Below are 57378 nucleotides of genomic sequence, written 5' to 3' on the forward strand. Positions count from 1 at the left end.
CCGGATGTGGACCGTCGGGCCGGCGTGGCTGGGTATCGAGGTCGGCGCGTCGGCCGTTCGAGCTGCCCCGGATATGGGCCATTGGGCCGACGCGGCTGGGTATCGGGGTCGGCGCGTCGGCCGTTCGAGCTGCCCCGGATGTGGACCGTCGGGCCGGCGTGGCTGGGTATCGAGGTCGGCGCGTCGGCCGTTCGAGCTGCCCCGGATATGGGCCATTGGGCCGACGCGGCCGGGCATCGGGACCAGCGCGCCGGCCGTCTCGGCCACCTCCGGGTCGACGTCGCCCGTGTAGCGGTCGCGCGAAAGGAGTGCGCGTCTTGTGTCGGGCGGGGTGTACGGGCCCGTGCTGGGTGGGGCTGTGTGGGCGCCGTGCTGGGTGGGGTGTGTGGGTGCCGTGCTGGGCGGTCGGTGTGTGGGCCTAGGCCCTTTCCGCCGCCACCGCCGTGGTTCCGTGCCCCAAATCTGGGGCAGCTCGACAGGACCGAAGGTGCACCCTGGGGACCTGAGACGCCACAGCGCGCCGAAGCCGGCCAACGGGCTGACGACGTCGACTCGCTGGCGACGTTGACGGGCTCGCGACCGGCGTCCTGACGACTCGGCATCCCGACAGCGCCGGTCGCGTCAGAGCGGGAGCTTCATGCCCTCGTGGCTGGCCACGAAGCCGAGCCCCAGGTAGAAGCGGTGCGCGTCGGCGCGGGACTTGTCCGTGGTGAGCTGCACCAGGGCGCAGCCCCGCTGCCGGGCCTGGTCGATGGCCCAGGTCATCAACTCCCGGCCGAGGCCCTGGCCGCGTCGGTCCGAGCGGACCCGGACCGCCTCGATCAGAGACCGTTCGGCGCCGTGCCGGCCGAGCCCCGGGATGTAGGTGATCTGGAGGCAGCCGACCAGCTCACCGCCCTGCTCGGCGACGATCAGCTGGTTGCGCGGGTCGGCGCTGATGTCGGCGAACGCACGCTCGTACGCCTCATCGACCTCGGTGAAGTCGCGGGTCTTGCCCAGGACGTCGTCGGCGAGCAGGGAGATGACGGCGGGCAGGTCGGCCCGTACCGCCTCGCGGAAGATCACGTCGGTCATGCCGTCAGCGTGGCACAGCTGTCACTTGGCCGGGCAGCGCAGCCCTTCCTTGGGCACGGTCAGGTCGAGCAGGTACGCGTCGACGGCCTTGGTGATGCAGGAGGTCTGCGGGTAAGCGGTGTGCCCCTCGCCCTCCCAGGTGAGCACCCGGCCGACACCCAGCATCGAGGCGAGGCGGCCGGTCTGCTCGTACGGCGTGGCGGGGTCGCCGGTCGTGCCGACCACCACGACCGGCGGTGCGCCGTTGGCCCGACCGGTCGGGTACGGGTCCCGCCCACCCGGCCACTCGACGCAGCTCAACATGCCGACCGCGAGCGCTGGACCGAACAGCGGGTACTTCGTCCGCCACTGCGACTGCAACTGACGGATCTGCTCCCGGCTCGGCTTCTCGGTCTCGTCGGCACAGTTGATGGCGAGGTTGGCGTCGAACAGGTTCGAGTAGTGCCCGTCGCCCTCCCGGCCGGCGTACGAGTCGGCGAGGCGGAACACGTCCTTCGGGTCGCCCTCGGCCAGCCGGTCGATGGCCCGGGCCAGCTCCTGCCAGCCGGCCTCCGTGTAGAGCGAGGAGATGACCGCGTAGAAGACCCAGCCCGCCGTGGCCTCCCGCCCGTCGTCACCGCGGACCGGGGAGACCTTGGCCTTGTCGATGGCCGAGGTCACGGCGGCGCGGGCGTCCGGGGCGATCGGGCAGCGGGCGGCGTTCGCGGCGCACCAGCGGGTGAAGTTGTCGAAGGCTCGTTCGAACCCGCGGGCCTGGCTCTCCGACCCGGCGATCAGCCGCTGCTGCGGGTCGACGGCGCCGTCGAGCACCAGCGCGCGCACCCGCTGCGGGTAGAGCTGGGCGTAGATGGCGCCGAGCAGCGTGCCGTAGGAGTAGCCCAGGTAGGTGAGCTTGTCGTCGCCCACCGCCGCGCGGACCGCGTCCATGTCCCGGGCGGCCTGCTCGCTGCCGTACAGCGGCAACTGGTCGCCGTAGCGGTCCCCGCAGCCGCGCCCGATGCGCTGGCTCAGCCCCGCGAAGCCGTCGAACGACGCCTGGCTCGCCGGATCCGGGTCGTAGCCGAAGCTGGCGTCCAGGTCGGCGTCGGAGATGCACTTCACCGGACTCGACCGGGACACACCACGCGGGTCGAAGCCGACGATGTCGAAGCGTTCGGTGACCGAGGCGGGCAGCCCACCGAACTGGGGGCCGAAGGAGAGGTAGACGGCAGTGTCCACACCGGAGCCACCCGGGCCGCCGGGGTTCACCACCAGTGAGCCGATCCGGTCCCGCTGTTTGGTGGACCGGGCCCGCAGCAGGGCGATCTCGAAGGTCTCGCCGACGCCCGGCCCGGCGGTCGCCCCACCGCCGGCGCCCCAGTCCCGGGGAACCGTGATCCGGGCACACTCGTAGCGCATGTCCGGAGCGCCCCGCCCGACCAGGTCCTCAGCAGCCTCCGGGCAGGGCCGCCAGGTCGCCGACGAGCCGGCCGGCGCCGCCGCACCCTCCACGTCGGTGCGCGGCGCGAACGCCGGCAGCGTGCAGCCGGCGGTGAGCAGCGCCGCCACGGCGAAGGCGACGAGGCTGCGACGGACCCGGCGACTGGTCGTCATCCGAGGCTGGACGGCGGTGCGGCTCACGTGATCCTCCGGTGTCGGGTCGACGGCCAGGCTACGCCGGGCCGGTGGCGGCCCGATCGAGGGTGACGGCCGGATCGCCGCGCAGCACCTGGTCCACGTCGAAGCGGATCGGACGGTCGAGCTGGTCGTAGCGGCAGGAGCGGGGGTCGCGGTCCGGCCGCCAGCGGACGAACTGGGCGGTGTGCCGGAACCTCTCGCCCTCCATCGCGTCGTAACCCACCTCGACCACCAGCTCCGGACGCAGCGGCTCCCACTCCAGGTTCTTGGTGCCGGTCCACCTGCTCACCCCACCCGGAATGCGCTGGCCACGCTCGTGGTCGCCGTGCACCCACGGGTGCTCGTCGCCGATGTCCCGGTACGGCGCCAGCTCGTCGAGCAACTCGGCGCGGCGGGCCATGCTGAACGACGCGCTCACCCCGACGTGGTGCAGGACTCCCGCGTCGTCGTAGAGGCCGAGCAGCAGCGAACCCACCACCGGGCCGGACTTGTGCCAGCGGAAGCCGGCGACCACCGCGTCGGCCGTACGGGAGTGCTTGACCTTGAACATCAACCGCTTGCCCGGCTCGTACGGCAGGTCGGCCGGCTTGACGATCAGCCCGTCCAGCCCGGCGCCCTCGAAGACGTCGAACCAGCGGCGCGCGGTCTCCGGGTCGGTCGTGACCTGGGTGACGTGCACCGGCGGGCGCACCCCGGCCAGCGCCTGGACCAGACGCTCCCGGCGGCGCGGGTACGGCTGGTCGAGCAGCGTCTCGTCACCGATCGCCAACAGGTCGAAGGCGACGAAGTCGGCGGGAGTGGTCTCGGCGAGCAGCTTCACCCGCGACGCCGCCGGGTGGATGCGCTGGGCCAGCAGCTCGAAATCGAGCCGGGGCTGGCCGGACGGCCCGTCCCGCCGGATCACGATCAGCTCGCCGTCGACGGCGCACCGCTCGGGCAGCTGACGGCGGGCCTGCTCGACCACCTCGGGGAAGTAGCGGGTCATCGACTTGCCGCCCCGGCTGGCCAGCTCGACCTCGTCGCCGTCACGGAACACGATGCACCGGAACCCGTCCCACTTGGGCTCGTAGGTCACGCCGGCGGTGGTGGGCAGCTTCGAAACGCTCTTGGCCAGCATCGGCTCGACGGGCGGGTTGATCGGCAGGTCCACGGCGACCAGTCAATCAGACGGGGCCGACAGTCGTGAGGCAGATCACCGTGGGCACGGCGGTGGCGTGTCCGCCCGCGCGCCGCTCGTCCTGCCTGGGCGAATCAGATAACCCCAGGTCAGAGCTAGTTTCGCCTGGTGTCCGAGTGGGTCTGTGACTGCTGCGGGCGGTGGCGGGTGAGCGTGGAGCTGATCCGGGGCCGCTACCGCTACCGGCTGACCCGCCGTTACCCGCAGCGGTTCGGCGGTGGCCGCAACGTGCTCGGCGAGGTCGGGTCGGTGGCGGAGCTGGAGGAGCTGCTGCGTCGGCGTACCCCATTGAGTCTGGCGGACCTGCGCGAGGCCGCCTGATCCCGCGCGGCCGGCGGACCCGCGGCCCGATTGACGATCGGACCGGCCGGTGGATGCCGCCGTCACGATCCGACGGGCAGCGTCGTCGACAGGACGTGGCGGCGCCGGCCGGCGCCGCCGGGAAGGGGACGCGATGCGGTTCGAAGCGGACACGGAGATCGGCGCGGACGCCGGGCGGGTGTGGGCGCTGCTTGTCGACGTGGCGCGGTGGCCAGAGTGGACGGCCTCGGTGAGCCGGGCCGAGCGGGGTGAGTCGGGGCCCCTCGCGGTCGGTGCGACAGCCCGCCTGACCCAGCCGAAACTGCGGCCGGCGGTGTGGCGGGTCACCGAGCTGACCGAGGGGCGGGAATTCACCTGGGTCTCCGACACCCCGGGCGTGCGCACCCGCGGCGAGCACCGGGTGCTGCCGCTGCCCGGCGGGCGTACCCGGGTCGAGGTGGCCATCGACCAGGCCGGGCCGCTCGCCGGGCTGATCGGCCTGCTCTACGGCGGTCTGCTGCGGCGCTACCTCCGGCTGGAGGCCGACGGACTCAGGGCCCGAGCTGAGCGGAGCTGACGACAGGCTTCTCCAGCACCGCCAACAGGACGCCGTTCGGGTCCGGGCGGTGCGCCACGACCCGGTAGCCGAGCCGCTGGTAGAGCCGCAGATTGCGGGTGCTGTCCGCGCCGGTGAACAGGGTGAACACTGCCACCTCGGCCGGGCAGGCCGCCTCGATCGCGGCGAGCAGCGCAACGCCGATGCCCCGTCCCTGCTGGTCCGGTGCGACCGACAGACGCCCGATGTGCGCGGTGTCCCCGTCCGGACGGGCCCGCACCGAGCCGACCAGCCGGTGCCCCAGCCGGGCGGCGAGGACCGTCGTCGGGCCGGTCAACACCTCCCGGACCTCGTCCAACGTCTCGGTCAACGGTGGCAGGAACGGGTCGGCGTAGTGCTGCGCCTCGGTCAGGTACGCGGCGCGCTGCACGGTGAGGATCTCGCCGGCGTCCGCGACACCGGCCGGGACGATGCGGGGCTCGACGCTCATCCGTGCAGCACACCACAGCCGCCCGCCTCGTCCACCGGCGACCCGATCGCGACCGCCGTACCCTGGCCCGTGTCCGGCGACGACGAGGGGGAGCGGTGGCCGAGCTGACGTACCCGGAGGTGGGACGGACCCGGCAGGGCGCGCTGCCCGGCGGATACCACCACCTGCGCCACCGGACGCCGTTGCCGACCGGCTGTTTCGAGACTGCGGCCGAGGCGGTGCTGAGCTGGCGGCTGCACCGCGCCGCCGGGGTCCGGATGCGCACCGACGCGGCACGGGCCACCGAGGGTGTGCTGGTCACTGCCGGTCTCGGGGTCGGGTCGGCCCGCGTGTGGGGGCCCTGCCGGGTGGTCTGGAGCGACGAGTCGCCCACGCTCGCCGGCTTCGGCTACGGCACCCTCCCCGGTCACCCGGAGCGGGGCGAGGAGGCGTTCGTGGTCGGCCACGACGACAGCGGCGCGGTCTGGTTCGAGGTACGCGCGTTCAGCCTCCCGGACCGCTGGTTCACCCGCGCCGCCGGTCCGGCCGTCCAGGCGGTGCAGCACGCGTACGCCTGGTGGCTCGGTCGCACTCTGCGCCGGCTCTGCGCGGGACGGTGACCGGCCGGCGTCAGAAGCGGGCGAACGAGCGGATCGGGGCGCGCGGGCCGTACTTCGGCGCCTGGATGCCGGCGGCCTCCAGCAGCAGACACACCCGACCCCGATGCCCCCGGAACGGCTCCAGCAGGGCCAGCATCCGAGCGTCGTCACCCCTCGGTTCGCCGGCGAGCGCCCAGGCCACCGTGTTCGGGATGTGGTAGTCGCCGACGCTTACCGCGTCCGGGTCACCGTAGGCGATCCGGACCACCTCGGCGGCGGTCCACGGGCCGATGCCCGCGATGGCGGTCAGCCGGCGGGTGGCCTCGGTGGAGTCCACGCAGCGCTCCAGCCGATCGGCGAGCGCGGCGGCGCGACGCAGCGTGTCGGCCCGGCGCTGCTCCACGCCGAACGGGTGGAACACCCAGTACGGGGTGGCGGCCACCGCGGCGGCCTCGGGCGGCAGCAGCAGCGGTTGCAGCGGGCCGGGGGCCGGCTCCCGGAAGTGCCGCACGGTCGCCGCGTACGCCCGGTACGCCTCCTTGCCGGTGACCTTCTGCTCGAAGACCGCGCGCAGCAGCCGGGGGAACACCTGCCCGGTGGTGGGCATGCGCAGCCCTCGGTGCTCCCGGGCCAGCCGGGCGACGAGCGGGTGCGTCGACGCCAACTCGGCGAAGCCGCTCAGGTCGTCGTGCAGCCCGGCGATCCTGTCGGCGCGCTCCACCACGTGCTCGGCGCCCGGCCCGTAACCCTCGGCGAGCAGTTCACCGCCCGCCGGCCGCAGAGCGAGGGTCGCCGGCCCGTCGGGGGTGCGGGTGGCCCACCAGAACGTGCCGGCGGCGACGCGCGCGCACGGGTCGTACGGGCTGAAGGTCAGGCCGCGGACCGACGCGGCCAGCCGGTAGCCGACGGGCGGGTGCAGCACCCTCGTCGCGGCGGGCTCGGTCTCGGTCACCCTCCCACTCTGCCAGGTCAGGGTGCGGGGCCGGTCGCCGCCGTCGCCGCCGGGCTCCGGGCACGGCGATGGCCGGCCGCGGCCCTCCCCGGCTGCGACCGGCCACCGTGCCCTGGCGTAACGGGATCAGTACGAGTAACCCGAACCGCCGGCGTCGCTCGACCCGCTGTCCGCCGCCGGCGGCGCGACGGCCTTCGGCGTCGAGGTGGGCAGGCAGGTCAGGTTCTTCTTGCCGTTCTGGTCGACCACGAACCAGGTGCCGCCGACGGCCTGACCCTTCCACTGGCCGGGCTTCTTGTCGCCGATGTAGCGGTACACCGGCCAGCCGCCGATGGTGAGCTGTCGGGTGCCGTCCTGCCGGGTGACGCTGCCGACCTTGTCGTCGGAGAGGCCGGTGAGCTGCGGGTTACCGTCGGTCAACGCCGGCGGCCACACCTGCGCGCACTTGTCGACGCAGTTCGACGCGGGCGGGTCGGCGGTGTCCTTGTCGAAGCGGTACAGGACCCAGCCGTCCTGGTCGGTCACGACGTTGCCCATCCGGGCGATCTTCTTGCCGATCAACTGCTCGGTCAGCTCGACGTCCGCGGGCGGCGGCGCGTCGGCGACCGGCGCCTCCGCGGATGCCGACGCCTCGGGTTCAGCCGACGCGGTGGGCTCGGCCGCGGCGACGGCGACCGGCTCGGCCGCGCTCGAGTTCGCCCCGTCGTAACCCGCGGGAGCGCAGGCCGTTAGTGCGACCATCGCGCTCGCGACGATGACGGTCCGCTTCATCTGTGCCACGTGCCCTCCTCATTCTTGGCAGTTCACCCATAGGTACGGCGGGCAGGCTGTCAAGGTTGAAGGAGTAACAGTGGTCAATTTCACGCGAATGGATTGAACCGATGTGAGCGGCCATCCGTATGGCCCTCCACGCGGGGGCCGCAGTTCCACAACAGATCGACGCCGGTCATTGAGACAATGACCGGCGTCGAGGATGGTACGCGACTTACATGGGCACCGTGACCAGCGGACTGGCCACACCGTTGCCGTCGACCGACTGCACCTGCAGTTGCTTGATGTCGCTCGCCAACGCGGACGTCGAAGCGCTCAGCTCAAGACCCTGCGGGCGATTGTTCGTCCCGTAGCCGCCCGCGGGCACCGACCACGTCGAAATCACCTCAGTGGTGCCGTTCTTGCGCACCACCATCAAGCGGCAGACACGCGGGCCGGGCAGTTTCCGCAGGCTGAAGTTGATGCGGGTGCCGTACTCCCGCTCGACCAGGAACATCGTCGTCTGCACGCCCGTCGTCGGGTCCGTGGCGTCGACCTGGTCGCCCTCCTCCTCGGTGCCGCCGACACCCGGGCCGCTCGGCGGCGCGGTCGGCGCGCTCGTCGGCGGGTCGTTGGCGGCGGCGCTCGTCGTCGGATCCGCGAGAATCCCCGGCGCCTCGTCCCCGGCCACACTCACGAACCCGTAACCCGTCAACCCGCCGAAGACCACCACCGCCGCGGCGGTCGCGAGCAGCTGACGAAACCGGGTACGCCGTCGGTCGGCCCGGACCGCTACCAACGTCCGGTCCAGCAGCGCCGGATCGGTGGCGGTCTGCTCCAGCGCCATCATCGTCTCGCCGTCGATGCCGGAGAGCAGCCCCACCACCGGCACCATCGTCTCCAGCTCGGCCGCGCACGCCCAGCACGCGGCGAGATGCTCCTCGAACCGCTCGGTGTCCTGCTCGTCGAGCACGCCGAGCGCGTACGCGGCGACGTCCATGTGGTCTGGCCGGCTCATTCTGTCACCCCCCGCTCCTGCAGAGCCGTGCGCAGCGCGCGCAGCGCGTAGTAGACCCGCGACTTGGCGGTGCCCAGCGGAAGCCCCAACTCCTCGGCGGCCTCCGGCACCGTCCGCCCCCGGAAGTACGTCGCGATCAGGATCTCCCGATGCGACTGACTCAGCGTACGCAGCGCGTCCGCCACCGTCATCGTGCGCAGCACCCGGTCGGTGCTGTCCGCCTCGGCGAACGCGGTCAGGTCCCGGTCGTACGTCTCCGGCGGCCGGGCCTCCTGGCTGCGGTGCTCGTCGATGGCGATCCGCCGGGCCACCGTGACCAGCCACGGCCGCAGCGAACCCTGCCCCTGCGCGCCGAGACGGTGCGCGTTACGCCAGGCCCGCAGCAGCGTCTCCTGCACGATGTCCTCCGCGCGCTGCCGGTCCCCCCCGGTGAGCCGCATGACGAACATCAGCAACGGGCCGGCGTGCTCGGCGTAGAGCAGCCGGATCAACTGGTCGGAGTGGTTCGCCTCGGTTGTCGTCGCCTGGTGGCGCCCGGGCGCCGGTCGGGGCGTCACCGGACCATTTTGGCGAGACGTGGCTCGGGCGTCGACCCCCCGGGCAGACGAGGTCGGCCGCGACGACGACCGCGCGGACAACCAGTCTGCGCGAACCGCGTCGCCGTGCCAACCGGCCGCCACCGCATGCATGCAGACCTCCGGGATGTCCGTTACCAACGCCGCCCCCACAAGGCGGGCCGCCCGGTGGTACGCAGCGCCGCCCCGAGCGGATCAACAAACCGCGAAAAAAGTTCGACGGAGCGGTCGGCGGACTCGGAGCGGCCGGTCAGCGGCGGACGGAGAACAACCCCGGCGGAGGCGGATCCGAGCCGGTGGCGTCCGCGTCGCGCACCACCGCCGCGCCACCGACGAAACGGTCCAACTCGTCGCCGGCCACCACCCGCCCGGGGAACCAGTCCCCGGCCGCCCGCCGGGTCAACGCGGGCACCGGGGGAGTCGTCCGCCCGGCGACCAGCACCAGATTGCCGTACCGGCGACCGCGCAGCACCGCCGCGTCACCGACCAGGCACGCCTGCGGCAGCACCGAGCGCACCGTGGCGACCTGGGAACGGGCGTACCGCAGCGGCGGGCCGTCGGCCAGATTCGCCAGCAACCAGCCGGCCGGGCGGAGCACCCGCGCCACCTCGGCGGCGTACTCCACCGACGTGAGATGCGCCGGCGTGCGGGCACCGGCGAAGACGTCGGCGACCACCACGTCGTAGCTGGCGTCCCGTGTCGAGGCCAGCACCGCCCGCGCGTCCTGCACGCGGACCCGCAGCCGGGTGTCCGCCGGCCAGGGCAAGGCGCGGCGCACCAGCTCCACCAGAGCGCCGTCCACCTCGGACACCCGCTGGGTGGACCCGGACCGGGTGGCCGACACGTAGCGGGGCAGGGTCAGCGCCCCACCGCCCAGGTGCAGCACCCGCAGGGGCTCACCGGGCGGCGCCACCAGGTCCAGTGCGGCGGCCAGCCGCCGGACGTACTCGAACTCCAGATGCGTGGGATCGGTCAGGTCCACGTGCGACTGCGGTGCCCCGTCCAACAGCAGCGTCCACGAACCGGCCCGGTCCGGCGACGGCACCAGCTCGGCCAGCCCGGTGTCCACCTGCTCGACCACCCGGTCATCAGCCCGTTTGCGTCCCACCGCGACCGGCCCCCGCTCAGCGGCCGACGCGCGCCGCGGTGGTCAACGCGCGGTGCAGCAGACGGGAATCACCGAGCAACGCCCGCAGGCGGCGCTCCAGACCGGCGATCGGAATGAGGTTCTGCGGCGCCCGCGGATCCTTGTACGGAGTCGACGCGAAGCGGGGCAGCGTGACCAACGACAGGTCGGCCAGGTCGATCGCCGCCTCGACGGGCAGGTCGGCGGAGCACTCCACCCGGACGATCCCGGCCCACGGCGCACCCACGGCCACCGGCAGCCGCAAATACCACGACCACCCGCCCCACGCCGTGCCGAGCCGGAACACCGGTGACCGCTGACCGGACGCCAGAGACGTCACCACCGCCGTCAGCCGGGCGTCCAGGTACTGGCTGTGCTGGGTCTTGATGTAGCCGAGCGTGCGCGGCAACTGGCGGCGACTACGCAACGGGCCGTCCACCACCAACAGGTCACCGTCGACCCGGGCGGCGTCGGACACCGCCACCTCCAGCGCGGTCAACGGACCCTGCACCGCCGCCGGCAGCTTCGCCAACTCGCCGGTGCCGCCCACCCGGTGCACCGGGTAGCGGATCGCGCCCGCCACCACGTCCTGCGCCGACGGGCTCGCCGTGAACAGACCCCGGCCCACCTGCGTGCCGGCCAACTGGGCCGCACCCCGACCGAGGTCACAGCGGACCACCCCGGCCGCGTACGACGCCGCCAGCCCCGGGAAGGAACCGCCGTCCGCCTCGGCCGTCCAGATGCTCGCGTCGATCCGGCGGACCCCGTCGACAAGCAACACCACGTCCGGGGCCCGCACGTCCGCGCGTACCCCGATCGCCCGCCAGTCGACGGCCGGCAGCTCCACGTCGGCGTCGACCTGCGCGCTGCTCGGCGTCGCCGGCCCGGACGCGGACGCCTCGAACGACGCACCGTACGCCGGATCCCACGAGTCGACGAAGAACGCGGCGTCGCTCACCGGTCCGACCTTTCGTTCGCGACTGCGGGGCTCCGCTGCGCTGCACTCCTCGCGCTCACCGGCCCGTCCGTTCGACGCGCGCCGAGCGGGCATCCTTGCGCACCTCGAAGCGGACCGGGATCCGCTCGGCCAGCGCCGCGACGTGCGTGACCACGCCGACCATCCGGTCACCCCGGGCGGCCAGGTTCTCCAGGGTCGCGGCCACCGTGTCCAGGGTGGCCGTGTCCAGCGTGCCGAAGCCCTCGTCCAGGACTATCGACTCCAGACTCGCCGCGGTCGTCGACATGCCGGCCAGCTGTTCGGAGAGCGCCAGCGCCAACGCCAGCGACGCCTGGAACGTCTCGCCGCCGGAGAGGGTGCGCACACCCCGGCGCAGTCCCGCGTCATGGTGATCGACCACGAAGAACTCGCCCTTGTCGTGGACCAGCTCGTACTGGCCCGAGGACAGCTCCCGCAGGATCCCCGACGCGCCGTCGACAAGCAGGTCCAACGCCTCGGCCAGCAGCCACCGCTCGAAGTTGTTGGCCCGCAGGTGCCCCGCGAGGGCCCGCGCCACCTGCGCCTCGCGCTCGTGCCCGGCCCGCTGCTCACGCAACGTGCCGGCCTGCTCGCGGCGCTCGGCGAGCCGGCGACGGTCGGCCTCGGCCCGCTCCACCGCCACCGTCGCGGCGTGCACCGGGTCCTCGCCGACGGGCACGTCGGCGGCGGCGAAGAGGTCGGTGATCCGCCGCTGCACCGCGTCGGCCGCCGCCTCGGCGTCGGCGACGACTGTGGCCCGGCCGGCCCGGTCCGCGCGGCGGCGCTCGGCCTCGGCCGCCGCCCAGTCGGTAAGCGCCGCCCACGAGGCCGCCACGTCGTCCCGGTCGGCTGCCGGCGGACCGAACCGCGCCAGAGCGTCACGGGCCGTGTCGAAGCCCCGCCACGCCGACCGCAGACGCTCCTCGGCCGCGTCCACACCCGCGCGCGACTGGCGGGCGCTGTCCCGGCCGGCCCGTACGGCGGTCGCCGCCTCGTCCAGGGCGCGTCGCAGTCGGGCGTGCTCGGCCAACTCGCGGCGCAGCACCGCCGGCTCCGCCGCGCCCGCGAGCTGCCCGCCCAGCTCGGTCAGCCGGGCGTCCACCTGCTCCTGCCGGGCGCGGGCCTGCACCAGCAGCCGCTCCAGGTCACGCGCCGCGGCGTCGCGCTGCTGCACCACCGTCTGCGCCGCCTTGGTGGCGGCCCGCGCCGCTTTGCCGGCGGCCGTCGCGGCGGCCACCGCCGAGTCCGGCGGAACCGCCGGCACCTCGGCCACCGGGTGCTCGCACACCGGGCAGGGCGCACCGGGATGCAGGTGCACGCGCAGGCTGACCGCCAGGTCGGTGGCCTTCGCCTCCTCGTGCGCCCGGAAGGCCGCCTCCAGCTCGGTTTCGGCCCGCTCGGCGTCCGCGCGGGCGGCGGCCAGCGCCGCGACCGCCGTGGCGTGCTCCTCGTCCGCCGCGCGCACGGCCGCGCGGACCGTGTCGGCCTCGCCGGTCAGCCGATCCCGGTCGTCGTACGCCCGCAGCAGCAACCGCAGCGCGCTCTCGTCACCCGCGCCGGCCAGCTCACCGCGCAGCTTCTCCTCCCGCTCCTCGGCCAGCGACACCGCAGAGGCGGCAGCGTCGGCCTCGGCCCGGGCCGCGGTCACCGCGCGGGCCACCTCGGCCACCCCGCGCGGGGCGCGCACCCCGGACAGCACGCCCAGCTCGTCGTCGAGCGCGGTCAGGGCGGCCGCCGCCTCCCGCGCGCGTGCCCGGGCCGCCGCCAGCTCCGGCATTGCCCCGGTCACCGCGTCGGCCAGCTCGGCCATCCGGCTCACCCGGGCGTCGGCCTCGGCCAACGCCTCGTCGTCCACCCCCGTCAGGCCGGCGAGCACCTGGTCGACCGCGTCCAGCCGGGCTTCCGCCTGCGTGGCGCGCGCCGTGGCCCGCTTCTGCACGTCCTCGTAGACGCCGAGGCCGAGCAGGTTGACCAGGATCTGCTGCCGGGTCGCCGGCTTGGCGTGCAGGAAGTCGGCGAACTGGCCCTGCGGCAGCACCACGCAGCTGGTGAACTGCTCGTACGGCAGCCCGACCGCCTCCAGCACCGCGTGTTCCATCTCGGCGGGCGTCCCGGCGATCACCTCGCCGAGGTCGTCCGGGCTCAACCCGGTGTCGAGTTTGGTCACGTCGAAGCCGGCCGGCATCACCTGCAGCCCGGCGTTCGCTGTCTTCACGTTGCCCCGGCCGTCCCGGCGCACCACCCGGGTCGCCACGTACCGGGCACCGCCGGACTCGAAGACCAGCCGCACCCGGGCCTCGGTCGCCGACGGCGCGAGGGCGTTGGCCAGCCCTCGGGCGCCACCCCAGCGGGGCACCGTGCCGTAGAGGGCGAAGCAGATGGCGTCCAGCACCGTGGACTTGCCCGAGCCGGTCGGGCCGATCAGCGCGAAGAAGTCCGCGTCGGTGAAGTCGACAGTGGTCTCGTCCCGGAAGACCGTGAACCCGGCCATGTCCAACCGCATCGGACGCATCAGTGCTCGACCTCCTCGAAGAGCTCGTCGAAGAGTTCCCGTACGCCCTCGTCGTCGTGGCCCCGGCTGTCCAGGTAGTCGCCGAACAACTCACGGGGGGAACGCCCCGACCGCTGCGCGATCCGCGTGCCGCTGCCCGGCGCCGCCAGCAGCTCCGGGTCGATCCGGATCTCCAGCGCCCGGGGAAGCAGCTCCTGGACCTCCTCGCGCAGGCCCGCGCGGGGCTGCTCCCGCACGAACACCCGCAGCCAGGCGTCGGGCGCCTCGATCTCGGCGAGCTGGGCCAGTGTGCCGCGGACCGTCCGCAGCGCGCTCGCCGCGGTCACCGGCACCTCCCGCACCCGCGCGGCCGTGCTGGCGGTCACCTCGACGATCGTCACCGACGGCACGTTCTCCTGCTCGCCGAAGTCGACGGCGAGCGGGCTGCCGCTGTACCGGACCGGGCACGGGCCTTCGACGCGCTGAGCCCGGTGCAGGTGGCCCAGCGCCACGTAGTGCGCGGTCGCGGGGAAGACGGTGGCCGGCACCGCATAGCCGAGCACCGTGTGCGCGTCCCGTTCACCGCCGCCGGCCGCCGCGCCGGTCACCGTCAGGTGCGCGGTGACCAGGTGCACCCGGTCCGGCTCGGCGAAGCCCTCGGTGAGGCGGCCCAGCACCCGGCCCAGGTGGTCGGCGTACGTCTGGTTGGCCTCCGCGGCGGTCAGCTCGTACATCTCCAGCGCGCGGATGGCGTACCGCTGGGACAGGAACGGCAGCGCGGCCAGCTGCCACCGTTCCCCGCCGGCAGTGGTGCCGTCGATCACGTGCTCGGCCGGGTTCTCGCGCACGCCACCGCGCAGCGTGATGCCGGCGGCCTCGGCCCATGGCCGCAGCGCGTCCAGCGCCGGGCCGTTGTCGTGGTTGCCGCCGATCGCGACCACGTCCGCGCCGGTCCGCCGCAGCGCGGTCAGCGCCCGGGTGACCAGCCGGGTCGCCTCCGAGGTCGGCGCGGCCGTGTCGTAGAGGTCACCGGCGACGATCACCAGATCCGGCTGTTCGGCACGGGCGATGTCGATCACCCCGGCCAGGACTGCCTTGTGCTCCTCGGCCCGGGACTGCCCCTTGAGCACCTTGCCCACGTGCCAGTCGGAGGTGTGCAGGATCTTCACAGTTGCACCGGCCCTGCCTAGAACGGGATGTCGTCGTCGGTGCCGCCGCCGGAGCCCACCACGGCGAACGGGTCGGCGGACTGGGTGATCGAGCGCAGCGTCTCCGAGGGGGCGCGGCCCGCCTCGGAGACCCGGGTCGCCCACGCCGGGAAGGGGAACTCCAGGCAGAGCGGCACCGGGATGTCCGGCTGATTGACGAACATGGTGCCCGGCTTGGCGAGCAGCGCCCGCTGCCGCTGCGCGGGCGGCAGGAACCCGTACTCCGGGCGGGACGCCTCGGCCGGGTCGAGCCGGCCGACCACCCGGATCGCCGAGTTGGTGACGATGCGCCGCTCCACCTCGCTCGCCGTCTGCTGCGCGCCGATCAGGATGACCCCGAGCGACCGCCCCCGCTCGGCGATGTCGAGCAGCACCTCCTTGATGGGGGAGGAGCCCTCCCGGGGGGCGTACTTGTTGAGCTCGTCGAGGACGACGAACAGCAACGGCTTGGCGGTGCCGGACTTCTCCTTGCGCTCGAACTCGCTCTTGAGCGTCACGCCGACGACGAACCGCTGGGCCCGGTCCGGAAGGTTGTGCAGGTCGACCACCGTCACCTGGGCCGACTCGCTGGTGTTGATCGAGTGCGGGCGACGGGTCGCCAGGTCGCCGCGGATCAGCCGGGCGAGGTCCTTCTTGCTGCCGATCAGCCGGCGGGCGAACGCGTTGACGGTGCCCAGGCCGACCGCGCTGCCCGCCCAGTCGGAGCGGGTCTCGTCGTCGTTGAGCGCATCGACGATGTGGTCGACGAGATCGCCGTAGGAGCCGAGCCGGACCCCGTCGATGCTCACCCCACCGTCGGCGGGTTGGGCGTAGCGGGCCAGGTGTGCGGTGACCGAGTGCACGACCATCGTGTACTGCTGGCGCTCGTCGTCGGCGTCGGCGAAGACGTAGGGCAGCAGGCGGTCGGCACAGAACTCGCTCAGCGTCCAGTAGAAGGCGTCCACGCCGGTGAGGCGGCTGCTCACGTCGGGAGTGCCGGACGAGTCGCCGGGGCGCGGCGGGGCGTACACCCGCACGTCGGGAAAGGCGCCGGCGCTCAGGCCCAGCTTCGCGTACGCCGCTCGGGTCGGCTCGTCGAGGCGCGTGTTGGGGTGGTCGAGGAACAGCAGGTCCTCGCCCTTGACGTTGAAGATCAGCGCCTTGGCGTTCACCGCGTCGCCGCCCAGGACGCCGGATCGGAACACCGAGTAGAGCAAAAAGGTGGCGAAGCTCGTCTTGGTGGCCACACCGGAGATGCCGGAGATGGAGACGTGCGCCCCCCGGCTGCCGTCGAGGAAGTCGGCGTTCAGGTAGACCGGGACCCCGTCGCGACCCATGCCCATCGGGATGCGCCGTTCCATCCGGTCGAAGTGCAGCGCGCGTGCGCGTGCGTCGCCCTCGGCCCGGTGCACCACCGCCCCCGGGGTCGGCGGCACGTAGAACTCCGGGTCGACCCGCGTGGTGGTGACCTCGGCCGCCTCCTGCACCTGGGCGGGCAGCGTGCCGTCGGCGATGGCGAACACGTCGGAGTCGAACTGGGCGCCCTCGTGCCGGGCCCGGACCTGGGTGACCACCCCGGCGATCGTCACCGGCTCACGGTCGGGCAGTTCGCGGCGGGTGACCACCACGTCGTCGAGCTGGAGGTAACTGCCGGGCGCCACGGCCGTCCAGAACTGCAACGGGGTCGCGTCGGCGGTGCCGAGGACCCGGCCGACCGGCTGGCCCGGGCCGTCCAGGCCGTCGTGGTCGGCGTCGGTCATCGGGCGACTCGGCTCGGTCGGGCATCACGGTCGGCGCGCATGACGTGCATCCTGCCCGAGGAGTACGACAGGTCGCCACGCGACGCGGCGGAGGACACGATGCCCGGTCACACTCGCGACGCTGGGTGTGTGACCGGGCGACGGTTCGTCACTGGCGGGCGTGGCGGAGCATGAGGACGCCGTCGTCGGCGGCGAGCACGTGCCGCAGCGGCAGGTGCCGGGGCGGGCTGGCGTCGCCGGCGCTGATCCGGCCCGCGCCGGCGCCGGCGAGCAGTGGCGCGACGGTGAGGCACAGCTCGTCCACCAGGTCCGCTGCGGTGAGCGCGCCGAGCAGGTGCGGGCCGCCCTCGCAGAGCAGCTGGGTGAGCCCGCGCCGGTGCAGTTCGGCCAGGCCGGCGGCGAGGTCGACCCGGTCGGTCCCGCAGCGCAGCAGGTCGGCTACGTCGGTCAGGCCGGGCGGCGGGGTGGCGTCGGCGCGGGTGAGCACGATCGGCCGGACCGGGGCGTCGGCGAAGGCCGCCTGCGCCGGGTCCAGGTCGAGGGAGCCGGAGACGACCACCAGCGTCGGATACTCCGCCAGCCCGTTGTCCCGGCGCCAGGCGCGGCGGCGCTCGTCGAGGCGGACCGCCCGGTAACCCTCGTGGCGCAGGGTGCCGGCGGCCACCACCAGGGCGTCGCAGAGCATCCGCAGTACGCCGAAGACCCGCTTGTCCGGCTCGCCGGACAGGCCGGCGGAGTAGCCGTCCACACTCACCGCGCCGTCCAGGCTGGCGACGAAGTTCACCCGCAGTCGGGGCTGGTCCGCGCGCTGGTAGAGCGCGGTCAGCCCGGCGTCGTCGAGCGGCTGGGTTGACGGCTCGGGCCAGAGCCGCCGGATCGGAATTCCGACCGTCATTCGCCGGCCGGACCGGTGACCGGAGGGGTCGGTTCGGCGGTACGGTGCTGGCAGTCGCACCAGTTCCGGCCCGGGCAGTCGTCGTGCCGCCGGGCCCGGCACGCTCGGCAGATCATGCTCGCAGCCTAAGCCGCCGGAGGACAGGACAGCATGCCGCGTCAGATCTTCCAGTTGAAGATGTCCCTCGCCGGCGTACGTCCGTCGGTGTGGCGCCGGGTGCTCGTCCCGGCCGGCTACACGCTGGACCGACTGCACCGGGTCGCCCAGCACGCGATGGGCTGGCGGGACTGCCACCTGCACTCGTTCGAGATCGACGCGGTGGCGTACGGCGAGCCGGACCCGGACGGGGGCCTGGCGCTGCACGACGAGCTGGACGTCCGGCTGGACGCTGTCCTCGGCAAGGGCAGCAGGTTCTCCTACACGTACGACTTCGGTGACTGGTGGGAGCACGACCTCGTCGTCGAGGACGCGCTGACCGCCGACCAGGACGAGCGGTACCCGGTCTGCCTGGACGGCGAGCGGGCCTGCCCTCCGGAGGGCATCGGCGGCCCGCCGGGTTACCAGGCGCTGCTCGCGGCCCTGGCTGATCCGACCCATCCGGAGGCGCCGGTGCTGCGGGACTGGGTCGGTGCGGGCTTCGATCCGACGTTCTTCGATCCCACGGTCGCCACCACACTGCTGCGTCGCTTCTGCTGATCCCGACCGGGCGTACGGCCCGGCGTTCGTCACCTGCGGTGCCGGCCCGAAACAGGGCGGTAACGATCTGGGAACGCTCCCAATGGTCTATTGACACCCTGGTAGCGCCCCGGCAATCTCATGGGAGCGCTCCCGGGGGAGTGGCGGAAGTCTCCTTCACAGTTCTCCCCACATCGTTCAGGACCACCGGGGACCACCGGTCCGGCGACGGCAGGGGCGTTGCAGCACCCCCCACCACGCACGACACACCAAGCCTCACCACTTGAGAGGGGTCAGGATGAGCGTCACCTCACGTCGCCGCTTTGCGGCGATCGCGCTCGCGTCCGTCGCCGTACTCGCCTCGGCGACCGCCTGCGGCGGCGACGACTCGTCGTCCGATTCGGGCGGCGGCAAGGTCACTCTGGTCGTCGACGTCTTCGGCGACCAGGGCTTCGGATACGAAGATCTTTACAAGCAGTACCAGACCGAGCACCCGAACGTCACCATCCAGGAGCGCGGCAAGGGCCTCGGCCTCGGTGACTACAACACCCGGCTGACGCAGCAGATCACCGCGGGCGCCGGCGCCGGCGACGTCGTCGCGCTCGAAGAGGGCACGATCGTGCAGTTCTTCGCGCAGGCCGACAAGTTCGTGAACCTGGCCGACCACGGCGCCAACGACCTCAAGGCCAACTTCCTGCCCTGGAAGTGGGAGGGTGGCGTCACCCCCGACGGCAAGGTGCTCGGTCTCGGCACCGACGTCGGTGGCATGGCCGTCTGCTACCGCAGCGACCTCTTCAAGGCCGCCGGCCTGCCGACCGACCGCGAGCAGGTTGGCGCCCTCTGGCCGACCTGGGACGACTTCATCGCCCAGGGGCAGAAGTTCGCCGCCGCCGACAAGAAGCACAAGTTCGTCGACTCGGCCACCAACTTCTACAACATCGTGCTGATGCAGACGGCGGGCGCGGGCACCGGCTACACCTACTTCGACAAGAGCAACAAGCTCGTCATCGGCGAGAACCCGGCCGTGCAGACCGCGTTCCAGACGACCACCAAGATGATCGGCGCGGGTCTGTCGAACAACCTGCGCAGCTTCTCCAACGAGTGGAACGCCGGCTTCAAGAACGGCAGCTTCGCCACCATCGGCTGCCCGGCGTGGATGACGGGTGTCATCAAGGGTCAGGCCGGTGACGCGGCGGCCGGCAAGTGGGACGTCGCCAAGGCGCCGGGCAACGGCGGCAACTGGGGCGGTTCCTGGCTGGCCGTGCCGAAGTCCAGCAAGCACCAGAAGGAAGCCGCCGAGCTGGCCAAGTTCCTCACCAACGCCAAGGGCCAGACCGAGGCGTTCAAGAAGGTCGGCAACCTGCCCTCGTCGCCGCAGGCTCTTGAGGACCCGGCCGTGCTGGCCGCGACCAACGAGTACTTCAGCGGAGCGCCGATCGGCAAGATCTTCGCCGCCGGCGCGAAGGAGCTGAAGCCGGTCTACCTCGGCCCGAAGAACCAGGCGGTCCGGGACGCGGTCGAGAACGCGCTGCGCAGCATCGAGCAGGGCAAGGCCGCCGACGCCGCTTGGCAGGACGCGGTGAAGAACGGCCAGGCCGCAGGCAAGTAACGGCTGTGACGCGCTCACGGGTGGTGCCGCTCCGGCACCACCCGTGAACCCGCGTCGGAACGCCCTGCCGCGGCGCCCACGACGGCGTCGCCGAGTGTGAAGGACCGCTCATGAGCTCCCTGAAGACCCCCGCGCCACCGGATGCGTCGGCCCGCCGGTCGCGTCCCGCTCCGCGGCACTCACCCGCGCGCCGCCGGCAGCTGAACCGGCTGGACCTGCGCTTCACCCCGTACGTCTTCGTCCTGCCGTTCTTCGTGCTGTTCGCGATCTTCGGCGTCTACCCGATCGTCTACACGTTCTGGATCGCGATGACCGACAGGTCACCGATGAACGCGACGATCAGCTTCGTCGGTCTGGACAACTTCGTCGAGTTGTTCACGAACGATCCGCAGTTCTGGAACGCGGTGGTGAACACCTTCGGGATGTTCGCCCTCTCCACCATCCCGCAGCTGATCATCGCCCTGCTGCTGGCGAACGCCCTGAACCGGCGCATCCGCGGTCAGATGTTCTTCCGGCTGGCCATCGCGATGCCGATCATCACCTCGACCGCCGTGGTGGCGCTCATCTTCTCGATGATCTATGCCCGCGAGTTCGGCCTGATGAACTGGCTGCTCGACCTGGTCGGCGTCGGCCCCGTCGACTGGCGGGCCAACCGCTTCGCCTCCTGGTTCGCCATCGCCACGATGGTCGACTGGCGGTGGGTGGGTTACAACGCCCTGATCTACCTCGCGGCGATGCAGTCGATCAACAAGGACGTGTACGAGGCGGCCGCCCTCGACGGCGCCTCCCAGCGCCGGCAGTTCTGGTCGATCACCATCCCCCAGCTGCGTCCCACAATCATCTTCACGCTGATCATCTCGACCATCGGCGGTCTGCAGCTCTTCACCGAGCCGCTGATGTTCACCAGCGGTTCGGGCGCGCTCTCCGGCGGCACGGAGGGTCAGTTCCAGACGATCACGATGTACCTGCTGGACGTCATGAACCAGCGGTTCCGGTGGGGGTACGCGGGTGCCGTCGCACTGGTGCTCTTCCTGCTGATCGCGTCCGTCTCGTTCCTCAACTACCTGCTGGCCCGCCGAATCAGCTCCGACAAGTGAGGGTGGCCCACCCATGACCAGTACCACTCTGCGACCGCCGGCGGTCCAGCCACCGACGGCCGGGCGCAACGGCATCCGCCACCGGGCGGAGAAGCTCTGGACGGCCAGCCCACTGACCTGGTTCGGGCTCGTCCTGGGCGTGATCCTGTCGCTGTTCCCGTTCTACTGGATGATCGTCATCGCCTCGCGGACCAGCGACGCCGCGAACTCCTGGCCGCCGCCGTTCCTGCCCGGCGGCAAGCTGGGCGAGAACATCCAGCGGGTGCTCGACAACGGCGACGCGAACATCGTCAAGGGCCTGATGAACTCGTTCCTGGTGTCGGGCACGATCACGGTGGCGACCGTGTTCTTCGGCTCGCTCGCCGGGTTCGCGTTCGCGAAACTGCGCTTCCGTGGCAAGAACGCACTGTTGCTGATCATCCTGGCCTCGATGATGATTCCCATCCAGCTCGGCGTGCTGCCGCTGTACATCCTGATGGCGAAGCTGGAATGGCTGAACACCATGCCGTCGGTGACCGTGCCGTTCCTGATCGGCGGATTCGGCATCTTCATGATGCGCCAGTACGCCGAGCAGGCGGTGCCCAACGAGCTGATCGAGGCGGCCCGGGTCGACGGCTGCTCCACCTGGCGCGTCTACTGGCACGTGGTGGTGCCGGCGCTGCGACCCGCGGCGGCAGTGCTCGGGCTGCTCACCTTCATGGAGCAGTGGAACCAGTTCTTCTGGCCATTCGTGGTGCTCGCCGACCCGGCCAACCCGACCGTGCAGATCTCATTGCGCAGTCTGAACACCGCGTACTTCGCGGACAATTCTCAGATCTTCGCGGGTACGCTCATCGCGACCCTTCCGTTGTTCATCGTGTTCGTTCTGTTCGGCCGCCAGATCATTGGCGGGATCATGGAAGGTGCCGTCAAGTCGTGAGCAACCCCGCCAGCCCACCCGCCGTCGACGTCCTCGACGAGCGCCCCGGGCTGACCTTCCCACCCGGCTTCCTGTGGGGCGCCGCGACAGCGGCTTACCAGATCGAGGGGGCGGCGGCCGAGGGCGGCCGCACCCCGTCGATCTGGGACACCTTCAGCCACACCGAGGGCCTGGTGGTCAACGGACACACCGGTGACGTGGCCTGCGACCACTACCACCGGGTCCGCGACGACGTCGCCCTGATGGCCGAGCTGGGCCTGAAGTCGTACCGTTTCTCGGTCTCCTGGCCCCGGGTGCAGCCCGGCGGTTCGGGCGCGGCCAACCCGCAGGGCCTGGACTTCTACAGTCGTCTGGTCGACGACCTGCTGGCCCACGACATCGAGCCGTGGCTGACCCTCTACCACTGGGACCTGCCGCAGGAGCTTGAGGATGCCGGCGGCTGGCCGTCGCGGGACACCGCGGCGCGCTTCGCCGACTACACCACGCTCGTCGCCGACGCGCTCGGCGACCGGGTGCGCTACTGGACGACGCTGAACGAGCCGTGGTGCTCGGCGTTCCTCGGGTACGGCTCCGGCGTGCACGCCCCGGGCCGGTCGAACGGCGCGGACGCGGTCCGCGCCGGGCACCACCTGATGCTCGGGCACGGCCTGGCCGTGCAGGCGCTGCGGGCCGCCCGCCCCACCGCCGAGGTGGGCGTGACGGTCAACCTGTACCCGGTCGACCCGGCCAGCGACACCCCCGCCGACATCGACGCGGCCCGGCGGATCGACGGGCTGGCCAACCGCTTCTTCCTCGACCCGCTGCTGCGCGGTTCGTACCCGGAGGACCTGGTCGCCGACCTGCGGCCGGTGACCGACTTCGACCACGTCCGCGACGGCGACCTGGCGACCATCGCCACGCCGCTGGACCTGGTCGGGATCAACTACTACAGCCGGCACGTGGTCGCCGCGCCGGTCGAGGGCGCCGAGCCCGAGCCGTACTGGCGGGAACCGTCGTGCTGGCCGGGCAGCGAGGACGTCCGCTTCGTCAGCCGGGGATTCCCGGTCACCGACATGGACTGGGAGATCGACGCCCCGGGCCTGGTCGAGACGCTGCGGCGGGTGCACGACGAGTACACCGACCTGCCCCTGTACGTCACCGAGAACGGCTCCGCGTTCGTCGACACGGTCGTCGACGGGGAGGTCGACGACAGCGATCGGCTGGCCTACTTCGACGCCCATCTGCGCGCCTGCCACGAGGCGATCAACGCGGGCGTGCCTCTGCGGGGATACTTCGCCTGGTCACTGATGGATAATTTCGAGTGGGCCTGGGGTTACACGAAGCGTTTCGGCATGATCCACGTCGACTACGACAGCCAGCTTCGCATCCCCAAGTCCAGCGCCAGGTGGTACGCCTCGGTGATCCGACGCAACGGTCTGGCCGCACAATAGGCTCGGGCCAGCCATCAGGGCGGTCCTGGTGTCCACCCTCGGGTGGCGCCAGGCCCGCCCGCCGTCGGAGGAGCAGACGATGACAACGCAGCGCACCCGGTCGCTCGGGCGCCCGACCCTCGACGCGGTCGCGGCGCGCGCCGGCGTGGGTCGAGGCACGGTCTCCCGCGTGGTCAACGGCTCGCCCCAGGTCAGCCCGGAGGCCCGGGCCGCTGTCCAGCAGGCCATCGCCGAGCTGGGGTACGTGCCGAACCGCGCGGCCCGCGCGCTCGTCACCCAGCGCACCGACTCCGTGGCCCTGGTGGTGTCCGAGTCCGGCGAGCGGGTCTTCACCGAGCCGTTCTTCGCCTCGATCGTGCGCGGCATCAGCTCCGCGCTGCTCGAAACGCCGATGCAGCTCTGGCTGGCCATGGCCCAGTCGCCGGTCGAGCGGGAGCGGGTCGAGCACCACCTGACCAACCAGCACGTCGACGGCGTACTGCTGCTGTCGTTGCACGACTCCGACCCGCTGCCGACCCTGCTGGAGGAGCGCGGCCTGCCCGCGGTGCTCGGCGGTCGGCCCGCCCGCATGCTGCAACCCGGCGCCCAGCCGGCCTGGTTCGTCGACGTGGACAACGTTGGCGGGGCCCGGCAGGCGGTGGAGTACCTGACCGGGCAGGGGCGTCGACGCATCGGCACCATCGCCGGGCCACAGGACATGGGCGCCGGCCTGGCCCGCCTGGCCGGCTACACCGAGGCGGTCAAGGCCACCGGGGGCGGCGTCAACCCCGACCTGATCGCGTACGGCGACTTCAGCGAGGGCAGCGGCGCAGCCGCCATGCGTCGGCTGCTGGACTCCTGCCCGGATCTGGACGCCGTTTTCGTGGCGTCCGACCTGATGGCGTTCGGCGCGCTGCGTACGCTGCGCGAGGCCGGTCGACGTGTCCCCGAGGACGTCGCGGTGATCGGCTTCGACGACGCGACGATCGCCCAACAGGCGGATCCGCCGCTGACCACCGTCTTCCAGCCGGTGGAGGAGATGGGCCGACAGATGGCCCGCCTGCTGGTCGCACGCATCCGCGGTGACGACCTGCCGGCCCCGCACATCCTCCTGGACACGCAGCTGGTCCACCGCGCCTCCGCCTGAGCGGCGGAGGTCAGGCCCAGCGGCGGAGTTCGCGCTTGGCGAGGGAGTTGCGGTGAACCTCGTCGGGGCCGTCGGCGAGGCGCAGGGTGCGGGTCTGCGCCCAGAGGGCGGCCAGTGGCGTGTCCTGGCTGACGCCCGCGCCGCCGTACCCCTGGATGGCCTTGTCGATCACCCACTCCGCCATCGCCGGCGTGCCGATCTTGATGGCCTGGATCTCGGTGTGGGCGCCCTTGTTGCCGACGGTGTCCATCAACCAGGCCGTCTTGAGCACCAGCAGGCGGGCCTGCTCGATGCGCACCCGCGACTCGGCGATCCACTCCCGGACGACGCCCTGCTCGGCGAGCGGCCGGCCGAACGCGACCCGCTCGTTGGCCCGGCGGCAGAGCAGCTCCAGTGCCCGCTCAGCCATTCCGATCAATCGCATGCAGTGGTGGATCCGACCCGGGCCCAGCCGCGCCTGGGCGATGGCGAAGCCGGTGCCCTCGGCGCCGATCAGGTTCTCCGCCGGCACCCGGACGTCGACGAAGTCGATCTCGGCGTGCCCACCGTGTGAGCCGTCGGTGTAGCCGAAGACGGTCATGCCCCGGCGGACGTGCACGCCGGGGGTGTCCCGGGGGACCAGCACCATGCTCTGCTGGCGGTGCCGGTCGGCGTCGGGATCGGTCTTGCCCATCACGATGAAGATCTCGCAGCGCGGGTCCATCGCGCCGGACGACCACCACTTGCGGCCGTTGATGACGTACTCGTCGCCGTCGCGGACGATCCGGGTGGCGATGTTGGTGGCGTCGGAGGACGCCACGTCCGGCTCGGTCATGCAGAACGCGGAGCGGATCTCGCCCTCCAGCAGGGGCATCAGCCAGCGCTCCTGCTGCGCCTGCGAGCCGAACTCGGCCAGCAGTTCCATGTTGCCGGTGTCCGGCGCCGCGCAGTTGACCGCCTCCGGCGCCAGGTGCGGGCTGCGCCCGGTCAGCTCGGCGAGCGGCGCGTACTGCAGGTTGGTCAGGCCGGCGCCGTAACGCGGATCGGGCAGGAACAGGTTCCACAGGCCGCGCTTGCGGGCCTCGGCCTTGAGCTCGGCCAGCACGGGGGTACGCGACCACGGGTCACCGGCGGCGACCTGCTCGGCGTGCACCGCCTCGGCCGGGTAGACGTGTTCGGTGAGGAACCGGGTCAGCTCGTCGCGCAGCTCCTCGGTCCGGGCGTCGTACGAGAAGTCCATCACCGCTCCCTGGCGGCGGTCAGCCCGTGCGCGACCAGCGGTGCCACCATCTCGCCGATCCGGTCGAAGCCCTCGCCGAGCGTCTGCCCGAGCGTGTGGCGGTAGTGGATGCCCTCGCAGATCACCGCGAGCTTGAAACAGCCGAGCGCCACGTGCCAGTGCAGTGGCCCGACGTCCACGTCGCTGCGCCCGGCGTACCTGTCGATCAGTTCGGCGCCGGTGGGGAAGCCGGCGCGCGGCCCGAGCCCGTCGGCGACCGGGTTACCCTCGGCCGTGTCGCTGCCGCCGAGGACATCCCAGTACGTCAGGAGCAGTCCCAGGTCGGCGAGGGGGTCGCCGAGGGTGGCCATCTCCCAGTCCAGGACGGCGTGCACGGCCACCGGGTCGGCCGAGGCGAGAAGGTTGTCCAGCCGGTAGTCGCCGTGCACGATCCGGCCGGCGTTCGCACCCTCCGGGGCGGTCGCGGCCAGCAGGTCCCGCAGCTCGTCGATGCCGGGAAGGTCGCGGCTGCGCGAGCGGTCGAGCTGCCCGGCCCAGCGGCGGACCTGCCGGGCGAGGTAGCCCTCGGGGCGGCCGAAGTCGCTCAGCCCGACGGCGGCGGGCTCGACGGTGTGCAGCGCGGCGAGGGTGTCCATCATCGCCATGGCGAGGGCCCGTCGTCGGTCGTCGCCGAGCGGGTCGGTCTGCGCGCGGGTGCGGAACACCTCGCCGGGCATCCGCTCCATCAGGTAGAACGGTGCGCCGATCACATCGGGGTCGGTGCAGAGCAGCAGCGCGCCGGGCACCGGCACCTCGGTGGGCGCCAGCGCCGAGATGACCCGGAACTCGCGGGCCATGTCGTGCGCGGTCGCCAGCACGTGCCCCAGCGGTGGCCTGCGCAGCACGACCTCGCGGTCGCCGATGCGCAGCAGGTAGGTGAGGTTGGACTTGCCGCCCGCGATCAGGTGGGCGCGCAGCGGCCCGGCGGCCAGCTCGGGTCGGTGCTGCGCCAGATGGTCGGCGAGTCGGTCCAGGGCCAGACCCGCGGGTGAGGCCGGAACGGCCGTCGGCCGTGACGCATCGACGGCCGGATCACTCATCCGACTAGTTGATGGCAGGCCGTTCACGTTGTCAAGGTCAGATACGTCTGACGTGTCATCGTCAGCGCTGTGGCCAGGCGATGTGGCGTCGCGGCGGGTCGAGCCACCCGGTCGACAATCCCCCATCGTTGCGACATTTGCCCGATATCGTCTTCATGGCGGGCCGCGGCAGCGGTCTCCGGAGCGGCGGGGGCGATCGTGGTGCAGGCGAGCGAGGGTACGACGACTGTCGGCGAGCTGTTGCTCAGCCGGCTCCACGACCTCGGAGTACGCCATGTCTTCGGGTTGCCGGGCGACTACAACATGGACTTCCTCGATCAGATCGAGGCGTTCGACGGGATCGAGTGGGTCGGCAGCTGCAACGAGCTCAACGCCGGCTACAGCGCCGACGGATACGCCCGCCTCGCCGGCGTGGCCGCGATCCTCACGACGTTCGGTCCCGGGGAGTTGTCGGCGGTCAACGCCCTCGCCGGGGCCATGGCGGAGTCGGTGCCCATCGTCTCGATCGTCGGCGGTCCGACCGAGGAGATCATGCGGCAGGGCACCTCCATGCACCACTCGCTCGCCGACGGCGACTTCGACCACTGGGTGCGGGTGGCACGCGAGGTGACTGTCGCCCAGACCTCGCTGACCCCGCAGAACGCGCTGGGAGAGGTCGACCGGGTGCTTACCGAGTGCTGGTCGCAGCAGCGTCCGGTCTACGTCCGGATGCCCGGCGACGTGGCCCACGCCGAGATCGCCGTGCCGGGGCGACCGTTCACCCGCCCCGAGCCGGTCGTCTCGCCCGGACAGCTCGACGCCTTCGCCACCGCCGCCCGGCGGCTGCTCGCCGGTGCCGAGCGGCCGGCCCTGCTGGTGGGGAACCTGCCGATCCGCTTTGACCTCGGCGCCGCCGTCACCGCCCTGGCTGCCGAACGGAACTGGCCGGTCGCCGCGCAGTCGCTGGGACGGGGACTGCTGGACGAGTCCGACCCCCACTACGTGGGCGCCTACAACGGCGGTGACAGCGTCGACGAGGTCCGCGCGGTGGTGGAGGACGCGGACGCGCTTGTCTGCGTCGGCACCACGTTCTTCGACTGGGACGGCCTGTTCACCGCCGACATCACTGTGGACCGGGTCATCAGCCTGCACCGCGACGCCGCCGTCGTCGCCGGCACCCGCTTCGCCCCGGTCGCCCTGCCGGCGGCGCTGCGGTGCCTGCACGAGATCGCCCCGAACCGTACGGCGGAGTGGTCACGCGCGCCGCTGCTGGCGGCCGACCCGCCCGCACTCGATCCGTCGAGCAACGAACCGATCCGGCAGGCACGGCTCTGGCCGGCGATCCAGCGGATGCTCCGCGAGGGGGACATCTTCGTCCCGGAGACCGGCACCCCGTCCTTCGGCACGGCGACGATGCGCCTGCCCGCCGACGTCACAGTCGTGTGGCCGCCCATCTGGGGCTCGATCGGCTACGCCACCCCGGCCGCCTTCGGTGCCGCGGTGGCGGCCCCGGATCGACGGACGGTGCTGGTCACCGGCGACGGATCACTGCAACTGACAGTGCAGGAGATCAGCCGGATGCTCGCCACGAACCAACGCCCGATCATCATCGTGGTCAACAACGGCGGCTACACCGTCGAACGGGCTGTCGACGGGCGGCACCAGCCGTACAACGACATCGACAACTGGCGGTACACGGACCTGCCCGCGGTGTTCGGACGGGGACAGGGGCTTCACCGCCCACGTCGCCCGTACCGAGGGCGAACTGGCCGCCATCCTGGCCGGCATCGACGGCCCCCCGGCCCAGTTGACACTCATCGAGGTGGAGACCGACCCACTGGACCTGCCCACCGGCATGCCGCAGTGGGGCCGGGAGACGTCCGCCGCCGACTACCACGCACAGCTCGCCTCCACACCGGTTCTGCCCCTGGGCGGGCTCCCCTGAGCGTCGGCGTCCGGTTCCACCCCGTAACCAGCCGCCGGAATTTCCGCTCGGGACATGCCTCTGCAACAGGGACGAAATGGTCAACATGCAGGCTGTGAGCAGCCTGCCGGCCGTCGCCGGCCCGCCGAGCGGAGGGACAGACATGTTGCTGCGAGTTCGGGTCACCCTGCCGGACCGTCCGGGCACCCTCGGCCAGGTCGCCCGCACGTTGGGTGTCTCCGGCGCGGACATCGTCCAGGTGGTGGTCCTCGAACGTCTCGGCGGGCGCGCGGTGGACGACTTCACGGTCGTGTGGCCGGGCGCGGCACGGGTCGAGCGTCTGCTGGCCGGCCTCGCGGCGATTCCCGGCGTACGGGTGGACGGCGTGTGGCGGGCGATCGGTGCGCCCACCACCACCGGCCAGGACGCGGAGCTGCTGGCGCAGGTCGCGGCCAACCCGGCCGACGGGCTGGCGACCCTGGTCGACGCGGTGCCGGGGCTGCTGGCGGCCGACTGGGCGGTCGCCGCGGTGGTCCCGGTGGACTGGGCGTCGCGCACCGGGGGCGGTGGCGCCACCGTGGGCCACGCGAGCTGGCGTGCTCCCGTACCCGTGCGGCTGCCCGAGGTGACCCCGCTGCGCGGCCGCTCGATGACCACGCCCGACGGCACCCACCACGCGATCGCCCCGTTCGGCCGGGCCGGCCTGGTGCTGGTGGTGGCCCGTGAGCACAGCGACACCCTCTGCGCGGCGGGTTTCCACAGCACGGAGGTCGACCGGCTCACCCAGCTCGTCCGGGCCAGCGCGGTGATTCTCGGCGACCGACTGGACCTGGTCGGCGCACCACCTGTCGTCGCCGGCCCCTGAGCGGCCCCTGGGTGTTCCCGGGCCGACACGGCCGAGCAATCGGGCGGCAACAGCCGGGGGCGAGGCTCTGACGTGGGGAAGGGAGCCAACCATGACGTTGTGGCGGATCCGAGCGACCGTGGACGACCGGCCGGGTTACCTGTCGGTGCTCACCGCGAGTCTGGCGCTGCGCGGGGTCAACATCCTCACCGTGCAGGTGCAGCCCACCGAGCTGGGCGCGGTGGACGACTTCCTGGTCGACGCGCCGGACGCGCTCGACGAGGCCGAGCTGGTCGCGGCCGTCGAGCGGGGTCGTGGCCGGGACTGCTGGGTGGCGCGCAGCGAGGCGCGCGGCCTGGCCGACCAGCCGACCCGGGTCCTCGGGCTGGCCAACCGGCTGGTACGGGACCCGGACGCGACGGGCGAGGCACTGCGGACCCTGCTGGCTGCCGACGACGTCAGCTGGAGGCCGGCGTCGGTAGGCGTCGACCGGGGGATCATCGGCACGAGCATGTCGCTGGCGGACCCGGCGGGTGGCTCCTTCGCGCTGCACCGGGCCGCGCCCGCGTTCACCCCGGCGGAGTACGCCCGGGCGCAGGCCCTGGTCGAGCTGGCCGCCACAGTGGTCCGTCGGGCCGCCGAGCAGGTCACGCTGGTGCTGCCCGACGGTGTCGAGGTGGCCGTCCGCCCGGCCTGCGCCGACGACCTGCCCGGCGTACGGGAGCTGCACGAGGGGTGTTCGACGCGCAGTCGGCAGCGGCGCTACCTGGGCGGGGCGGCGCTGCCGCGGCCGGACCGACTGCGTCGGTTGCTGGAGCCGAGTCGCGGGCTGACCCTGGTCGCGGTGGCCGCCGGCTCCGACGGTGCGGCCGAGTCGGTGGTCGCCATGGCGAACCTGCTCGGCGAGGGCGACGAGGCCGAGGTGGCGCTGCTGGTGCGCGACGACTGGCAGCGGCGCGGGCTCGGCACGGCGTTGTTGCGCCGGCTGGTTCAGCACGCCGACGGGGCGGGCTACGCGGCGTTGATCCTGCACGTCCAGGCCGAGAACGCCCCGATGCTGCGTACCCTGCGCCGGCTGGGCCGACCCAGCTCGACCGAGCGTGAGGGCGCGCTGCTCACCCTGACCGTCCCGCTCACCGCACAGCGGAAGGGCATCGTGTTGTCGCCCGGCGCATAGCGAGGGACCTCTCTCGACAGCGCGTCAACGCGTGGAGGGTTGGCGGCGGCCGGACAGGCAGAACCGGTTGCCCTCCGGGTCGGCGAGGACCACGTACGGCGGTTCGGTGGGGTGGGGGTCGGTGGGGTAGTGCCGCCAGTCCACCCGCTGGGCGCCGAGCGCGAGCAACCGGTCGAGCTCCTCGTCGAGGCTGCGCTCGCCGGCGTCCAGGTCCATGTGGAGCCGGGGAAACTCCTGCACCGGGCTCTCGCTGAGGTCCATCGCGACGGCCATGCCCGGAGCACCGGGCGGCGGCTCCAGCACGATCCACTCGTCACCGTCGAATCGGGGCGCCCGGCGGCGGTAGCCGAGCGCCGCGGCCCAGAACCTCGCTGCCCGCTCGGGGTCGGACACGCCCAGGGAGAGCTGTTCGATCATCGCCATCTCGCGACGGTACGCCGCCGGTCCCCTGTTGGACGCGCCCGGCGTCGACAGGGGACCCGCACGGCCTCAGGTGGCGGGGTAGCTGTTGTAGTCGGGGAAGTTGCCGTAGAGGCGACCGGCGCCGCCGACGGTGACCGCCTGCACCAGCAGGTCGCCGCCCACGAACGCGCCCTTCCAGGACGCGCCCCGGCCGCCGAACGGCTCGTCCCGGTCACCACGGGAGCGCGGCTTGTTGATGCCCACCTTGAACGCCTGCAGGTCCACCGCGAGCTTGCCGGCCTCGTCGGTGTCGTCGCAGGCCAGCGACGCGACGAGCGCGCCGTTGGAGGCGTTCATGGCGGCCAGCAGCTCGTCGGTGGTGTCCACCACGACGATCGTGTCGACCGGGCCGAACGGCTCGGCGTGCATCAGCCGGGACCGGCCGGGCGGGGCGAGCAGCACCGACGGCGCCACGTACGCGGAGGTGTCCTGCCCGGGCAGGAACGGCGCACCTGTCAACTTGCCCCGGTGCAGCGGCACCGCGCCGCCGCGGACCGCCTCGTCGACAGTGCGGCGCAGCTCGTCGGCCTTCGCGGCGCTGATCAGCGGCCCGAAGTCCAGCTCGGGCAGCGGGTCGCCGGCCGTCCAGTCGTCCCCGACGGCCAGCGGGTGACCGAACCGGACCGACCGCACGACCGGCAGGTACATGTCGAGGAACTCGTCGACCAGGTCGCGCTGCACCACGAACCGGGGGTACGCGGTGCAGCGCTGCTTGCCGTACTCGAAGCCCTTCTTCAGGTGCGCGGCGAGCAGGTCCCACTGGGAGAAGTTCCAGATGCCCCAGGCGTTGAGGCCCTCCTGCTCGATGAAGTGCCGCTTGTCGCTGTCGAGCAGCGCGGCGGCCACCTTGCCGCCGTTGGAGCGACCGCCGACGAACGCCACCGCACCGATCTCGGGTGCCCGGACGAGCACCTCGGACAGCTCCTCGCCGCCGCCGGAGACGAGGGTGGCGGGCAGCCCGGCGCGACGCATCAGCGCGTGCGCGACGGTCAGGCAGACCGCGCCGCCCTGGGACGGGGTCTTGGCGATGACCGCGTTTCCGGCCAGCAGTTGGACCAGCTCGGCGTGTACGAGGACGCTCATCGGGTAGTTCCAGGAGGCGATGTTGCTGACCGGGCCGTCCAGTGGCTCGCGACCGTCGGCGAGCATCCGGTCGATCTCGCCCACGTACCACCGGACGCCGTCGAGTGCGCGGTCCACGTCGGCGCAGGCGAGCCGCCACGGCTTGCCGATCTCCCAGACGAGCAGGAGCGCGAGCAGGTCACGGTGGGCGCTGAGGGCGTCCAGGGCGTCGCAGACCCGGGCCTTGCGGTCGTCCAGAGGGGTGCGCGCCCAGGCCCGGTGCGCGGTGGCGGCGTGTGCGACCGCGGCGCGGGCGGTCTCGGCGTCGAGTCGGGACAGGTTGATGACGACGTTGTTGTCGACCGGGGTGCGGACCGGCGCGGGGTGGCCGACCGCCCGCCAGTCGCCTTCGACGAGGTTGTGCAGCGTGGTGATGCCGTCCACCTCGGCGCCGAACGCCTCCGGGGTGGCGGCGACCGCCCGGGCGAGGACGTCGGACCAGGCGGTGCCGTCGGCGAGTCGTAGTGCCATCGCGTTCTCCTCAGGGTTGACCGGGGAGCGGCGGCGTCGACGGCACCGCTGATGGTCGGTACTGTCCCGCGCGCGGTAGTCGGTCAGCAACCGTACGTTTGTCTGGCTGGCTGTCGGCCGCTCCGAGTCGCCCGATGGTCGACTCGCGACGAAGGGCCCTGACCAGCGGCTACCTCACACGACTTATTGACATGGATCGATGGTGTGAGGTTGTTGGCTTTGTTACCCGTCAGTACGGAAGGCGGGTCCGGGGACCTCCGACGTCACGGAGCGCGAGGCATGCGAAACGCCCACGACCGGCCCCGGAGCGATGTCCGGAACCGGTCGTGGGCGTTCGTCGGTGACGGTGGCCGTGCGGACGGCCGCGCGCGTCAGGCGCCGACGCAGTGGCATGAGGAATCCTCCGGGATTGGTCGAGGGGGCCGCCCATGATCCCATGTGAGGGGCCTGCCGACGGCATCGGCCAACCGGTCTGAGCTGGGACGACGTCTCGGACGGGAAGTGCCTTCCGGGTCGACCTTCCGGGCCGGCGTGCGCGTGTCGCCGTAACGGTCCCGAGTGCTGCGGCGCTGGCGCGCAACCCGGGCTTCCCATTCGACGACGTGCACATTACATTGTCGTTTATCCATGGGAGCGCTTCCACGGCTGTTCATGGTCACACCGCCACCCCGCTGTCGCCGGTGGCCGTGCCGCCCCCACGCCGTCCCGCGTCGGTGCGACCGCCGGCGGCGCCTCCGAACAGGAGCCCTTCATGCGCCACCTGACCCGGCCGTCCACCGGCCACCCCGGCCGGTCGCCGGTCGCCGACCAGCCCTGGCCCCGGCGGTTGCTGACCGCCGGCGTGGCCCTGCTCACCGGGCTGTCCCTCGCGGTCACCGCGCCGCCGGCCGGGCCCGCGTCCGCCGCGCCGGCCTTCAACTACGCCGAGGCGTTGCAGAAGTCGCTGCTCTTCTACGAGGCGCAGCAGTCGGGCACGCTGCCGGACTGGAACCGGGTCTCCTGGCGTGGCGACTCCGCGCTCACCGACGGGGCCGCCGCCGGGCTGGACCTCACCGGCGGCTGGTACGACGCCGGCGACCACGTCAAGTTCGGCTTCCCGATGGCGTTCAGCGCCACCATGCTGGCGTGGGGCGCGGTGGAGTACCGCAGCGGCTACACGGCCTCCGGCCAACTGCCGCACCTGCTCAACAACCTGCGCTTCGTCAACGACTACTTCATCAAGGCGCACCCGTCGGCCAACGTCCTCTACGGGCAGGTCGGCAAGGGCGACGACGACCACAAGTGGTGGGGCCCGGCCGAGGTGCTGCCGATGGCGCGGCCCGCGTACAAGATCGATGCGAGCTGTGGCGGCGCGGACCTCGCCGGAGAGACGGCGGCCGCGATGGCCGCCTCCTCGATGGTGTTCCGACCCACCGACGCGACCTACGCGGACAAGCTGCTCACCCACGCGAAGCAGCTCTACACCTTCGCCGACACGGTGCGGAAGTCCTACAGCGAGTGCATCACCGACGCCGCGTCGTTCTACAAGTCGTGGAGCGGCTGGCAGGACGAGCTGGTGTGGGGCGCCATCTGGCTCTACCGGGCCACCGGCGACGCCAGCTACCTGGTCAAGGCCGAGAGTGAGTACGACAAGCTCGGCACCGAGCCGCAGTCCACCACGCGCTCCTACAAGTGGACCATCGCCTGGGACAACAAGCAGTTCGGCGCGTACGTGCTGCTGGCCAACCTGACCGGCAAGCAGAAGTACGTCGACGACGCCAACCGCTGGCTGGACTACTGGACCGTCGGGGTGAACGGGCAGCGGGTGCCGTACTCGCCCGGTGGGATGGCGGTGCTCGACTCCTGGGGCGCGCTGCGCTACGCGGCCAACACCTCCTTCGCCGCGCTGGTCTACAGCGACAAGACCACCGACACGACGCGCAAGGCGCGCTACCACGACTTCGCCGTCCGACAGATCAACTACGCGCTCGGCGACAACCCGCGCAACTCCAGCTACGTCATCGGGTTCGGCACCAACGCACCGAAGAACCCGCACCACCGCACCGCGCACGGGTCCTGGTGGGACAGTCAGACAGTGCCCGTCGAGACCCGGCACACCCTCTACGGCGCGCTGGTCGGCGGCCCGTCCTCGGCCAACGACGCGTACACCGACAGCCGGTCCGACTACGTGATGAACGAGGTCGCCACCGACTACAACGCCGGCTTCACCTCGGCGCTGGTCCGGCTGACCTCCGAGTACGGCGGCAGCCCGCTGGCCAACTTCCCGGTCGCCGAGACGCCCGACATGGACGAGATGACCGTGGAGACCACGGTGATGCAGGCCGAACCCCGGGCCACCGGGCTCAAGGCGATCATCTACAACAAGTCGGCGTTCCCGGCCCGGGCCCTGACCAACGGCAAGTTCCGGTACTACTTCCGGCCCGACGGCACCGGCGCCGTGCAGGTCACCTCCGGCTACACCCAGGGCTGCCCGTCGCCGACCACTGCCAAGCAGTTCAGCGGCGACATCTGGTACGTCGAGGTGGACTGCACCGGCTACACCATCGCCCCGGCCGGGCAGTCGCAGCACCGGATGGAGGTCCAGTTCAAGATCGGGGTGCCGGAGGGCGGCACCTGGGACCCGACGAACGACCCGTCGTACCAGGCGACCGCCGGGCCCAACCGCAAGGTTCCGCTGTACGCCGGCGGGGTGCGGGTCTGGGGCGAGGAGCCCGGACCGGCCACCCCGGACACCACCGCGCCCACAGTGCCCGGCACGCCCGTCGCGTCCGGCCTCGCGCCCCGCTCGGTCATCCTGACCTGGGCGGCCTCCACCGACAGTGGCGGCAGCGGCCTCGCCGGCTACGACGTCCGCGAGGTCCTGGTCGGCGGCGACACGGTGGTGAACCGGCCCGTCACCGGCACCACGCTCACCATCTCGACGCTGCTGCCGGAGCACACGTACGAGTACAGCGTGGTGGCCCGCGACGGCGCCGGCAACCGGTCGGCGGCCTCCCCGGTGCTCACCGTGACCACGCCGCCGACCGGGTCCGCCGACACGACAGCGCCGAGCACCCCCGGCACCCCGGTCGCCTCGGCGGTCACCGCCACCGGCCTCACCCTGGCCTGGACCCCGTCGACCGACAACGTGGGCGTCACCGGCTACCGGGTCTACCGCGAGGCCGGCGCCACCGACGCGCTCGTCGGCTCGCCCAGCGGCAGCACGCTCGCCGTCACCGGGCTGACGGCCTCAACGGCGTACCAGTTCTACGTGGTGGCCGTCGACGCGGCAGGCAACACCTCCGCGGCGTCCGCGCCGGTCGCGGTGACCACCGCGCCTCCGCCGGTCGGCGGCACCTGCTCGGTGGGGTACGCCACCACCGACTGGAGCACCGGCTTCACCGCCACGGTGACGATCACCAACACCGGCACGACGGCGATCAACGGCTGGACGCTGCGGTTCAGCTTCCCCGGCGGGCAGACCGTGAGCCAGGGCTGGTCGGCGACGGTCAGCCAGACCGGTGCGGCGGTCACCGCGACGAACCTGTCCTACAACGGCACGATCGCGCCGGGCGCGTCGGCGAGCTTCGGCTTCAACGGCAACCACACCGGCACGAACCCGAAACCCACGGCCTTCACCGTCAACAACACCGCCTGCACCGTGGGCTGATCCGCCGAACGTTCGAGATCTTGGACAGTTTCCGTTCAACCGGAACGGAAACTGTCCAAGATCTATGGCCGGAGTACGCAGGTTGCCTCCCGGGATGACGTCGTGGGGCGGACGCCATCGGCCCGCGTCGGGCCACTGTGGTGGCATGACCGTGGCGTACGCCGGCCGACCCAGCGGGGTTCCGAAACTTTTCCGAAACATCATTGTCCAGACCGGCGCGTGTGCAAGCATCGACTGAGTTGGATTCCCCCCACCAAGACGTCCGGTCGTCCCGCCTCGACGGCCCGGGTGCAGGCCATTAAGGAGGCCGAGATGGCAATAAGCCCATCCGTTCATCGCGGCGAGACCCGGCGACGGCGATCACCCGCCGTCCGAGCGCTGCTCGCCGGCGCGTTCAGCGTCGTGACCGTGGCCGCCGTCGCGGTGATGATGCCGTCGGCGAATGCCGCCGCGTCCACGCTCGGCGCGGCCGCCGCGCAGTCGGGCCGGTACTTCGGCACCGCCATCGCGGCGGGCCGGCTGGGCGACTCGACGTACAGCACGATCGCGGCGCGTGAGTTCAACATGATCACCGCCGAGAACGAGATGAAGCCGGACGCGACCGAGCCCCAGCGGGGCCAGTTCAACTTCAACTCCGGTGACCAGATCTACAACTGGGCAACCCAGCGTGGCCTGAAGGTCCGTGGGCACACCCTGGCCTGGCACGCGCAGCAGCCGGGGTGGATGCAGAGCCTGAACGGCAGCAGCCTGCGTCAGGCGATGATCGACCACATCAACGGCGTGATGGGCCACTACCGGGGCAAGCTCGCCGCCTGGGACGTGGTGAACGAGGCGTTCAACGAGGACGGCAGCCGCCGCTCGTCCAACCTCCAGGGCACCGGCAACGACTGGATCGAGGTGGCGTTCCGCACCGCGCGGGCGGCCGACCCGTCGGTCAAGCTCTGCTACAACGACTACAACATCGAGAACTGGTCGTACGGCAAGACGCAGGGCGTCTACCGCATGATCCAGGACTTCAAGTCCCGTGGCGTGCCCATCGACTGCGTCGGGTTGCAGACCCACTTCACCGGCGGCAGCTCGCTGCCGAGCAACTTCCAGACCACGCTGTCCAGCTTCGCCGCGCTCGGCGTGGACGTGGCGCTGACCGAGGTCGACGTCACCAACTCCTCCACCACCCAGTACGCCGGGCTGACCCAGGCGTGCCTGAACGTGCCGCGCTGCATCGGCATCACCGTCTGGGGCGTACGCGACAGCGACTCGTGGCGCTCGAACGAGAGCCCGCTGCTCTTCGACGGCGGTGGCAACAAGAAGGCCGCCTACAACTCCGTCCTCAACGCGCTCAACGCGGCACCCCCGACCTCGAGCCCGACCGCGACTCCGACGGTGAGCCCGACGGTGAGCCCGACGGTGACCCCGACCACGACCCCGCCGCCGAGCGGCGGCGCGGGCCGGATCGTCGGCGTGCAGTCGGGCCGGTGCATCGACGTGCCGAACTCCACGCAGACCAACGGCACCCGCGTCCAGCTCTACGACTGCCACAGTCAGTCGAACCAGCAGTGGACGTACACCTCCGGCAAGCAGTTGCGGGTCTACGGCAGCAAGTGCCTCGACGCGAACGGCGCGGGCACCGCCAACGGCACCGGAATCATCATCTGGGACTGCAACAGCGGGGCCAACCAGCAGTGGAACATCAACTCCAACGGCACCATCAGCGGCGTGCAGTCCGGCCGGTGCCTGGACGTCTGGGGCACCGGCAACGGCCAGCAGGTCCAGCTGTACGACTGCCACGGGCAGACCAACCAGCAGTGGCGGACCGACTTCGGTGGCGGCACCACGCCGCCGACGTCGGCCCCGCCGACCACTGCCCCGCCGACGTCGACGCCGCCGCAGAACGGCTGCGCGCTCCCGTCGACCTACCGGTGGTCGTCGACAGGCGCGCTGGCGAACCCGCAGAACGGCTGGGTCTCGGTCAAGGACTTCACCAACGTCGTCTACAACGGCAAGCACCTGGTCTACGCATCCAATGTCAACAGCAGCGGCCAGTACGGCTCGATGAACTTCAGCACGTTCACCAACTGGTCCGACATGGCCTCGGCCAGCCAGACCGGAATGAGCCAGGGCACCGTGGCGCCCACGCTGCTGTACTTCGCCCCGAAGAACATCTGGGTGCTGGCGTACCAGTGGGGTCCGACCTCGTTCAGCTACAAGACGTCGAGCGACCCGACGAACGCCAACGGCTGGTCCTCGGCGCAGACGCTGTCCACCGCCACCCTGTCGGACGCCCCGTACGGGGTGATCGACCAGACCCTCATCGGCGACGACCAGAACATGTACCTGTTCTTCGCCGGGGACAACGGCAAGATCTACCGGTCGAGCATGCCGCTGGGGAACTTCCCGGGCAGCTTCGGCTCGACCTACACGACGGTCATGACCGACTCGACGAACAACCTGTTCGAGGGCGTCGAGGTCTACAAGGTGCAGGGCCAGAACCAGTACCTCATGATCGTCGAGGCGATCGGGAGCCAGGGACGCTACTTCCGGTCGTTCACGTCCACCAGCCTGAGCGGCTCGTGGACCCCACAGGCCGCCAGCGAGAGCAACCCCTTCGCCGGCAAGGCCAACAGCGGCGCGACGTGGACCAACGACATCAGCCACGGTGACCTGGTCCGCAACAACCCCGACCAGACCAAGACCGTCGACGCCTGCAACCTGCAGATGCTGTACCAGGGCAAGAACCCCAGTGCGGGAGGCGACTACAACCTGCTGCCGTGGCGGCCGGGCGTACTGACCCTCCAGCGCTAGGCCCACTGCGCAGAACCGAAGCGCGCCCGGCACCGTGTGGTGCCGGGCGCGCTTTTCGGTGGACAGCGCCGGGCCGGCGCACGGACGGCGGCGACCCGGGGCAAGCTGGGTCGATGGAGCGTGCGTTGGTGACCGTCGGGCACGGGACCGCCGGCCGGGACCAGTTCGGGGCACTGCTGGCCGGCGCGGAGATCGCCCTGATCGTGGACGTGCGCCGCTACCCGGCCAGCCGGACCAACCCGGACGTCCGCCGGGAGGCCATGGAACGCTGGCTGCCCGAACAGGGCATCGGCTACCGCTGGGAGCCGCGCCTCGGCGGCCGCCGGCACGTCCGCGCCGGCGAGCCGGAACCGGACACCTGGTGGACTGTCGCGGCCTTTCGGGCGTACGCCGCGTACACGCGCACGCCCGACTTCGACACGGCCCTGGACGAGGTGCTGGCCGACGCCGCACTGCGAACCACAGCGGTGATGTGCAGTGAGAGCGTCTGGTGGCGCTGCCACCGGCGGTTGATCGCCGACGTCGCAGTGCTCGGCCGCGGGGTGCCGGTGTCGCACCTCATGCCGGACGGCCGGCTCAGCCCGCACCGGCCGGCCGAGGGCGCCCGCCGCCTGTCCGACGGGCGTCTGCTCTGGGCGGGCTGACTCAGTCGGCCAGGTCCTCCGCGAGCAGGTCCATCAGCAGCGCATCATGCCAGCGCCCGTCCGCCCCGCGCTCGTAGCGGCGCATGATGCCCACCGGCCGGAAGCCCACCTTCGCGTACGCCCGGATGGCCGCGCTGTTCGCCGCCGCCGGGTCGATGGTGAACCGGTGGTGGCCGTACTCGTCGATCAGGTGCCGGGTCAGGGTGCGGATGGCGTCCCCGCCCAGGCCCTCGCCGCGCGTCGCCGGGTCGAGGAAGATGTCCAGGCTGGCGTGCCGATAGTCCGGATCGGACTCGGCGTACCACTGGATCGCGCCGATCACCCGGCCGTCGTGCTCGATGGCGTACAGGGCGAGGTCGTCGTCGTTCAGGTCGGCCTGGACGGACGCGGCCAGGTCGTCGCCGCCGCGCCACCACCGGCGGACCTCCGGGTCGGCCCGGATGGCCGCGAGGGCCGGCACGTCCGCGACCGTCGCCGGTCGGAGGGTCACCGCACGCCCGCGCAGCACCGGCTCAGCCTCGGCTCTCGCCGTGCTCGACGCAGACCGCCGACCAGCCGACCGGCAGCACCTGCACCTTCATGCGGCGTCGGCACTGCGGGCAGTAGCGCGGCGGCTCCAGCGCGCGGGCCGCCACGCACGACTCGTGCCCGGCTGTCGACGCGTCCTCGCCGCAGCGGTCACACCAGCGCTGCGCTGCCACAAGCTCGGTCACGTCGTCCTCACCGGTCAGCTCAGAGGGTCGCGGACAGGGCCTTGACCGGCATCTTCAGCTCGTCGAGCAGGTCGAGGTCGGCGGTCGCCGGCCGGCCCAGGGTCGTCAGGTAGTTGCCGACGATCACCGCGTTGATGCCGCCGAGCAGACCGTCGCGGGTGCCCAGGTCACCGAGCGTGATCTCCCGGCCGCCCGCGTACCGCAGGATCGTGCGCGGCATGGCCAGCCGGAACGCGGCGATGGCCCGCAGCGCGTCCTTGCCCTCGACCACCGGGCGGTCGCCGAGCGGGGTGCCGGGGCGCGGGTTGAGGAAGTTCAGCGGCACCTCGTGCGGGTCGAGTTCGGCGAGCTGCGCGGCGAACTCCGCCCGCTGCTCGACGGTCTCGCCGAGGCCGAGGATGCCGCCGCAGCACACCTCCATGCCGGAGTCGCGGACCATGCGCAGCGTCTCCCACCGCTCCTCCCACGAGTGGGTGGTGACCACGTTCGGGAAGTACGACCGGCAGGTCTCCAGGTTGTGGTTGTAGCGGTGCACACCCATGTCGACCAGGTCGTCGACCTGCTCCTGGGAGAGCATCCCCAGCGACGCGGCGACCTGGATGTCGACCTCGGCCTTGATGGCGGCGACGCCCTCGCGCATCTGCTTCATGAGCCGGTCGTCCGGGCCGCGCACGGCCGCCACGATGCAGAACTCGGTCGCCCCGGTCTTCGCGGTCTGCTTCGCGGCCTCGACAAGCGACGGGATGTCCAGCCAGACCGAGCGCACCGGGGAGGTGAACAGGCCCGACTGCGAGCAGAAGTGGCAGTCCTCCGGGCAGCCGCCGGTCTTCAGCGAGACGATGCCCTCGACCTCGACCTCCGGGCCGCACCACCGCATCCGCACCTCGTGGGCGAGCTGGAGGGCGGCGGGCAGGTGCTCGTCGGGCAGGTTCAGCACGGCGAGGACGCCGGCCTGGTCGAGGCCGACGCCGTCACCCAGGACCTGGGTGCGGGCCTGGTCGAGGATCTCTGGCATGGCTCGTACCCTACAAGGCCCCCGGTCGGGCGGGTACGACCTGCCGTCCGGTCGATCTGTGCCGACCGGGCCAGCGCCGCAGCGGTGGTCACCTTCGGTAACTGACAATTGACGGTGCGTGGTGACGGTCGTCCCGGACTCCGATCGGCATCGACGTCCCGCCTCCGGTCGGCCCCCGGGTGCCGAGTGGATTCGCCGGGTCGGTGGTGGCGGGTGGTAATTTCGCCCGGCGGGTGTCGGCGTGACCGGCGCGGACGGCGGTGAAGGGGTGACGGTGGCGGACTGGCTGGCGGCGCTCGATCGCCGCGCGCAGTTGCGGGCGAAGGCCGGCCTGACCCGTCGGCTGCACCCGCGTCCCGCCGACGACCGGATGACCGACCTGGCCGGCAACGACTACCTCGGCCTGGCCACCCACCCGGAGGTCACCGCCGCGGCCACGGCGGCACTGTCGGCGTACGGGCTGGGAGCGACCGGCTCGCGGCTGGTGCGCGGCTCGACCGACGCGCACGAGGCCCTGGAGGTCGAGCTGGCGCAGTGGCTGGGCACCGACCGGGCTCTCGTCTTCTCCTCCGGATACCTGGCCAACCTCGGCGCGCTGCGGGCCCTCGTCCAGCCCCGGACCCTGCTCGTCTCGGACGCGCACAACCACGCGTCGCTGATCGACGGCTGCCGGATCTCCGGCGCGGAGACGGTGGTCAGCGCGCACGCCGACGTGACGGCGGTGGCCGCCGCGCTGGCGGTCGCGCCGGGACGCCCGGCGGTGGTGGTCACCGAGTCGGTCTTCTCGGTCGACGGCGACCTCGCTCCGCTGGCCGAGTTGCACGCGGTGGCCCGCCGCTACGGCGCGCTGCTGCTGGTCGACGACGCGCACGCGCTCGGCGTGACCGGTCCGTCCGGTGCCGGCGCGGTGGCGGCCGCCGGGCTGGCCGGCGAGCCGGACGTGGTGGTCACGGCCACCCTCTCCAAGGCGCTCGGCGGCGCGGGTGGGGTGGTCGCCGGCCCGGCCGAGTTCGTCCGGCACCTGGTCGAGACCGGCCGTACGTTCATCTTCGACACCGCGCTGCCGCCGGCCGTCGCGGCCGGTGTGCACGCCGCGCTGCGGCTGGCCCGGGCCGGCGACGATCTGCGCGCCGAGCTGGCCGACCGGGTGGCGCTGGCGGTCGGTCGACTCGGCGCGGCCGGCCTGGCCGTTTCCGCGCCGGACGCGGCGGTGATCTCGGTGACGGCGCCCGGCCCGGAGGCGGCGACCGCCTGGGCCGCCGACTGCCGGGACCGGAGAGTCGCGGTGGGCTGCTTCCGGCCGCCCTCCACCCCGGACAGCCGCTCCCGGTTGCGCCTGACCGTCAGCGCCGGGGTGCCCCGGGCGGATTTCGAGCGGGCGCTTGACGTCATCGTGGAGTGTGCGCCGTGAGCGCGAGGAGTGAGCCGGGTTTGCGAGCCCCGCAGTCGCGAACCACATGCGGTCCGGTGAGCGCGAGGAGTGAGCCGGGTTTGCGAGCCCCGCAGTCGCGAACCGAGTGTGCGCCGTGAGCGCGTGGGAGGGGCCGGTGCTGGTCACCGGCACCGACACCGAGGTGGGCAAGACTGTGGTCACCGCGGCGATCGCGGCGGCCGCGCAGGGGGCCGGCCTGCGGGTGGCGGTGGTCAAGCCGGGTCAGACGGGTACGGCCGGTGGGGAGCCGGGCGACGTGGACGTGGTCAACCGGCTGGCGGCCCCGGTGACCGGCCGTACGCTGGCCAGCTTCCCGGATCCGCTCGCCCCGCTGGCCGCTGCCCGGGTCGCGGACCTGCCGCCGCTGGAGCTGTACGCGGCGGTGGACGCCGTCCGCGAGGAGGCGGACAAGCACGACCTGGTCCTGGTCGAGGGGGCGGGTGGTCTGCTGGTGCCGATGGGGCTGCGGCCGTCCGGTGAGCCGTGGACGATGGCCGACCTGGCGGTGTCGCTCGGCGCCCCGGCGGTGGTGGTCACCCGCGCCGGTCTGGGCACGCTCAACCACACCGCGCTGACCCTGGAGGCGCTGGACCGCCGTGCGGTGCCGGCCGGCGTGGTGATCGGCGCGTGGCCGGGGTCGCCGGAGCTGGTGCACTGGACGAACCTCACCGACCTGGTGCCGAACCTGCTGGGCGCGGTGCCGGCCGGCGCCGGTGCGATGGACCCGGGGGTGTTCCGGCGGTCGGCGCCGGGTTGGCTCACTCCGGCGTTGCACGGTGTGCTCGACGACTGGCGCGTCTGGGCCGAGGAGAGCAGCTGAACACCTGACTTTCGTCGGTGTTCGGGCAGGTCGGGCGTGGGTAGCCTGGCCGCCGTGAGGATCCTGGACCGGTCGGTGCCCGGGCGGTGGCGGCGTCCGCTGCGGGACGTGCTGCTCTGGGCCGTGGTGGCCGCCCCGATCGCGGCGGCCCGGTTGAGCCCGCCGTACCCGCGTTTCGACGTGGCGCTGCTGCTCGGTTCGCTGGCGCTGCTGGCGGTCGCGGTGGCGTCGGCGCGGCGCTGGCCGTTGGTGGGGTTGCTGCTGGTGGTGCTCGGTTCGCTGGCGGACGGCAACTTCGTCTTCGCCATCCCGGTGTTCAGCTATCTGAGCGGGCGGCGCAGTGCGGGCGCCGCGCCGGCGGCCGTGCTGTTCGGCGTGATCGCCGTCGGCGGCACGGTGCTGAACCTGGGGTTGCTCGGCACCGGGGCGGCGACCTGGTTCCTGCTCGCTTCGGTGCTGCTGTTCGCTGGGGTGTTCCCGTGGCTGGTGGGCCGCTACCGGCGGCAGCAGCAGGCTCTGACCGACGCCGGCCGCCGGCACGTCGAGGCGCTGACGCGCGAGCGGCGGGGCGCCGCGGAGCGGATCCGGCTGCGGGAGCGGGCCCGCATCGCCGAGGAGATGCACGACTCGCTCGGGCACGACCTCAGCCTGATCGCGTTGCGGGCCGCCGCGTTGGAACTTGCCGACGACCTCGCCCCGGAGCACCGGACGGCGGTGGGGGAGCTGCGGGCCAGTGTCGCGGCGGCGACCGAGCGGCTGCACGGCATCATCGGGGTGCTGCGGGAGGAGGGCGGTCCGGCCGGCGTCCGCCCGGTGGGGGAGACCGTCGTCGACCTGGTGGTCGGGGCCCGCGAGGCCGGGATGGCGGTCCGGCTGGACGGCCCGACCGACACCGTCGAGCTGCCCGGGTTGACCGGGTCCGCCGCCCATCAGGTGGTGCGGGAGGCCCTCACCAACGCGGCCCGGTACGCCCCGGGCGCGGCGGTGACCGTCACCCTCGCCCGGGACCCGAACGGGGTCGAGGTGCGGGTGCGTAACGCGCCGGCGCCGGCCGGCCCGCTGCCCCGACCGGCGTCCTCGGGGAGCGGTCTGCTCGCTCTCGCCGAGCGGGTACGGCTGGCCGGCGGCGTGCTGGACGCAGGCCCGTGCCCCGACGGTGGCTTCGCGGTGCGCGCCCGGCTGCCGCTGCCCTCCGAAGCGCACTCCGGCGTGGGATGGTCGGGTTTGCCCGTCGTGGTGGGTGCCGTGACCGACGGCACATTCGACGGTGACGTCCCGGTCCTCGGTGGCCCGGAGCAGCCGGCCGACGCCGAGCGCCGCCTGCGCGAGGCTCGTCGCCGGGCGCGGCGCAGCCTGCTGACGGCGCTCGCCGCCCCGGCCGGTCTCGCGCTCGTCCTGTCATTGGTCTACTACTCGGTCGTCACGACGGGCACGGTGCTGGACGAGTCGACGTACGACCGGATGCGGCCCGGCACCGCGCGCGCCGACCTGCCCGGCCTGCCCCGCCGGCAGCTCGCCCCGCCCGTCGGAGGGTCGGCGCGGGGGTGCGAGTACTACACCGACGGCAACTTCCCCCTGGCCGAGCCGACGTGGCGGCTCTGCTTCACCGACGGTCGACTGACCAGCAAGGAGCGGATCGAGTAGTGGACACCGACACGGCCGAGCCGACCCCGGTCCGGGTGGTCCTCGCCGACGACGAGGCGATGATCCGGGCCGGCGTCCGGGCCATCCTCGCCTCCGATCCGGGGATCGAGGTGGTCGCCGAGGCCGGTGACGGGCGGGCCGCGGTGGAGCTGGTTCGCGCGCACCGACCCCAGGTGGCGGTGCTGGACATCCGGATGCCCCGCTTGGACGGGCTGGCCGCGGCGGCCGAGATCCGCCGGGTAGCGCCGGCCACCGCGACGCTCATGTTGACCACCTTCGGCGAGGACGACCACGTGGCCCGGGCGCTCGGGCACGGTGCGAGCGGGTTCCTGCTCAAGGCCGGCGACCCGCGCGAGCTGATCGCCGGGGTGCACGCGGTCGCCGACGGCGGGGCGTACCTGTCGCCGCGGGTGGCCCGGCGGGTGATCGAGCTGGGGGCCGGGCGGCTGGCCCGTCAGCCCGCCGCGCGGGACCGGACGGCCGGGCTGACCGAGCGGGAACGTGAGGTGCTGGCCCTGGTCGGGGCGGGGCTGTCCAACGCCGAGATCGCCCGCCGCCTGCACCTGGTGGAGGGCACCGTGAAGAGCTATCTGACCAGCATCTTCACCCGGCTGGACGTGCGCAACCGGGTGCAGGCGGCGATCCTCGCGTACGAGGCGGGGCTGGTCGAGCGCTGAGCGGGGGCCGCTGGCGGCCCCCGCTCACTGCCCCGCTGGCGTGCCTCAGGCGTCGCGACGGCGCAGCGCGGTCCGACCGAGCAGCAGGGCGGCGCCCGCCCAACCGGCGAGCACCAGCAGCCCGACCGCGCCCGGGTACGGCTCGGTGTCGCCCGCCATGAAGTGCCCACCGGCCACGCCGGGGAACGCGTCGGCGATCCGGTTCAGGACTGTGATGTCCGGCTCCTGCAGGGACAGCGGGACGATCATCAGGGTGGCGAAGAGCACGACGATCGTGAGCACCGCGCTGCGCAGTGCCGCGCCGAGGCCGAGCGCCAGGACGCTGACCAGGGCCAGATAGGTCGCCACCGCCACGATGTCGCCGATCGTGCCGGCGGTCGGCGCGCTGCCCCAGTCACCGAGCACCGGCCGGGCGACCAGGGCGCCGACACCGCCGAGCAGCAGTCCGAGGACGAAGGTGACGGCGCCGGCCACCACGGCCTTGGCCAGGAGCACCCGGCCGCGTGCCGGGGTGCACTGCAGGGTGGTCCGGATGGTGCCGCTGGTGAACTCCGTGGTGACGGCGAGCAATCCCAGCGCCAGCACGGCGTACTGGGTCAATTCGACCGCGTCGATCAGCACGCTGCCGACGGCGACGATGCCGGGGTCGTCGGCCGGGTCGTCGTTGGTGTTGGCGTTGGCCGCGTAGATGGCGAGCTGGCCGGCGCTCGCGGCCATCAGGAGCAGCCCGGCCAGCATCGTCCACCAGGTGCTGCGTACCGAGATCAGCTTGGTCCACTCGGCGGCCACGGCGGCCCGGAAGGCGGCCGGCGCGCTGACTGCCGGGGCGGCGGTGGGGCTGCTGCCCACCATGGTCTGCGTGCTCATCGTGCGTCACCTCCGGTCGGGCCGCCGGCGTACTCGACGCTGTCGGCGGTCAGCTCCATGAACGCCTGCTCCAGCGACGCGCCGTGCGGGCTCAGCTCGTGCAACCGCACCCCCAGCTCGTACGCCAGATCGCCGATCCGGTCGACCGTGGTCCCGGTGACGGTCAGCTCGTCCGGGCCGGCCGGCTCGACTGTGGCGCCGTGGGCCGCGAGACGTGCGGCGAGGGTGGCGAGCCCGTCGGGGTGCGGGCTGCGGACCCGTACGGCGAGTCCACTGCCCGCGATGACGTCGCCGACCGGGGCGTCGGCGAGCAGTCGTCCCCGGCCGATCACCACGAGTTGGTCGGCGGTGAGCTGCATCTCGCTCATCAGGTGGCTGGAGACGAAGACCGTGCGGCCCTGCCCGGCCAGGGAGCGCAACAGCTGCCGGACCCAGCGCACCCCGTCCGGGTCGAGGCCGTTCACCGGCTCGTCGAACATCAGCACCGGCGGATCGCCGAGCAGCGCGCCCGCGATGCCGAGCCGCTGGCCCATGCCCAGGGAGAGGGTTCGGCCCGGTTTCCCGGCGGCCCGCCCGTCCAGCCCGACGGTGTCGAGCACCTCGTCGACCCGCCGGGCGGGGATGCCGTTGCTGCGGGCCATGGCCAGCAGGTGCGCGCGCCCGGACCGGGTGGGGTGGATGGCCCGGGCGTCGAGCAGGGCGCCCACCTCGTGCAGCGGTCGCCGCAGCTCCCGGTACGACCGGCCGTGCACGAGCGCCGTTCCGGCGGTGGGCCGGTCCAGGCCGAGGATCATCCGCATGGTGGTGGACTTGCCGGCGCCGTTGGGGCCGAGGAAACCGGTGACCCGGCCGGGTGCGATGTCGACGGTCAGCGCGTCGACGGCGACTGTCGCCCCGAACCGTTTCGTCAACCCACGTAATGTGATCATGCGCTGACGCTAGGCGTCCGCCACGTCGGTCCGCCGCGCCCGAACGGCACCACCCCACACTGACTTTCGTCAGGTCGCCCGGGTCAGCGGATGTAGTCCTCCAGCAGCGCCGGGGTGAGCCCGGCCCGGTGGATCGCCTTCAACGCCGCGAGGAGGTCGTCCATCAGCGCCGGCCGGAAGTGCATCAGCAGCACGTCGCCCGGTTGGACGACCTTCTCCGGGGTCTGGTAGCGCACCTTGCCCTCGTGGACGGTCTCGGACCAGTGCAGGACGGCCTTCGCGCCGCAGTCCCGCGCGGCGGTCAGCGTGGTGCTGTCGTACTCGCCGAACGGCGGGCGGAACAGGGTCGCCCGCTTGCCGAACAGCGCCTCCAGCTTGTCCGCCGCCCCGCAGATCTCCTGCTTCTGGTAGTCGTACGACCGGCCGGCCAGCGAGTTGTGCCGGATCGTGTGGTTCTCGACGACCCCGCCGGCCACCTGGATCTGCCGGAAGTAGACGTCGTGCTCCTCGGCCGCCGGCGAGTTCAGGAACATGGTGACCGGGATGTGCGCCCGCCAGATGAAGTCGGCCACCGCGGGCGGGCGAGCCAGCCCACCGTCGTCGATGGTGATGAAGGCGACCTTCTGGTCGGTCGGCAGGCGGTGCCAGAACGGGATCGCGCCGGTCGCGGTCAGCGCCACCGGCTGCGGCGGCGGCGCCTCGGGAAAGGTCGGCGCCTGGGACACGTACCAGTCCAGGCTTCCCGGGGCGGGCGGGGCCGACGGGGACGGCGAGGCCGACAGCGACGGCGACGCCGCCAGGCTGGGTGCCGTGGCCGACGGGCTCGGCGGGGCCGCAGTGATCTGCCGGGCGTGGAACACCGGCCGGGCTGTGCAGGCACTCAGCGTCAACAGGGCGGCAAGCGTTGCGGCGGCGAGAATCCGACGAGCAGGGGTGACGGACACGCCCGGAAACATACCGAGTCAAGGTCAGGTGTCGCGTGCCCGCTCCCGTGCTGCCTTGCCCGGGCTGCGTAGCCTCGGATCGAGTCGATTCGATCAGCGAGGGCAGCCGATGACACGGTGGATCCTGCAGGTACTCGCCACCCTTGGCTTCGGCCTGCTGCTGGTCTTCATCGGGCTGACGATGACCCTCGACCTGTTCGGGTTTGTCGACGCGGAAACCCGCCGGTTGTCGAGGAACCCGTGGAACCGCCTGTGGGGCGTTCCGGAGCGGGATCCGGCCGAGGTGCGCGGGGCCGTCGGCTTCCGCTTCGGGCGGTTCCTCGTCGGCGGCGTCACGCTCCTCCTCGGAGCCGTGGCCGTCATCGGGGGCATCGTGCTACTGGTCGGCGGACCGCTCGACTGACCGCACCACGAAGGCGTCCGGCATCCGGAAGGTGAGGTTGTCCGGGCACCACGGCGGCCGGACCACGCTCACCCCGTCGAGCAGGGGCGTCGCCTCGGCCACCACCACTGCCGCCTCCATCCGGGCCAGCACGTCGCCGACGCAGCGGTGCGCACCCGCCCCGAACGCCAGGTGCCGGCGCGACCCGCGCTGCCCCGGGCGGAACTCGTCGGGGGCCTCGACGATCGCCGGGTCCCGGCCGGCGCGCGCCAGCCACAGCACGATGCTGGTGCCCGCCGGCACGGCGGTCCCACCCAGCGTGCCGTCCACCGCCGCGACGCGTCGCCACGTGACGATGGGCGGTTCGAGGCGCAGCCCCTCCTCGACGACGTCGGCCACCGCGACGTCGCCGGTGCGCAGGCCGGCGCGTACCGCCGGTTCGACTGCCAGCCGGTGCAGCAGCAGGGTGAGGAACTGCGAGGTGGTCTCCTGGCCGGCGACCAGCAGGAAGAAGAGCGCGCCGACCACCACGTCCGGCGGGTGGCCGCCCGCGCGCAGCTCGGCGGCCAGGCCGCCGCCGGTGGCCGCGAACTCCCGCAGTACGCCGTGGAAACGGCCCACCTCGCTGGCGAGCGCCAGCTGCCGGTCGCCGTCCAGGGGCGCCCAGAACAGCTCCAGCGCCGCCCGGGCGAACTCCTTGACCGCGCCGACCGGCGCGTCCGGCAACTCGACAAGCCGGGCCAGCACCAGCAGGGGCAGGTCGGCGGCGAGGTCCGCGTACAGGTCGACCGGCGCACCGGCGTCGAGCGCGGCGCGCAGCCGGGCCACCCGCTCCCGGACCAGAGCGGTGAGCCAGGGGCGCTGCGCCGCGACCCGGGTGGGGTGCAGTGCGTCCGCGACGATCGCCCGGATCTGCGGATGGCTGGCGGCGGAGTTGTTGGCGAGGGTCGGCGGCAACCGGAACCGGTGCCCGGCGAGCACCCGCAGCGCGCTCACCGGCATCGGGGTCACCGCGTCCAGGGCGTTGTCCGGCCGGTAGCGGACCGGGTCGGCGAGGACCTGCCGGACCAGGGCGTGCCGGGTGACGACGAGGTGACGGACGCCTACATGGTCGGTCACCTCGGCGACGTCCGGCCAGGGTGCCTCGACCTCGGACGCCCAGCCGGAGAACAGCACGTCGACACGCTAGCCGGCAGCCTTCGGCAGGCCGGCGCGCAACTGCCAGACGGTGGTGCGCTTCACCCGGACGCTCTCCAGGGCCTCCGGCACCGGCACGTCGTAGGTCGCCAGCTCGTCGAAGCGGTCCCGCGGCAGAAACGCCCGGCCGGGATCACCGACCAGCGCCGGCGCCCCGGCCCGGGTGGCGCGCAGCAGGAACCGCAGCACCCGGCGGGCCATCGCCTCGCTGTAGAACACGTCCCCGGCGAGCACCACCTCGGCGTCGCCCGCGTCACCGTCGAGGATGTCGCCGAACTCGGCGTCGACGCGTACCCCGTTGGCCTCGGCGTTGAGCGCGACGGCCGCGACGGCCAGCTCGTCCACCTCGACGGCCCGCACGGACGCCGCGCCGGCCCGGGCGGCGGCGATGGCCACCAGGCCGGAGCCCGAGGCGAGGTCGAGCACCCGGCGGCCGGCGACCAGCTCCGGGTGGTCGGTGACGTAGCGGGCGAGCGCCTGCCCGCCGGCCCACGCGAAGGCCCAGAACGGCGGCGGCCGGTCGCTGGAGAACTCGCCCTCGGTCAGCTCCCAGAGCCCGATCGGCTCGTCCGCCTGGTGCAGGCGCACCTCGGGAACGAAGGAGACCGGGGCGAGCCGGGCGTGCAGCCGGACGAAGGTGCTGGAGAGCTCGGACACCCGGCAATTCTCGCGCACCGGTCAGCCCGCCGACGCACGGAGACGGTCGGGGGAGTGGAGGTACGGGTGAAGGGTTCACCACTGTCGGTGAAATGACCCCCCGTGCTTGGCGTCCGGTGCGAAGACACCCCTCTGTCCGGCCCGCCCGATTCCTCCTAGCGTTTCCCTCCAGGGACGAGAAGGAGCGAGGTGGTGGTGATCGTGTGGCGGTACGCGCTGCGGCTCGGAGCGTTGGTTGCCGGCGTTGCAGGGGCGGTGCTGACCCTGGCCGCGCCGGCCCAGGCGGCCTTCGCCACCGAGATGAGCGGCCTGCCGGCCCGGTTCACCGCGGGAGGCCAGGTGCGCACGATCTCCGCCGTGGTCTCGCAGACGGACCGGCGCGGCGGATGCGCGAAGGTGCGCTGGTCGATGGTGCTGCGCGTACAGGGCATCCGGCTCGACCAGGTGAAGATGGACCGGGTGGAGGAGAGCGGCGACTTCCCGCTGGAGATCCGGACCGACGGTGACGTGGCCCGGCTGACCGATCGGCAACTCGACCCGGGCACGCTCTGCCCGGGCCGCACGGTCACCGCCCGCTACCGGGTGGCCTTCGCCGAGGACGTCACCCAGGGGCGGGTCACTCTCGCCGCCGAGGCGTACGACGCCAACCTGCGCCTGTTGGCCCGCCAGAGCGCAACCCGGTCGGTGGTGGGGGCGGGGGCCGGGCCGACCCGTACGCCGACACCGACGCCGAGCGCGACGGCGGCCGAGCCCAGCGACCCGCCGAGCGAGCCGGCGCCGGAGAGCGCCCCGGCCGAGGAACCGGTCGCCGACCAGAGCGTCGACGCCGCGCCGCCGGCCGCTGGCCGACCGGTCTCGCAGGCCGGTGGGTTCGGCATCGTGCAGGCCGCGTTCCTGCTCGGCGGGCTGCTGCTCTCGCTCGGGGTGGGGTTGCTGCTGCGGCTGCGTCACCTGACCCGGGCCACCGCCGAGGCCGAGGACCCGCCGGTGGACCGGCTCTGGGAGCGGCAGGCGCCGGCGGACCGCTGGCGACCGGCCCGCCGCTGACCGGGGGTCGTCGGGGCCGGCGGAGGACCGCCGGCCCCGACGGTGTCACTTCGTGAACGCCTGGAACTCGGCGATCCTGACCTGGGCCTTGGCCGGGCTGGCGGTCGCGCAGTCAGTCGTCGTGGCCGGGTCGTCGTCCTGCTCACCGGCGTACTGGGGGCCGCCGGTGCACTGGCTGGCCAGCACCTCTAGGCGCAGGTGGGTGGCGAGGGTGGCGGGCACGGCGAACGTCCGCAGGTTGATGTCGCGGCTGTACGCCCGGTACGCCCCGCCGGGGAACGCGTCGCCCGCGCTGGTGTAGATCCGCTGCCAGTGCGCCGGGTCGGCGCAGTCGGTGGTCGTCGCGTCGCACGCGGACACCGCGAACGAGCGCAACGCGCTGAGCGCGTTCTGACTGCCGGTGTCGGCGTCCCCGACGATGGCGGGTCGCAGCATCGCGCTGACGTTCACCCGCTTGACCGTCTGCGGGCCGTCGCCCGGGAGGTCCACGGTGAGCTGCCGGCCGGCCACCCCGTCCAGGGAGGCCCAGTTGGTCGCCTCGGTGTCGTCGGCGACCCGGTCCAGGTTGACCCCGTCGCCGCTGATCGTGGCACCGGAGGCCGTGGACGCGAGGTTGCGACTCAACCGCAGGTCCACGTAGCCGGTCCGGCCGGCGTCGGCGACCACGCTGAGCCGCTGGTGCCCGAAGCCGGGCGCGACGGCCAGCAGGTCGTACGTGCCGGCCACCATCTCCACGGTGTCCGGGATCGGCGTCGCCGGGTCGGTGTCCGCGATCGGCGTGGCCCGCGCCTCGTACGCCCCGACGTACACCCGGATCGGCGCGTCGGCGCTGTCCCCGCGGGGACGCAGGGTGAGCGTCGCGTTGCCGCCGCGCGGCGAGGCGAAGCTCGGCGTCGGGTCGGTGTCCGCGGCGCCGTTGGTGACGGCGTCCCGGCCCATCCCGGAGCGGGCGAACTCGGCCCAGATCAGGTCCTGGTTCGCGCCCCCGAAGCGCAGCAGGTCGGCGGTGAGCATGTTGTCCCGCATGTCGAGCATGCTGACCTGGCTGGCCGCCTGGAGCAGGAACGAGTCGAAGACCAGTTGCGACCAGCGCCGGTTGCCCGGGCACCTGTCGGCGGTGACCTTGCCCTGCGCGCACTCCAGCTGCCGCTGGGGGGTGCCGAGGCCGTACCGCTTGACCAGTGCCGAGCGGACCCGGTAGTTGGTGGCGCCCCAGATCTCCCCGTCGGCGTGCACGGCGGGGCCACCTGTGTTGTAGCCGATGTCGGAGTAGTTCAGCGGGCTGCGGCTCAGGTCGTAGTTGCGGATGCCGCTGACCAGGTTGCCGGTGACGTAGCCGCCGGTCACGAAGGGCGTCTCACCGGGAGCGCGCAGCCCGTTCTGGTACAGGTACTCGGCGGCGAGCAGGTCGCCCCACGACTCACCCATCGACCCGCCCTGGTGGCCGCTGATCCCGCTGTCCGGGCCGGCGATCATCCGGTTGGTGATGGCGTGGGTGTATTCGTGGCCGATCACCGTCATGTCGTAGTCGCCGTCCACGCACGGCGGGTACGGGCCACCGGCCTGCGGCTGCCACAGGTACATGTTTGTGGTCGGCGGCACGCCGTCGCGCCCGGTGCCCTGGTTGGCGTTGTTGCGGTTGCCGGTCAGCGCGCCCTGCTGCGCGCGACCCTGCTCGGCGTCACCGCCCAGCCCGGACGGGGTGAGGTTGACCGCCTGCAGGTTCCACGCCGACTCGGTGAAGCCCAGCTGGTACGCCCAGTCGTGCATGCGGTTGTGCATGACGAAGAGGTTGGCGATCGCCGCGTCCGCGTCGTTGCGCTGGGCGGAGGTGAACACCCCCGGGTTGCACTTGGCCTGGTGCCACTGGTCGGTGAACGGGTACTCGTAGCGGCGCTCCGGGCTGGGGGTGGCCGGGACGACCGGGGTGTTGTTGCCCCAGGAGAGCACGGTGTTGGCCGAGTTGCCGCGCGAGGTGAAGGTCGGTGTGCCGGTGGCCGCGTCGACGTCCCACGGCTGGCCGGTTGCCGGGTCCCGTTGCGCGAGCTGGCAGCCGGGGGCCGGGTCGCCGCACCAACGCACCCGGGGGTCCTGCCCGGCGGCGAGGTCGCGGGGCGGGGTGGCCGGGAAGACCGCCCAGCTCGGGTTGTCCGAGTCGTAGTCGACGAGGTCCTCGCGGACCAGCACCTGTCCGGTGGTGCCGTCCACGTAGCTGGTGAACGCCGCCGGGTGGTCGGCGTCCGCGCCGATCATGGTCACCTCGTAGGCGGCCCGGGGACCGTCCAGCGGGGTGGGCACGGCCACGGCGCGCACGGTGTGGCTGGCCACCGCCGTCGCGGTCAGCCGGGCGTCGGCGAGCGCGTCGGCGTACGCCTGCTCGGCGGTGCGGGTGGCCGGCGCGGGCGCGCGGGTGTCGCGGGCCAGCGAGGAGTTGACGGCGAGCACCGAGCCGCCCTGGACCGCGAGGGTGACCAGGCCGTCCGGCCCAGCCGGCAGGTCGCCGAAGCGCTGCCGCAGGGTCACCACGGCGCCGCTGCCGATCGGGCGGACCAGCACCCGGTCCAGGTCGGCGACCGTCGCGGCGTCCATGCCGTACAGGTCGCGGTTGGCCCGCAGGTAGGCGCGGGCGGCGGCCTCCGGGTCGGTGGGCAGCCCGGTGGCGAGCGGGGTGCGACCGGGGCCGAGTGCCTGCGGGGTGCCGAACCGGTTCCACCGCACGTCGGGGTCGGCCGCGCGGGCCAGGCCGCGCTGGCGGGCGTCGGGTGCGGCAGTACCGGAGCGGTTGTCGAGGTCGGCGGGCTCGTGGTTGCCCTCGGCGAACGGCCCGGACGAGCGGTGCGGGGACGGCGACCCGGCGGGGGCCGCGGTGCTCGTGCCGGTGGGTAGCAGCGCGGCGATGGTCGCGGTCGTCGCCAGGACGGCGATGAGCCGGCGTCGACGCCGGCTCATCGGGGGTGACCACTCCGGTTGTGGCACGGGACCTCCTCGTGGGAGCGGGATGGCCGGCGGCTGCCGACCGACGCAGCGCGGTGACGCATGCGCATCTGTGGATATCAGCCGGCCGGGGGCGCGGCAAGGTCCACGACCGCCGACGCGCCGACTGATCGAGATTAATCGACTTTACAAAAGGTACGCTCTTGTAAACCAACGTGACGGCTGTCACTGTCGATGCCAGAACGCGAGAGCGGAGGTTGGCCCATGACCGTCGATGCCGATCCGACAGTCGAGCCCGTTGCCTGGCGGGACCGTCGCAAGCCGCTCTGGCCGCTGGCGCTGCTGGTGCCGGCGCTGCCCTTCGTCGGCTTCGCGCTGTGGCGGTCCGGCGGCGGCGCCTGGGCGTGGTGGGTCACCCCGGCCATCGTCTTCGTCCTGATCCCGGTGGTCGACCTGCTGCTCGGCGACGACCGGCAGAACCCTCCCGAGGAGGCGGTGCCCCGGCTGGCGGCCGACGGCTACTACCGCTGGCTCACCTACCTCTACCTACCGGCGCAGTACGCGGCGCTGGTGCTGTGCTGCGCGGTGTGGGCCCAGGACAGCCTTTCCGTCGCCGGTGCCGCCGGTCTGGTGGCCACCGTCGGGGTGGTCAACGGCATCGCCATCAACACGGCCCACGAGCTGGGGCACAAGCGCGAGCGGGTGGAGCGCTGGCTGTCCAAGGTGGCCCTGGCGCCGGCCGCCTACGGGCACTTCTACGTCGAGCACAACCGGGGCCACCACGTACGCGTCGCCACGCCGGAGGATCCGGCGAGCTCGCGACTGGGGGAGAGCTTCTGGGCGTTCTGGCCGCGTACCGTCCTCGGCAGCCTGCGCTCGGCCTGGCGGTTGGAGACCAGCCGGTTCCGCCTCCGCGGCCGGTCCCCGTGGACCCACCGCAACGACGTGCTCAACGCGTGGGCCATGACCCTGGCGCTGTACGGCGCGCTGACAGTGGTCTTCGGCCCGGTGGTGCTGCCGTTCCTGGTCCTGCAGGCGGTGGTCGGCTTCTCCCTGCTGGAGGTGGTCAACTATCTGGAGCACTACGGGCTGGCCCGGCAGCGCACCGCCGCCGGACGCTACGAGAAGGTCGACGCGCGGCACAGCTGGAACAGCGACCGTACGGTCACCAACGTCTTCCTGTTCCAGCTCCAGCGGCACAGTGACCATCACGCGAACCCGCTGCGCCGCTACCAGACGCTGCGCAGCTTCGACACGTCACCGCAGCTGCCCGCCGGGTACGCGACGATGGTGGTCGTGGCGCTGGTCCCGCCGCTGTGGCGACGGGTGATGGACCACCGGGTGCTCGCGCACTACGGGGGCGATCGGGGGCTGGCCAACACGCGGCCCCGACGGTGACCGCTCAGTCGCCCGGTGCCCAGTCGGGGTCGCGGCCGAAGGCGGCCAGCAGACGATCCTGCTCGTCGGCGTCGGCGGGCATGCGCGCGCCGTCGCGCACCAGCTTGTCGCGCCGGTAGTCGTCGATCCGCCCGGCGAACCAGCGGGCGCACACGCGCACCGCATCCGGGTCGAACCGCGGGTCGGCGCCGATCGCCACCGCCAGATCCCAGCCGTGTACGAGGTGTTCGGCGAGGAGCTGCCGGACGTACTCGGCGGCCGGGGTCGGGCCGGCCGACAGGTGCACGGTGCGGTCGATGGTGCCGGGATGGATGACGGCGATCTCGGCCTGTGCGGCCGCCTCCCGTGCCGTCGTGACCGGATCCGCGCCGAGCTGGTCACCGTCGAAGCGGTGGCCGACCTCGTCGACGGTGCGGCCGGCGAGCAGGGGAACGCTCCACCGGTCCTCGCCGACGACGTGGTTGACCAGGGTGCGGACGTCCCAGTCCGGGCACGGTGTCTCCTCGGCCCACTGGCCGGGCCCGATCTGGTCCACCCGGTCGACGAACTCGGCCAGGCTCCGGCGGTACGCCTCCAGCAGGTCCATGCCGTCGATTGTTTCTCCTCGGCGTGCTGGCCCGAGCCGTTTTGCCCGGCCCGACGTACGGCGTCGTCCCGCCGTCGCCGCTCAGTCCAGGTCGGCCGGGCCCAGGCCCAGCTCCCGGGAGGTGACCAGCCGCACCCACTCCCCGAACTGCCGGCGGGAGATCACCCGGTCGTGCACGGCGAGCTGCACGGCGAGGCCGTCCATCACGGCGCTGATCCGCCACGCCGCCCCCTCCGGGTCGGCGCACTGGAAGGTGCCGTCGGCGACCCCGGCGGCGATGACGGCGGCGAGATCCTGCCGCCAGCGCAGGTCGAGCCGCCGGGACACCTTCTCCAACTCGGGGGTGCGCAGCGACTCGGACCAGCCGTCGATCCACATCGACCAGG

The 57378-nt window shown here is 72.6% G+C and carries 50 protein-coding genes and 2 pseudogenes (1 of these 52 running past the window's edge); 22 read left to right on the forward strand and 30 right to left on the reverse strand.

The genetic code is table 11. The annotated features are described in order from the left end of the window. Positions 1-213: 213 nt before the first annotated feature. The 4 genes and pseudogenes from AB0B39_RS25015 to AB0B39_RS25030 form a co-directional block, all read right to left on the reverse strand. Positions 214-300 (reverse strand): annotated as a pseudogene (locus AB0B39_RS25015) (bifunctional methylenetetrahydrofolate dehydrogenase/methenyltetrahydrofolate cyclohydrolase); the annotation flags it as partial. Positions 301-621: 321 nt separating this feature from the next. After that, on the reverse strand, positions 622-1074 hold the full coding sequence (locus AB0B39_RS25020; protein WP_234588999.1) for a GNAT family N-acetyltransferase: 453 nt from the start codon (positions 1072-1074) through the stop codon (positions 622-624). Between the two features lie 21 nt (positions 1075-1095). Next, a complete protein-coding gene (locus tag AB0B39_RS25025) occupies positions 1096-2667 on the reverse strand; it encodes an alpha/beta hydrolase (protein ID WP_357575595.1) in 1572 nt (523 codons plus the stop codon). Positions 2668-2725: 58 nt separating this feature from the next. Beyond that, the gene (locus tag AB0B39_RS25030; protein ID WP_357575540.1) at positions 2726-3841 is read right to left on the reverse strand and encodes an ATP-dependent DNA ligase; all 1116 of its coding nucleotides are present in this window, start codon (positions 3839-3841) and stop codon (positions 2726-2728) included. A 135-nt stretch (positions 3842-3976) separates the two neighbouring features. On the opposite strand from AB0B39_RS25030, the gene AB0B39_RS25035 reads away from it, so the two are divergent. Further along, positions 3977-4189 (forward strand): hypothetical protein, encoded by a 213-nt coding sequence (locus tag AB0B39_RS25035; RefSeq protein WP_039905709.1) that lies wholly within the window; start codon positions 3977-3979, stop codon positions 4187-4189. Between the two features lie 133 nt (positions 4190-4322). Then, entirely contained in the window at positions 4323-4745 is a 423-nt protein-coding gene (locus tag AB0B39_RS25040) for an SRPBCC family protein (protein ID WP_357498591.1), read from the forward strand. Here AB0B39_RS25040 and AB0B39_RS25045 read toward each other — a convergent pair. Then, positions 4720-5214 (reverse strand): GNAT family N-acetyltransferase, encoded by a 495-nt coding sequence (locus tag AB0B39_RS25045; RefSeq protein WP_357575541.1) that lies wholly within the window; start codon positions 5212-5214, stop codon positions 4720-4722. The two genes, AB0B39_RS25040 and AB0B39_RS25045, sit on opposite strands and share 26 nt — an antisense overlap. Positions 5215-5309: 95 nt before the next feature. Here AB0B39_RS25045 and AB0B39_RS25050 point away from each other — a divergent pair, with 95 nt between their 5' ends. Continuing rightward, positions 5310-5813, forward strand: coding sequence for a DUF1990 domain-containing protein (locus AB0B39_RS25050; RefSeq protein ID WP_357575542.1), 504 nt, complete (start codon positions 5310-5312; stop codon positions 5811-5813). A gap of 10 nt (positions 5814-5823) precedes the next feature. Here AB0B39_RS25050 and AB0B39_RS25055 read toward each other — a convergent pair whose 3' ends face one another. The 10 genes from AB0B39_RS25055 to AB0B39_RS25100 form a co-directional block, all read right to left on the reverse strand. Beyond that, positions 5824-6744 (reverse strand): DNA-3-methyladenine glycosylase 2 family protein, encoded by a 921-nt coding sequence (locus tag AB0B39_RS25055; RefSeq protein ID WP_357575543.1) that lies wholly within the window; start codon positions 6742-6744, stop codon positions 5824-5826. Positions 6745-6870: 126 nt separating this feature from the next. After that, positions 6871-7524, reverse strand: a complete 654-nt coding sequence (locus AB0B39_RS25060) for a hypothetical protein (protein WP_234589009.1) — start codon at positions 7522-7524, stop codon at positions 6871-6873. A 205-nt stretch (positions 7525-7729) separates the two neighbouring features. Further along, positions 7730-8512 (reverse strand): zf-HC2 domain-containing protein, encoded by a 783-nt coding sequence (locus AB0B39_RS25065; RefSeq protein WP_234589010.1) that lies wholly within the window; start codon positions 8510-8512, stop codon positions 7730-7732. Further along, positions 8509-9201 carry a sigma-70 family RNA polymerase sigma factor gene (locus AB0B39_RS25070; RefSeq protein WP_007457036.1) on the reverse strand — a complete coding sequence of 231 codons (693 nt, stop codon included), beginning with the start codon at positions 9199-9201 and terminating at the stop codon, positions 8509-8511. Before AB0B39_RS25070 ends, AB0B39_RS25065 begins: the two co-directional genes overlap by 4 nt. A 136-nt stretch (positions 9202-9337) precedes the next feature. Continuing rightward, positions 9338-10195: a fused MFS/spermidine synthase gene (locus AB0B39_RS25075; protein ID WP_357575544.1), complete on the reverse strand. Its 858-nt coding sequence runs from the start codon at positions 10193-10195 to the stop codon at positions 9338-9340. A gap of 16 nt (positions 10196-10211) precedes the next feature. Further along, entirely contained in the window at positions 10212-11171 is a 960-nt protein-coding gene (locus AB0B39_RS25080) for a hypothetical protein (protein ID WP_357498602.1), read from the reverse strand. A 55-nt stretch (positions 11172-11226) separates the two neighbouring features. After that, positions 11227-13701, reverse strand: coding sequence for an SMC family ATPase (locus tag AB0B39_RS25085; protein WP_357575545.1), 2475 nt, complete (start codon positions 13699-13701; stop codon positions 11227-11229). After that, positions 13701-14849: an exonuclease SbcCD subunit D gene (locus tag AB0B39_RS25090; RefSeq protein WP_234581566.1), complete on the reverse strand. Its 1149-nt coding sequence runs from the start codon at positions 14847-14849 to the stop codon at positions 13701-13703. Before AB0B39_RS25090 ends, AB0B39_RS25085 begins: the two co-directional genes overlap by 1 nt. Before the next feature lie 17 nt (positions 14850-14866). Further along, on the reverse strand, positions 14867-16627 hold the full coding sequence (locus AB0B39_RS25095) for an ATP-binding protein (RefSeq protein ID WP_234581567.1): 1761 nt from the start codon (positions 16625-16627) through the stop codon (positions 14867-14869). 148 nt (positions 16628-16775) lie between these two features. Beyond that, the gene (locus tag AB0B39_RS25100) at positions 16776-17522 is read right to left on the reverse strand and encodes a pyrimidine reductase family protein (protein ID WP_357575546.1); all 747 of its coding nucleotides are present in this window, start codon (positions 17520-17522) and stop codon (positions 16776-16778) included. A gap of 150 nt (positions 17523-17672) precedes the next feature. Between AB0B39_RS25100 and AB0B39_RS25105 the strand changes: the two genes are divergently transcribed. The 6 genes from AB0B39_RS25105 to AB0B39_RS25130 all read left to right on the forward strand — a co-directional run bounded on the left by AB0B39_RS25105 (position 17673) and on the right by AB0B39_RS25130 (position 24378). Then, a complete protein-coding gene (locus AB0B39_RS25105; protein ID WP_234581569.1) occupies positions 17673-18218 on the forward strand; it encodes a plasmid pRiA4b ORF-3 family protein in 546 nt (181 codons plus the stop codon). A gap of 277 nt (positions 18219-18495) precedes the next feature. After that, a complete protein-coding gene (locus AB0B39_RS25110) occupies positions 18496-19806 on the forward strand; it encodes an extracellular solute-binding protein (protein ID WP_357498609.1) in 1311 nt (436 codons plus the stop codon). Positions 19807-19916: 110 nt separating this feature from the next. Continuing rightward, positions 19917-20903, forward strand: a complete 987-nt coding sequence (locus AB0B39_RS25115; protein WP_357498611.1) for a sugar ABC transporter permease — start codon at positions 19917-19919, stop codon at positions 20901-20903. Between the two features lie 73 nt (positions 20904-20976). Further along, complete coding sequence (locus tag AB0B39_RS25120; protein ID WP_234581704.1) at positions 20977-21822, forward strand: carbohydrate ABC transporter permease; 846 nt, start codon at positions 20977-20979, stop codon at positions 21820-21822. Beyond that, on the forward strand, positions 21819-23252 hold the full coding sequence (locus AB0B39_RS25125; protein WP_357575547.1) for a GH1 family beta-glucosidase: 1434 nt from the start codon (positions 21819-21821) through the stop codon (positions 23250-23252). The genes AB0B39_RS25120 and AB0B39_RS25125 overlap by 4 nt, the downstream gene beginning before the upstream one ends. Positions 23253-23331: 79 nt before the next feature. Further along, positions 23332-24378: a LacI family DNA-binding transcriptional regulator gene (locus AB0B39_RS25130; protein WP_234581573.1), complete on the forward strand. Its 1047-nt coding sequence runs from the start codon at positions 23332-23334 to the stop codon at positions 24376-24378. A gap of 10 nt (positions 24379-24388) precedes the next feature. Here AB0B39_RS25130 and AB0B39_RS25135 read toward each other — a convergent pair whose 3' ends face one another. Together AB0B39_RS25135 and AB0B39_RS25140 are read right to left on the reverse strand one after the other, a co-directional pair. Continuing rightward, entirely contained in the window at positions 24389-25597 is a 1209-nt protein-coding gene (locus tag AB0B39_RS25135) for an acyl-CoA dehydrogenase family protein (RefSeq protein ID WP_234581574.1), read from the reverse strand. Continuing rightward, positions 25597-26676, reverse strand: coding sequence for a phosphotransferase family protein (locus AB0B39_RS25140; protein WP_357498616.1), 1080 nt, complete (start codon positions 26674-26676; stop codon positions 25597-25599). Before AB0B39_RS25140 ends, AB0B39_RS25135 begins: the two co-directional genes overlap by 1 nt. Before the next feature lie 201 nt (positions 26677-26877). Here AB0B39_RS25140 and AB0B39_RS25145 point away from each other — a divergent pair. The 3 genes and pseudogenes from AB0B39_RS25145 to AB0B39_RS25155 all read left to right on the forward strand — a co-directional run bounded on the left by AB0B39_RS25145 (position 26878) and on the right by AB0B39_RS25155 (position 30600). Further along, positions 26878-28600, forward strand: a pseudogene (locus AB0B39_RS25145) (thiamine pyrophosphate-binding protein). A gap of 142 nt (positions 28601-28742) precedes the next feature. Further along, positions 28743-29444 (forward strand): amino acid-binding protein, encoded by a 702-nt coding sequence (locus AB0B39_RS25150; protein ID WP_234581576.1) that lies wholly within the window; start codon positions 28743-28745, stop codon positions 29442-29444. 91 nt (positions 29445-29535) lie between these two features. Next, positions 29536-30600: a GNAT family N-acetyltransferase gene (locus AB0B39_RS25155; RefSeq protein WP_357575548.1), complete on the forward strand. Its 1065-nt coding sequence runs from the start codon at positions 29536-29538 to the stop codon at positions 30598-30600. Between the two features lie 24 nt (positions 30601-30624). Here AB0B39_RS25155 and AB0B39_RS25160 read toward each other — a convergent pair whose 3' ends face one another. After that, the gene (locus AB0B39_RS25160; RefSeq protein ID WP_234581579.1) at positions 30625-31023 is read right to left on the reverse strand and encodes a VOC family protein; all 399 of its coding nucleotides are present in this window, start codon (positions 31021-31023) and stop codon (positions 30625-30627) included. Between the two features lie 66 nt (positions 31024-31089). After that, positions 31090-32655, reverse strand: a complete 1566-nt coding sequence (locus tag AB0B39_RS25165; protein WP_357575549.1) for an aldehyde dehydrogenase family protein — start codon at positions 32653-32655, stop codon at positions 31090-31092. A 751-nt stretch (positions 32656-33406) separates the two neighbouring features. On the opposite strand from AB0B39_RS25165, the gene AB0B39_RS25170 reads away from it, so the two are divergent. From AB0B39_RS25170 to AB0B39_RS25180, 3 genes are all read left to right on the forward strand, one after another. Continuing rightward, entirely contained in the window at positions 33407-36304 is a 2898-nt protein-coding gene (locus tag AB0B39_RS25170; RefSeq protein WP_357575550.1) for a glycoside hydrolase family 9 protein, read from the forward strand. A 312-nt stretch (positions 36305-36616) separates the two neighbouring features. Next, positions 36617-39106 carry a non-reducing end alpha-L-arabinofuranosidase family hydrolase gene (locus tag AB0B39_RS25175; protein ID WP_357575551.1) on the forward strand — a complete coding sequence of 830 codons (2490 nt, stop codon included), beginning with the start codon at positions 36617-36619 and terminating at the stop codon, positions 39104-39106. A gap of 113 nt (positions 39107-39219) precedes the next feature. Continuing rightward, the gene (locus tag AB0B39_RS25180) at positions 39220-39750 is read left to right on the forward strand and encodes a DUF488 domain-containing protein (protein ID WP_234581584.1); all 531 of its coding nucleotides are present in this window, start codon (positions 39220-39222) and stop codon (positions 39748-39750) included. A 1-nt stretch (position 39751) separates the two neighbouring features. Here the strand turns inward: AB0B39_RS25180 and AB0B39_RS25185 are convergent, their stop codons facing one another. The 3 genes from AB0B39_RS25185 to bioB are packed head-to-tail and all read right to left on the reverse strand — an operon-like array spanning position 39752 to position 41478. After that, on the reverse strand, positions 39752-40258 hold the full coding sequence (locus AB0B39_RS25185; protein WP_357495680.1) for a GNAT family protein: 507 nt from the start codon (positions 40256-40258) through the stop codon (positions 39752-39754). 4 nt (positions 40259-40262) lie between these two features. Next, positions 40263-40481 (reverse strand): hypothetical protein, encoded by a 219-nt coding sequence (locus AB0B39_RS25190; protein WP_357575596.1) that lies wholly within the window; start codon positions 40479-40481, stop codon positions 40263-40265. Position 40482: 1 nt separating this feature from the next. Next, complete coding sequence (bioB, locus tag AB0B39_RS25195; RefSeq protein WP_234581587.1) at positions 40483-41478, reverse strand: biotin synthase BioB; 996 nt, start codon at positions 41476-41478, stop codon at positions 40483-40485. Positions 41479-41752: 274 nt separating this feature from the next. Here bioB and AB0B39_RS25200 point away from each other — a divergent pair, with 274 nt between their 5' ends. From AB0B39_RS25200 to AB0B39_RS25215, 4 genes are all read left to right on the forward strand, one after another. Beyond that, the gene (locus AB0B39_RS25200) at positions 41753-42889 is read left to right on the forward strand and encodes an 8-amino-7-oxononanoate synthase (RefSeq protein ID WP_357495718.1); all 1137 of its coding nucleotides are present in this window, start codon (positions 41753-41755) and stop codon (positions 42887-42889) included. Between the two features lie 136 nt (positions 42890-43025). Next, positions 43026-43730 (forward strand): dethiobiotin synthase, encoded by a 705-nt coding sequence (bioD, locus tag AB0B39_RS25205; RefSeq protein WP_234581707.1) that lies wholly within the window; start codon positions 43026-43028, stop codon positions 43728-43730. A gap of 54 nt (positions 43731-43784) precedes the next feature. Next, positions 43785-45374, forward strand: coding sequence for a histidine kinase (locus tag AB0B39_RS25210; protein ID WP_357575552.1), 1590 nt, complete (start codon positions 43785-43787; stop codon positions 45372-45374). Further along, positions 45374-46051: a response regulator transcription factor gene (locus tag AB0B39_RS25215; protein WP_357495676.1), complete on the forward strand. Its 678-nt coding sequence runs from the start codon at positions 45374-45376 to the stop codon at positions 46049-46051. Before AB0B39_RS25210 ends, AB0B39_RS25215 begins: the two co-directional genes overlap by 1 nt. Positions 46052-46096: 45 nt before the next feature. On the opposite strand, the gene AB0B39_RS25220 is transcribed toward AB0B39_RS25215, so the two are convergent. From AB0B39_RS25220 to AB0B39_RS25230, 3 genes are all read right to left on the reverse strand, one after another. Next, positions 46097-46918 (reverse strand): ABC transporter permease, encoded by an 822-nt coding sequence (locus AB0B39_RS25220; RefSeq protein ID WP_357575553.1) that lies wholly within the window; start codon positions 46916-46918, stop codon positions 46097-46099. Beyond that, positions 46915-47847: an ATP-binding cassette domain-containing protein gene (locus AB0B39_RS25225; protein WP_357495672.1), complete on the reverse strand. Its 933-nt coding sequence runs from the start codon at positions 47845-47847 to the stop codon at positions 46915-46917. Before AB0B39_RS25225 ends, AB0B39_RS25220 begins: the two co-directional genes overlap by 4 nt. Positions 47848-47930: 83 nt before the next feature. Further along, positions 47931-48791, reverse strand: coding sequence for a polysaccharide deacetylase family protein (locus AB0B39_RS25230; protein WP_357575554.1), 861 nt, complete (start codon positions 48789-48791; stop codon positions 47931-47933). Between the two features lie 109 nt (positions 48792-48900). On the opposite strand from AB0B39_RS25230, the gene AB0B39_RS25235 reads away from it, so the two are divergent. Further along, positions 48901-49194: a hypothetical protein gene (locus tag AB0B39_RS25235; protein ID WP_357575555.1), complete on the forward strand. Its 294-nt coding sequence runs from the start codon at positions 48901-48903 to the stop codon at positions 49192-49194. Here the strand turns inward: AB0B39_RS25235 and AB0B39_RS25240 are convergent. Then, positions 49168-50292 carry a cytochrome P450 gene (locus tag AB0B39_RS25240; protein WP_357575597.1) on the reverse strand — a complete coding sequence of 375 codons (1125 nt, stop codon included), beginning with the start codon at positions 50290-50292 and terminating at the stop codon, positions 49168-49170. The genes AB0B39_RS25235 and AB0B39_RS25240 overlap by 27 nt on opposite strands. A 66-nt stretch (positions 50293-50358) precedes the next feature. Continuing rightward, entirely contained in the window at positions 50359-51027 is a 669-nt protein-coding gene (locus AB0B39_RS25245; protein WP_234581593.1) for a 50S ribosomal protein L11 methyltransferase, read from the reverse strand. Positions 51028-51219: 192 nt separating this feature from the next. Between AB0B39_RS25245 and AB0B39_RS25250 the strand changes: the two genes are divergently transcribed. Beyond that, positions 51220-52074, forward strand: coding sequence for a hypothetical protein (locus AB0B39_RS25250; RefSeq protein ID WP_357575556.1), 855 nt, complete (start codon positions 51220-51222; stop codon positions 52072-52074). 45 nt (positions 52075-52119) lie between these two features. Here AB0B39_RS25250 and AB0B39_RS25255 read toward each other — a convergent pair whose 3' ends face one another. After that, positions 52120-55050, reverse strand: a complete 2931-nt coding sequence (locus AB0B39_RS25255; protein ID WP_357575557.1) for a M36 family metallopeptidase — start codon at positions 55048-55050, stop codon at positions 52120-52122. Between the two features lie 222 nt (positions 55051-55272). Here AB0B39_RS25255 and AB0B39_RS25260 point away from each other — a divergent pair, with 222 nt between their 5' ends. Beyond that, positions 55273-56406 (forward strand): alkane 1-monooxygenase, encoded by a 1134-nt coding sequence (locus AB0B39_RS25260; protein ID WP_357575558.1) that lies wholly within the window; start codon positions 55273-55275, stop codon positions 56404-56406. Positions 56407-56410: 4 nt separating this feature from the next. Here AB0B39_RS25260 and AB0B39_RS25265 read toward each other — a convergent pair whose 3' ends face one another. After that, positions 56411-56992: a TIGR03086 family metal-binding protein gene (locus AB0B39_RS25265; RefSeq protein ID WP_357575559.1), complete on the reverse strand. Its 582-nt coding sequence runs from the start codon at positions 56990-56992 to the stop codon at positions 56411-56413. Between the two features lie 81 nt (positions 56993-57073). Continuing rightward, positions 57074-57378, reverse strand: partial view of a TetR/AcrR family transcriptional regulator gene (locus AB0B39_RS25270; RefSeq protein ID WP_234581598.1) — the 3' portion only. It continues 298 nt past the right edge of the window; 305 of the gene's 603 nt are visible here — the last part of the coding sequence; the start codon falls outside the window, past its right edge; it ends in the stop codon at positions 57074-57076.

It is taken from the genome of Micromonospora sp. NPDC049114, from assembly GCF_040648635.1.
Lineage (GTDB): Bacteria > Actinomycetota > Actinomycetes > Mycobacteriales > Micromonosporaceae > Micromonospora.

Excerpts from the sequence above, each read along its gene's own strand:
- AB0B39_RS25020 (WP_234588999.1), bottom strand. The coding sequence starts at position 1,074 with ATGACCGACGTGATCTTCCGCGAGGCGGTACGGGCCGACCTGCCCGCC.
- AB0B39_RS25025 (WP_357575595.1), bottom strand. The coding sequence starts at position 2,667 with ATGACGACCAGTCGCCGGGTCCGTCGCAGCCTCGTCGCCTTCGCCGTG.
- AB0B39_RS25040 (WP_357498591.1), top strand. The coding sequence starts at position 4,323 with ATGCGGTTCGAAGCGGACACGGAGATCGGCGCGGACGCCGGGCGGGTG.
- AB0B39_RS25045 (WP_357575541.1), bottom strand. The coding sequence starts at position 5,214 with ATGAGCGTCGAGCCCCGCATCGTCCCGGCCGGTGTCGCGGACGCCGGC.
- AB0B39_RS25065 (WP_234589010.1), bottom strand. The coding sequence starts at position 8,512 with ATGAGCCGGCCAGACCACATGGACGTCGCCGCGTACGCGCTCGGCGTG.
- AB0B39_RS25070 (WP_007457036.1), bottom strand. The coding sequence starts at position 9,201 with ATGCATGCGGTGGCGGCCGGTTGGCACGGCGACGCGGTTCGCGCAGAC.
- AB0B39_RS25085 (WP_357575545.1), bottom strand. The coding sequence starts at position 13,701 with ATGCGTCCGATGCGGTTGGACATGGCCGGGTTCACGGTCTTCCGGGAC.
- AB0B39_RS25095 (WP_234581567.1), bottom strand. The coding sequence starts at position 16,627 with ATGACCGACGCCGACCACGACGGCCTGGACGGCCCGGGCCAGCCGGTC.
- AB0B39_RS25100 (WP_357575546.1), bottom strand. The coding sequence starts at position 17,522 with ATGACGGTCGGAATTCCGATCCGGCGGCTCTGGCCCGAGCCGTCAACC.
- AB0B39_RS25105 (WP_234581569.1), top strand. The coding sequence starts at position 17,673 with ATGCCGCGTCAGATCTTCCAGTTGAAGATGTCCCTCGCCGGCGTACGT.
- AB0B39_RS25110 (WP_357498609.1), top strand. The coding sequence starts at position 18,496 with ATGAGCGTCACCTCACGTCGCCGCTTTGCGGCGATCGCGCTCGCGTCC.
- AB0B39_RS25115 (WP_357498611.1), top strand. The coding sequence starts at position 19,917 with ATGAGCTCCCTGAAGACCCCCGCGCCACCGGATGCGTCGGCCCGCCGG.
- AB0B39_RS25130 (WP_234581573.1), top strand. The coding sequence starts at position 23,332 with ATGACAACGCAGCGCACCCGGTCGCTCGGGCGCCCGACCCTCGACGCG.
- AB0B39_RS25135 (WP_234581574.1), bottom strand. The coding sequence starts at position 25,597 with ATGGACTTCTCGTACGACGCCCGGACCGAGGAGCTGCGCGACGAGCTG.
- AB0B39_RS25140 (WP_357498616.1), bottom strand. The coding sequence starts at position 26,676 with ATGAGTGATCCGGCCGTCGATGCGTCACGGCCGACGGCCGTTCCGGCC.
- AB0B39_RS25150 (WP_234581576.1), top strand. The coding sequence starts at position 28,743 with ATGTTGCTGCGAGTTCGGGTCACCCTGCCGGACCGTCCGGGCACCCTC.
- AB0B39_RS25155 (WP_357575548.1), top strand. The coding sequence starts at position 29,536 with ATGACGTTGTGGCGGATCCGAGCGACCGTGGACGACCGGCCGGGTTAC.
- AB0B39_RS25160 (WP_234581579.1), bottom strand. The coding sequence starts at position 31,023 with ATGGCGATGATCGAACAGCTCTCCCTGGGCGTGTCCGACCCCGAGCGG.
- AB0B39_RS25165 (WP_357575549.1), bottom strand. The coding sequence starts at position 32,655 with ATGGCACTACGACTCGCCGACGGCACCGCCTGGTCCGACGTCCTCGCC.
- AB0B39_RS25170 (WP_357575550.1), top strand. The coding sequence starts at position 33,407 with ATGCGCCACCTGACCCGGCCGTCCACCGGCCACCCCGGCCGGTCGCCG.
- AB0B39_RS25175 (WP_357575551.1), top strand. The coding sequence starts at position 36,617 with ATGGCAATAAGCCCATCCGTTCATCGCGGCGAGACCCGGCGACGGCGA.
- AB0B39_RS25180 (WP_234581584.1), top strand. The coding sequence starts at position 39,220 with ATGGAGCGTGCGTTGGTGACCGTCGGGCACGGGACCGCCGGCCGGGAC.
- bioB (WP_234581587.1), bottom strand. The coding sequence starts at position 41,478 with ATGCCAGAGATCCTCGACCAGGCCCGCACCCAGGTCCTGGGTGACGGC.
- AB0B39_RS25220 (WP_357575553.1), bottom strand. The coding sequence starts at position 46,918 with ATGAGCACGCAGACCATGGTGGGCAGCAGCCCCACCGCCGCCCCGGCA.
- AB0B39_RS25225 (WP_357495672.1), bottom strand. The coding sequence starts at position 47,847 with ATGATCACATTACGTGGGTTGACGAAACGGTTCGGGGCGACAGTCGCC.
- AB0B39_RS25235 (WP_357575555.1), top strand. The coding sequence starts at position 48,901 with ATGACACGGTGGATCCTGCAGGTACTCGCCACCCTTGGCTTCGGCCTG.
- AB0B39_RS25260 (WP_357575558.1), top strand. The coding sequence starts at position 55,273 with ATGACCGTCGATGCCGATCCGACAGTCGAGCCCGTTGCCTGGCGGGAC.
- AB0B39_RS25265 (WP_357575559.1), bottom strand. The coding sequence starts at position 56,992 with ATGGACCTGCTGGAGGCGTACCGCCGGAGCCTGGCCGAGTTCGTCGAC.